Annotated in this window: 48 protein-coding genes and 5 tRNA genes (2 of these 53 cut by a window edge); 39 read left to right on the top strand and 14 right to left on the bottom strand. The window is 43.3% G+C overall.

All coding sequences use genetic code 11. The annotated features are described in order from the left end of the window. A protein-coding gene (locus ACESPU_RS06635; RefSeq protein ID WP_008779573.1) for a cation:proton antiporter crosses the window boundary here: on the bottom strand, nucleotides 1-1,793 show its 5' portion. The gene continues 496 nt to the left of window position 1, outside the view; the window shows 1,793 of its 2,289 coding nt (coding positions 1-1,793); the start codon lies at nucleotides 1,791-1,793; the stop codon falls past the left edge of the window. Between the two features lie 98 nt (nucleotides 1,794-1,891). Between ACESPU_RS06635 and ACESPU_RS06630 the strand changes: the two genes are divergently transcribed. Both ACESPU_RS06630 and ACESPU_RS06625 read left to right on the top strand, forming a co-directional pair. Then, nucleotides 1,892-3,910, top strand: coding sequence for an alpha amylase C-terminal domain-containing protein (locus ACESPU_RS06630; RefSeq protein WP_158532877.1), 2,019 nt, complete (start codon nucleotides 1,892-1,894; stop codon nucleotides 3,908-3,910). Between the two features lie 22 nt (nucleotides 3,911-3,932). Next, the gene (locus tag ACESPU_RS06625; protein WP_005866237.1) at nucleotides 3,933-4,910 is read left to right on the top strand and encodes a type I phosphomannose isomerase catalytic subunit; all 978 of its coding nucleotides are present in this window, start codon (nucleotides 3,933-3,935) and stop codon (nucleotides 4,908-4,910) included. A gap of 55 nt (nucleotides 4,911-4,965) precedes the next feature. On the opposite strand, the gene ACESPU_RS06620 is transcribed toward ACESPU_RS06625, so the two are convergent. From ACESPU_RS06620 to hcp, 4 genes are read right to left on the bottom strand one after another with little or no spacing between them, the layout of a single operon-like run. After that, nucleotides 4,966-5,538 (bottom strand): DNA-3-methyladenine glycosylase I, encoded by a 573-nt coding sequence (locus ACESPU_RS06620; RefSeq protein WP_036610691.1) that lies wholly within the window; start codon nucleotides 5,536-5,538, stop codon nucleotides 4,966-4,968. A gap of 2 nt (nucleotides 5,539-5,540) precedes the next feature. Beyond that, a complete protein-coding gene (locus ACESPU_RS06615) occupies nucleotides 5,541-6,488 on the bottom strand; it encodes a ketopantoate reductase family protein (protein WP_158532876.1) in 948 nt (315 codons plus the stop codon). A gap of 49 nt (nucleotides 6,489-6,537) precedes the next feature. Further along, nucleotides 6,538-7,395 (bottom strand): pyridoxamine kinase, encoded by an 858-nt coding sequence (locus tag ACESPU_RS06610; protein WP_005866243.1) that lies wholly within the window; start codon nucleotides 7,393-7,395, stop codon nucleotides 6,538-6,540. A gap of 55 nt (nucleotides 7,396-7,450) precedes the next feature. Then, nucleotides 7,451-9,097, bottom strand: a complete 1,647-nt coding sequence (gene hcp, locus ACESPU_RS06605) for a hydroxylamine reductase (RefSeq protein WP_122144143.1) — start codon at nucleotides 9,095-9,097, stop codon at nucleotides 7,451-7,453. Nucleotides 9,098-9,211: 114 nt separating this feature from the next. On the opposite strand from hcp, the gene ACESPU_RS06600 reads away from it, so the two are divergent. From ACESPU_RS06600 to ACESPU_RS06570, 7 genes are all read left to right on the top strand, one after another. Continuing rightward, on the top strand, nucleotides 9,212-9,856 hold the full coding sequence (locus ACESPU_RS06600; protein ID WP_122297378.1) for a Crp/Fnr family transcriptional regulator: 645 nt from the start codon (nucleotides 9,212-9,214) through the stop codon (nucleotides 9,854-9,856). Nucleotides 9,857-9,943: 87 nt separating this feature from the next. Then, nucleotides 9,944-10,903 carry a hypothetical protein gene (locus ACESPU_RS06595; protein WP_034532310.1) on the top strand — a complete coding sequence of 320 codons (960 nt, stop codon included), beginning with the start codon at nucleotides 9,944-9,946 and terminating at the stop codon, nucleotides 10,901-10,903. Between the two features lie 237 nt (nucleotides 10,904-11,140). Then, nucleotides 11,141-12,100, top strand: coding sequence for a hypothetical protein (locus tag ACESPU_RS06590; protein WP_008774203.1), 960 nt, complete (start codon nucleotides 11,141-11,143; stop codon nucleotides 12,098-12,100). Between the two features lie 338 nt (nucleotides 12,101-12,438). Continuing rightward, the gene (locus ACESPU_RS06585; protein WP_122297380.1) at nucleotides 12,439-15,225 is read left to right on the top strand and encodes a hypothetical protein; all 2,787 of its coding nucleotides are present in this window, start codon (nucleotides 12,439-12,441) and stop codon (nucleotides 15,223-15,225) included. Continuing rightward, nucleotides 15,222-17,030, top strand: coding sequence for a DUF4906 domain-containing protein (locus tag ACESPU_RS06580; RefSeq protein ID WP_192922596.1), 1,809 nt, complete (start codon nucleotides 15,222-15,224; stop codon nucleotides 17,028-17,030). The genes ACESPU_RS06585 and ACESPU_RS06580 overlap by 4 nt, the downstream gene beginning before the upstream one ends. Before the next feature lie 61 nt (nucleotides 17,031-17,091). Then, nucleotides 17,092-18,768, top strand: coding sequence for an Mfa1 family fimbria major subunit (locus tag ACESPU_RS06575; RefSeq protein WP_192922595.1), 1,677 nt, complete (start codon nucleotides 17,092-17,094; stop codon nucleotides 18,766-18,768). Between the two features lie 116 nt (nucleotides 18,769-18,884). Next, the gene (locus tag ACESPU_RS06570; protein ID WP_048927773.1) at nucleotides 18,885-19,865 is read left to right on the top strand and encodes a FimB/Mfa2 family fimbrial subunit; all 981 of its coding nucleotides are present in this window, start codon (nucleotides 18,885-18,887) and stop codon (nucleotides 19,863-19,865) included. Between the two features lie 7 nt (nucleotides 19,866-19,872). On the opposite strand, the gene ACESPU_RS06565 is transcribed toward ACESPU_RS06570, so the two are convergent. Next, entirely contained in the window at nucleotides 19,873-20,463 is a 591-nt protein-coding gene (locus ACESPU_RS06565) for a Crp/Fnr family transcriptional regulator (protein WP_048927774.1), read from the bottom strand. Further along, the gene (locus ACESPU_RS06560) at nucleotides 20,460-21,809 is read right to left on the bottom strand and encodes an MATE family efflux transporter (protein ID WP_048927775.1); all 1,350 of its coding nucleotides are present in this window, start codon (nucleotides 21,807-21,809) and stop codon (nucleotides 20,460-20,462) included. Before ACESPU_RS06560 ends, ACESPU_RS06565 begins: the two co-directional genes overlap by 4 nt. 158 nt (nucleotides 21,810-21,967) lie before the next feature. On the opposite strand from ACESPU_RS06560, the gene ACESPU_RS06555 reads away from it, so the two are divergent. The 9 genes from ACESPU_RS06555 (at nucleotide 21,968) to ACESPU_RS06515 (ending at nucleotide 31,616) form a co-directional block, all read left to right on the top strand. Continuing rightward, complete coding sequence (locus ACESPU_RS06555) at nucleotides 21,968-22,843, top strand: DMT family transporter (protein ID WP_005858170.1); 876 nt, start codon at nucleotides 21,968-21,970, stop codon at nucleotides 22,841-22,843. Between the two features lie 251 nt (nucleotides 22,844-23,094). Next, entirely contained in the window at nucleotides 23,095-24,378 is a 1,284-nt protein-coding gene (locus ACESPU_RS06550) for a site-specific integrase (protein WP_138265817.1), read from the top strand. A gap of 66 nt (nucleotides 24,379-24,444) precedes the next feature. Then, the gene (locus tag ACESPU_RS06545; protein ID WP_138265818.1) at nucleotides 24,445-25,737 is read left to right on the top strand and encodes a YhcG family protein; all 1,293 of its coding nucleotides are present in this window, start codon (nucleotides 24,445-24,447) and stop codon (nucleotides 25,735-25,737) included. 10 nt (nucleotides 25,738-25,747) lie between these two features. After that, complete coding sequence (locus ACESPU_RS06540; RefSeq protein ID WP_118220988.1) at nucleotides 25,748-26,767, top strand: hypothetical protein; 1,020 nt, start codon at nucleotides 25,748-25,750, stop codon at nucleotides 26,765-26,767. A 223-nt stretch (nucleotides 26,768-26,990) separates the two neighbouring features. After that, nucleotides 26,991-27,299, top strand: coding sequence for a DUF3853 family protein (locus ACESPU_RS06535; RefSeq protein ID WP_373133215.1), 309 nt, complete (start codon nucleotides 26,991-26,993; stop codon nucleotides 27,297-27,299). A gap of 14 nt (nucleotides 27,300-27,313) precedes the next feature. Then, nucleotides 27,314-28,390 carry an AAA family ATPase gene (locus ACESPU_RS06530; protein WP_138265819.1) on the top strand — a complete coding sequence of 359 codons (1,077 nt, stop codon included), beginning with the start codon at nucleotides 27,314-27,316 and terminating at the stop codon, nucleotides 28,388-28,390. A gap of 212 nt (nucleotides 28,391-28,602) precedes the next feature. After that, nucleotides 28,603-29,559 carry a toprim domain-containing protein gene (locus tag ACESPU_RS06525; protein WP_138265820.1) on the top strand — a complete coding sequence of 319 codons (957 nt, stop codon included), beginning with the start codon at nucleotides 28,603-28,605 and terminating at the stop codon, nucleotides 29,557-29,559. Nucleotides 29,560-29,770: 211 nt separating this feature from the next. After that, entirely contained in the window at nucleotides 29,771-31,174 is a 1,404-nt protein-coding gene (locus tag ACESPU_RS06520) for a hypothetical protein (protein ID WP_004308779.1), read from the top strand. An 88-nt stretch (nucleotides 31,175-31,262) separates the two neighbouring features. Beyond that, nucleotides 31,263-31,616 (top strand): nuclear transport factor 2 family protein, encoded by a 354-nt coding sequence (locus ACESPU_RS06515; protein ID WP_004308780.1) that lies wholly within the window; start codon nucleotides 31,263-31,265, stop codon nucleotides 31,614-31,616. Between the two features lie 446 nt (nucleotides 31,617-32,062). Here the strand turns inward: ACESPU_RS06515 and lnu(AN2) are convergent, their stop codons facing one another. The 4 genes from lnu(AN2) to ACESPU_RS06495 form a co-directional block, all read right to left on the bottom strand. Further along, on the bottom strand, nucleotides 32,063-32,575 hold the full coding sequence (gene lnu(AN2), locus ACESPU_RS06510; RefSeq protein WP_004308783.1) for a lincosamide nucleotidyltransferase Lnu(AN2): 513 nt from the start codon (nucleotides 32,573-32,575) through the stop codon (nucleotides 32,063-32,065). 24 nt (nucleotides 32,576-32,599) lie between these two features. Continuing rightward, nucleotides 32,600-33,805: a macrolide efflux MFS transporter Mef(En2) gene (gene mef(En2), locus ACESPU_RS06505; protein WP_005786079.1), complete on the bottom strand. Its 1,206-nt coding sequence runs from the start codon at nucleotides 33,803-33,805 to the stop codon at nucleotides 32,600-32,602. Nucleotides 33,806-34,132: 327 nt separating this feature from the next. Beyond that, a tRNA-Ser gene (locus ACESPU_RS06500) sits at nucleotides 34,133-34,220 on the bottom strand. A gap of 1,147 nt (nucleotides 34,221-35,367) precedes the next feature. After that, nucleotides 35,368-35,452 (bottom strand) — tRNA-Ser (locus ACESPU_RS06495). Between the two features lie 192 nt (nucleotides 35,453-35,644). Between ACESPU_RS06495 and trxA the strand changes: the two genes are divergently transcribed. Both trxA and ACESPU_RS06485 read left to right on the top strand, forming a co-directional pair. After that, nucleotides 35,645-36,118, top strand: a complete 474-nt coding sequence (gene trxA, locus ACESPU_RS06490; RefSeq protein WP_005858169.1) for a thioredoxin — start codon at nucleotides 35,645-35,647, stop codon at nucleotides 36,116-36,118. 84 nt (nucleotides 36,119-36,202) lie between these two features. Continuing rightward, a complete protein-coding gene (locus tag ACESPU_RS06485) occupies nucleotides 36,203-36,535 on the top strand; it encodes a CGGC domain-containing protein (protein WP_005866270.1) in 333 nt (110 codons plus the stop codon). An 82-nt stretch (nucleotides 36,536-36,617) separates the two neighbouring features. Here the strand turns inward: ACESPU_RS06485 and ACESPU_RS06480 are convergent, their stop codons facing one another. After that, the gene (locus ACESPU_RS06480) at nucleotides 36,618-37,166 is read right to left on the bottom strand and encodes a 30S ribosomal protein S16 (RefSeq protein WP_005858168.1); all 549 of its coding nucleotides are present in this window, start codon (nucleotides 37,164-37,166) and stop codon (nucleotides 36,618-36,620) included. Nucleotides 37,167-37,302: 136 nt separating this feature from the next. Between ACESPU_RS06480 and ACESPU_RS06475 the strand changes: the two genes are divergently transcribed. Further along, on the top strand, nucleotides 37,303-37,515 hold the full coding sequence (locus ACESPU_RS06475; protein ID WP_048927777.1) for a hypothetical protein: 213 nt from the start codon (nucleotides 37,303-37,305) through the stop codon (nucleotides 37,513-37,515). 17 nt (nucleotides 37,516-37,532) lie between these two features. Next, entirely contained in the window at nucleotides 37,533-39,170 is a 1,638-nt protein-coding gene (locus ACESPU_RS06470; RefSeq protein ID WP_005858166.1) for an ABC-F family ATP-binding cassette domain-containing protein, read from the top strand. Here the strand turns inward: ACESPU_RS06470 and ACESPU_RS06465 are convergent. Beyond that, the gene (locus tag ACESPU_RS06465; RefSeq protein WP_373133214.1) at nucleotides 39,167-40,648 is read right to left on the bottom strand and encodes a DUF3943 domain-containing protein; all 1,482 of its coding nucleotides are present in this window, start codon (nucleotides 40,646-40,648) and stop codon (nucleotides 39,167-39,169) included. The genes ACESPU_RS06470 and ACESPU_RS06465 overlap by 4 nt on opposite strands. Before the next feature lie 172 nt (nucleotides 40,649-40,820). Between ACESPU_RS06465 and ACESPU_RS06460 the strand changes: the two genes are divergently transcribed. The 7 genes from ACESPU_RS06460 to ACESPU_RS06430 all read left to right on the top strand — a co-directional run bounded on the left by ACESPU_RS06460 (nucleotide 40,821) and on the right by ACESPU_RS06430 (nucleotide 44,863). After that, complete coding sequence (locus ACESPU_RS06460; protein WP_005858164.1) at nucleotides 40,821-41,432, top strand: trimeric intracellular cation channel family protein; 612 nt, start codon at nucleotides 40,821-40,823, stop codon at nucleotides 41,430-41,432. Between the two features lie 22 nt (nucleotides 41,433-41,454). Continuing rightward, the gene (locus ACESPU_RS06455) at nucleotides 41,455-42,519 is read left to right on the top strand and encodes an asparaginase (RefSeq protein ID WP_005858163.1); all 1,065 of its coding nucleotides are present in this window, start codon (nucleotides 41,455-41,457) and stop codon (nucleotides 42,517-42,519) included. Nucleotides 42,520-42,568: 49 nt separating this feature from the next. Next, the gene (locus ACESPU_RS06450) at nucleotides 42,569-43,372 is read left to right on the top strand and encodes an MBL fold metallo-hydrolase (protein ID WP_005858162.1); all 804 of its coding nucleotides are present in this window, start codon (nucleotides 42,569-42,571) and stop codon (nucleotides 43,370-43,372) included. 116 nt (nucleotides 43,373-43,488) lie between these two features. Next, nucleotides 43,489-43,561, top strand: a tRNA-Lys gene (locus ACESPU_RS06445). Nucleotides 43,562-43,580: 19 nt separating this feature from the next. Continuing rightward, a tRNA-Lys gene (locus ACESPU_RS06440) sits at nucleotides 43,581-43,653 on the top strand. 15 nt (nucleotides 43,654-43,668) lie between these two features. Further along, nucleotides 43,669-43,753, top strand: a tRNA-Ser gene (locus ACESPU_RS06435). Between the two features lie 114 nt (nucleotides 43,754-43,867). Next, nucleotides 43,868-44,863, top strand: a complete 996-nt coding sequence (locus ACESPU_RS06430) for a nitroreductase (protein ID WP_048927789.1) — start codon at nucleotides 43,868-43,870, stop codon at nucleotides 44,861-44,863. Between the two features lie 3 nt (nucleotides 44,864-44,866). Here the strand turns inward: ACESPU_RS06430 and ACESPU_RS06425 are convergent, their stop codons facing one another. After that, a complete protein-coding gene (locus ACESPU_RS06425; RefSeq protein ID WP_158532849.1) occupies nucleotides 44,867-46,933 on the bottom strand; it encodes a cation:proton antiporter in 2,067 nt (688 codons plus the stop codon). A gap of 287 nt (nucleotides 46,934-47,220) precedes the next feature. Between ACESPU_RS06425 and ACESPU_RS06420 the strand changes: the two genes are divergently transcribed. From ACESPU_RS06420 to ACESPU_RS06375, 10 genes are all read left to right on the top strand, one after another. Further along, on the top strand, nucleotides 47,221-48,507 hold the full coding sequence (locus tag ACESPU_RS06420; protein ID WP_057329128.1) for a hypothetical protein: 1,287 nt from the start codon (nucleotides 47,221-47,223) through the stop codon (nucleotides 48,505-48,507). Between the two features lie 30 nt (nucleotides 48,508-48,537). Continuing rightward, nucleotides 48,538-50,148: an OmpP1/FadL family transporter gene (locus tag ACESPU_RS06415; protein ID WP_036650849.1), complete on the top strand. Its 1,611-nt coding sequence runs from the start codon at nucleotides 48,538-48,540 to the stop codon at nucleotides 50,146-50,148. Between the two features lie 205 nt (nucleotides 50,149-50,353). Then, the gene (locus tag ACESPU_RS06410; protein ID WP_008774229.1) at nucleotides 50,354-50,947 is read left to right on the top strand and encodes an RNA polymerase sigma factor; all 594 of its coding nucleotides are present in this window, start codon (nucleotides 50,354-50,356) and stop codon (nucleotides 50,945-50,947) included. Nucleotides 50,948-51,022: 75 nt separating this feature from the next. Next, entirely contained in the window at nucleotides 51,023-51,196 is a 174-nt protein-coding gene (locus tag ACESPU_RS06405) for a hypothetical protein (protein WP_005858156.1), read from the top strand. A gap of 78 nt (nucleotides 51,197-51,274) precedes the next feature. After that, nucleotides 51,275-51,925, top strand: coding sequence for a ribulose-phosphate 3-epimerase (gene rpe / locus ACESPU_RS06400; RefSeq protein WP_008774230.1), 651 nt, complete (start codon nucleotides 51,275-51,277; stop codon nucleotides 51,923-51,925). 32 nt (nucleotides 51,926-51,957) lie between these two features. After that, nucleotides 51,958-53,244, top strand: coding sequence for a ComEC/Rec2 family competence protein (locus tag ACESPU_RS06395; RefSeq protein ID WP_373133213.1), 1,287 nt, complete (start codon nucleotides 51,958-51,960; stop codon nucleotides 53,242-53,244). Between the two features lie 37 nt (nucleotides 53,245-53,281). Beyond that, on the top strand, nucleotides 53,282-54,331 hold the full coding sequence (locus ACESPU_RS06390) for a bifunctional oligoribonuclease/PAP phosphatase NrnA (RefSeq protein ID WP_005866290.1): 1,050 nt from the start codon (nucleotides 53,282-53,284) through the stop codon (nucleotides 54,329-54,331). Nucleotides 54,332-54,383: 52 nt separating this feature from the next. Further along, the gene (locus tag ACESPU_RS06385; protein WP_005858151.1) at nucleotides 54,384-54,956 is read left to right on the top strand and encodes a DUF4827 family protein; all 573 of its coding nucleotides are present in this window, start codon (nucleotides 54,384-54,386) and stop codon (nucleotides 54,954-54,956) included. Beyond that, nucleotides 54,953-56,341 carry a phosphoglucosamine mutase gene (glmM, locus tag ACESPU_RS06380; RefSeq protein WP_008774233.1) on the top strand — a complete coding sequence of 463 codons (1,389 nt, stop codon included), beginning with the start codon at nucleotides 54,953-54,955 and terminating at the stop codon, nucleotides 56,339-56,341. The genes ACESPU_RS06385 and glmM overlap by 4 nt, the downstream gene beginning before the upstream one ends. 113 nt (nucleotides 56,342-56,454) lie before the next feature. After that, nucleotides 56,455-57,671, top strand: the 5' portion of a protein-coding gene (locus ACESPU_RS06375; protein WP_373133212.1) for a DUF6377 domain-containing protein. Its footprint extends 439 nt past the window's final position; 1,217 of the gene's 1,656 nt are visible here — the first part of the coding sequence; the start codon lies at nucleotides 56,455-56,457; its stop codon lies off the right edge, out of view.

Below are 57,671 nucleotides of genomic sequence, written 5' to 3'. Positions count from 1 at the left end.
ATATCGTCCGGTGTGTTGCTCATCGATATCCCGGAACCGACCAGAAGGAAATCGTACCCCTCATTGTTTACGATGCTACAAATATCCACTCCGGCGTTGTTCGATACCTCGTAGCGGGTCTGTATCTGAATGCCCAGCTTCTTGGCCCCGTAAAGGATCGGGCCGAAGCTGACTTCCTCGAAATTATCCGTGTGTAGCGGGTTTACATCCGAGCCAACCGTCAAATGCAGTGCCGTCAGCTCCAGTTTGTTTTTGCCTTGGGCGAACATCTGGTAGGCTACGTCCAGCATGATCTGTCCATTTCCGGCTCGTCCGAAGGACAACAGTACCTTGAATATCCCCTCCAATGGCATTCTCTCTTTTTGCTCCATCAGCTTGTCATGCGCTCGGTAACAGAATTTGATGAATGAGACCAACGGTGTTGTCATAAAGGTGGTGACCAGCGTCATTAGCACTAAGATCACGAATACGGAAGGCGTCAATATCCCCATCTCGTACCCGATCGTCAATACGACCAGCTCCATCAACCCGCGGGTATTCATGAGCGCCCCTATGTATAGGCTATCCTTCCAGCTCTCACCCACGAATCGGGCGGAGAACATCGCTCCCCCAAACTTTCCCGCGATGGCCACGACTATGAAGATAAGGCATAGCCACCATAACTCAGGCTTGTTTAGAAGACCTATTTCCGTACGTAATCCGGTAGATACGAAGAATAAGGGAAGAAATAGAGCAAGGGATACATCCTCTACTTTCTCGGTCATGATCTTGCGGAATTTGACATTTCCCGGCATCACCACCCCTGCGATAAAAGCGCCGAACAAGGCATGCAATCCCAATATCTCAGTCAGATAAGCCGAGGTGATCAATAGCAAGAAGATGAAAGCTACTAGCCCCTTGTCGATTACCTCCTTGTTGTGGTAAATATGTCCGATCATCCGCAGGAATGGCCGCACCGCCAAAAACATAAACACTATGTAAAGGACTGAGAATAAAATGTTGTAAACGGCACTTAGCATCGAACCCGCTTGTGCGATCGCTATGACAACCGCTAGCAAGCACCATGCGGTGATATCCCCATTCGCTGCGCTTGCCAACGAGATGGTACCCAAATGTGTCTTGGTAAGTCCTTTCTCTTGGATAATACGTGCCAATACGGGAAAGGCGGTAATACTCATGGCGATACCTATAAACAAGGCGAAAGAGAGGAAAGGCGTACTCTTATCCGCATATTTGTCGTACACGAAATAGGCGGTCAGCATACCGAAAAAGAAGGGGACGATCGTACTGGTATGACTGATTAAGATCGTCTCTTTCAGCTTTTTCCTTACCTCGGAGATATTAAGTTCCATCCCGATAGCGAACATAAAGAGTATAAGTCCGAATTGACTCAGCATATTTATATTCACCAACGATTCCACAGGGAAAAGGAAGGCGGAAGCCTCCGGGAATAAATTGCCTAATACGGACGGCCCTAGCACGATTCCGGCAACGATCTCGCCGATGACGGTGGGTTGCCCGATCTTCTGGAATAACCAACCGAACAAACGGCACGTAAGCAATATCGTGATGATTTGTAAAAGCAGAATTCCTATGGAAGACTCGATATTATGTACTAATAATTGAGTAAATATGGTAAATCCCTCTTCTAAATTACTAGGTGCGTTTTGGATGGACGCAATCGAATTTTCCAGTTGCTGACTTTCTCCTTCTTTGGCGATAAAGTACATCAGCGAACCGAAAATGAGGATCATCATTAGGTAAAAGGCTATACTTTTTGTTCCTTTGCTCATCTTTGTACGGTTTACCGCGAATATAAGAAATATCCTAATATTATCAATGGGTATGTTTTTTTCTTTTATCTTTGCCGAGAACCAAATTATAATAAATCATGGAGTCTCTAAATCTGATAAAAAATGACCCGTGGCTGGCCCCTTATGAGGCGGCTATAGAAGGCCGGTATCAATACGTGATTGATAAAGAAAAGAGCCTGACGAATAATGGTAAACTAACCTTATCCGAGATGGCTTCCGGATATCTTTATTTTGGGTTACACAAAACCACGAAAGGCTGGGTGTTCCGTGAATGGGCGCCGAATGCTACCGCTATTTATTTGATTGGAACATTCAACGGATGGCAGAAAGATAATAAATACAAGCTTAAACGTAAGGCGAATGGCGTATGGGAGATCGCTTTGACCGATGCGCAGATGTGTCATGAGGACTTGTTTAAGTTGCTGGTCGAGTGGGACGGCGGTAGCGGAGAACGTATTCCCGCATGGACTCGCCGGGTGGTGCAAGATGAGCAATCTAAGATATTCAGCGCTCAAGTATGGAACCCGGAGAAACCTTATAAATTCAAGAATAAACGATTCAAACCTAAGAAGTCTCCCCTTTTGATCTACGAGTGCCATATCGGTATGAGCACCAACGAGGAGAAGGTGGGGACGTATAATGAATTTCGTCAAAATATATTACCTCGTGTAGCGAAGGATGGTTATAACGCCATTCAGATCATGGCTATACAAGAACATCCCTATTATGGATCGTTCGGCTATCACGTAAGTAGCTTCTTCGCCGCCTCTTCCCGTTTCGGTACGCCGGACGAGTTGAAACAACTGATCGATGAGGCGCACGGGATGGGTCTCGCCGTGATCATGGACATCGTACATAGCCACGCCGTAAAGAACGAGGTGGAGGGATTAGGCCGCTTTGACGGTTCGTATGACCAATATTTCCTGAGTGGCGAACGCCGTGAGCATCCGGCATGGGATTCCCTGTGCTTCAATTATGGAAAGAACGAGGTGCTTCATTTCTTATTGTCGAATTGTAAGTTCTGGCTGGAGGAGTATAAGTTCGATGGTTTCCGTTTCGACGGCGTGACCTCCATGCTTTACTACAGCCATGGCTTGGGCGAGGCTTTCTGTAATTACGGCGATTATTTTAATGGCCACCAAGATGGCGACGCTATCGCTTATCTAACCTTGGCCAATAAATTGATCCATGAGGTGAATCCGGGCGCTATAACGATCGCCGAGGAGGTGAGTGGCATGCCGGGTTTGGCGGCTAAGATAGAGGATGGTGGTTATGGCTTTGATTATCGCATGGCCATGAACATCCCGGACTATTGGATCAAGACGATCAAGGAAAAGAAGGATGAGGATTGGCATCCGTCTTCGATCTGGTGGGAGACGACGAACCGTCGTGCCGATGAGAAGACGATCAGTTATGCCGAGAGCCACGATCAAGCCTTGGTGGGTGATAAGACGATCATCTTCCGCTTGATCGACGCCGATATGTATTGGCATATGCAAAAAGATGACCATAATTTCATGGTAGATAGAGGTATCGCCTTGCATAAGATGATCCGTTTGGTTACGGCTTCTACTATTAATGGCGGTTATCTGAACTTCATGGGAAATGAGTTCGGGCATCCGGAATGGATCGACTTCCCGAGGGAGGGCAATGGATGGTCTTATAAATACGCTCGCCGCCAATGGGATTTGGTGGACAACTTGGATTTGAAGTACCATTTCTTGGGCGATTTCGACCGTGAGATGTTGGAATTGATCGGGGATGTGAAGAATTTCCAAGATACCCCTATCCAGAAGGTTTGGGATAATGATGGCGATCAGATATTGGCTTATATGCGTAAAGACTTGGTTTTTGTGTTCAACTTTAGCCCGACGAAATCGTTCACGGATTACGGTTTCTTAGTTCCGAAGGGAGAATATGAGGTCGTATTGAACACCGACGCTACCCGTTTCGGGGGGTTTGGCTTGGCTGATGATACCATAAGGCATTTCACGCAATTTGATCCGTTATATAAGAAAGAAAAGAAAGAATGGCTGAAACTTTATATCCCGGCACGTAGCGCCGTCGTATTAAGGAAAGTGAAGGTCAAAAAGTAAAACTCTATACACAAAACACGTTATGTTATATCCATTTACATTTAAGCCGATCCTCAAGAAGGTGATTTGGGGCGGTTCAGATATCTGCCCGTTTAAGGGTATTACTCCGGTTGAGAATGGTGTAGGCGAGAGCTGGGAGCTTTCTCATGTTGAGGGAAATTATTCAATCGTCGATAATGGCGAGTTGGAAGGTAAGTCTTTGGATGAGTTGATCCGCTCTTATGGCAAGGAATTGCTGGGAGAGAAGGTGATGGAGAGATTCGGGACGACTTTCCCCTTGCTTATCAAGTTTATCGATGCCCGTGATAATTTATCCATTCAAGTTCACCCGGACGATGAGCTGGCGAAAAAACGCCACAACTCTTTCGGTAAGACGGAGATGTGGTATGTGATCAAGGCAGAGAAAGGCGCTGGCCTGTATTCCGGTTTCTCTGAGCAAATCGACGCTGAGGAATATGTGAAACGTGTGGAGAACAATACGATCATGGATGTGCTTCAACGTTACGACGTAAATGAAGGCGATGTATTCTTCTTGCCGGCGGGACGTGTGCATGCGATCGGAGCGGGTTGTTTTATTGCTGAGATCCAGCAGACCAGCAACATCACGTATCGTATTTACGATTACAACCGTAAAGATGTGAACGGTAATGGCCGTGAGCTGCATACGGAATTGGCGAAAGACGCTATCGATTATACGTTGTATCCGGATTACCGTACTCACTACAAAGGTCATACGAATGCCACGGTAGAGTTGGCGGATTGCAAATATTTCACCACGAATCTTTTGGATCTGGATACGATTATGGTTCGTAATTTCTCGGAACTGGATTCTTTTGTCGTTTACATCTGTATGGCAGGCAAGGCTTCCATCCGTGATAATAAAGGAAACGAGATCTTTGTTCACCAAGGTCAAACTGTCTTGATCCCTGCGGATACGGAGGTAATAACCATCTCTCCGGCTCCGGGCGCTAAGTTCATGGAGACTTATATCGGTCAATAAGATCACTCACTAAAATAATAATGAAGGCGGGAACATGCTGTTTCCGCCTTTTTTATTATCTTTTTCGGCAAACGCAGTCCACCAGATGATCGTTGATAAATCCCGAAGCCTGTAGGTGGGCGTAACAAATTGTGGCTCCGAAGAATTTGAATCCTCGTTTCTTCATATCTTTGCTCATGGCTTCGGATTCGGGAGATGATACCGGAATCTCACTCAATGACTGAAAGGTGTTGATAATCGGTTTTTGGTTAGGAAAGAATGATAGGGTGTAATTATAAAAGCTACCGAACTCTTTCTGTATGGAGAGAAACTGCCTTGCGTTTGTGATTGTCGATTTAATTTTCTGACGGTTTTTCACAATTCCCTCAAACTGCATCAACCGTTCAACATCTTCATCGGTCATTTGCGCCACTCTTTCGATATCAAAATCACAAAATGCCTTGCGATATCCCTCACGCTTCCTAAGGATAGTTATCCAACTTAACCCGGCTTGAGAACTTTCCAGCACAAGAAACTCGAACAGTGTTTTATCGTCGGTCACCAACTTCCCCCACTCTTGATCATGGTATCTCATATACAACTCGTCAGTTCCGCACCAACCACAACGCCCGTTTATTATATCTTGCATAATTATGATATTTCTGTTTTCTTCGGATAGGGATAAAAAGACAATCCGTTATACATAAATCGATAAGTAGGGACATCAACGCCGAGCTTCTCCGCTTGACGAATTACATATCCTGTCAATGTTTCCAACTCTGTTTTTTTCCCGGCGAGAAAATCACTATGCATGGAAGTCGTGGAGCCGGCCGGCATCATCTTTTGCATCTCGATGGAAGTATAGACGATGTCATCGGGTAAACGGACTCCCATAGCCTCCGCTACGCTTTTTAATTCCGTACCCAAAGCGATAAACAGGTCGATATGTTGGGCTAGTACTTCATCAATGGGCTGGTTGAAGAAACTCGTAGCCGTAGCTGCCGTAGAGATCATGAAGAATTTCTTCCAGATGCGTAGGTCTATATCCGCTGGATTAAAAGCGTTTAACCGGGCATACATAAGTAATTTAAGCAACTCGGTTTGCTTATCTTTGTTTGCATCTTTGTTGCCGAAGAAAATGCGTTCTTTCAAGGAGAATTTCTCGACAACACCGGGCTCTGTCAAGCGGGAACCGATGTAAACACATCCTTTCCAGACCTCTTGTTCGGGTAGTATATTATGGATTCGTTCTTCGATATCCAATCCGTTTAGCAAGGGGATGATAACGGTCTCAGGTCCGATAACAGGCTTTAGCTGCTGGATGTTTTCTTCTAGATCGTAACTTTTTGTACAACAGAAAAGGTAGTCTACCGGCCCTATCTCGGCGGGATTATCGGTGGCTAGTGCCGGAGCCGTATGGATTGTCCGGATGCCTAGTTGCATTTGTAAACCGTTTTCACGGATAGCCTTTAGATTTTCTCCACGGGCGATAAAAAAGATATCTGCTTTTATTGTTCCTTGATAGCGGGCGGCGACCATACCTCCGTAATAACCACCCACCGCACCGATACCAGAAAACGCTATTCTTAATTTAGCCATACTATTATATTCCTTTTATTTGCAAATATGAGAAAAAAAAGGCTCTCATTTATATCAGTTTCAGTTCTTTTAGTAAATCCGGAATGGATTGTTCGAAGTTCACGCCAAAGCGATAATCCGTTTGCGCCTTGAATGTTCGAAGAATACTTTCTGTCGTGAAGCGAACGGCTATTTCCGCAGATCTCTCCAAGTTGAAATTATTTAACAAACCGGACAGTAAAGCACTTGCGAAAACATCTCCCGTACCATGATAATAACCGGGTATTTTCTCTGTTAAAACATACTCTGTCGCATTTCGTTCCATATCGAAAGTGGCGGCTCCCAGTTCTTTCTCGTCGAAATAGACACCGGTCAAGACAACTTGCTTAGGGCCTAGCTGACTTAGTTTATGTAAAATACCATCGATATAAGCTTTGGTATAGGGACCTGCTTGGTAGGGTTCGCCCAACAATAATGCGGCCTCCGTCAGGTTCGGTACGATAATGTCCGCTTTTTCACAAAGGGATCTCATTCCTTTGGCGAATTTAGGGGTGAATATCTTGTATAGTTCTCCGTTATCGCCCATGACAGGATCGACTAGAATCAGGTTATCTTCCCGCTTGAAAAGGGAGAAGAACTCTTTTACGATATCTAATTGCTCGAAAGATCCAAGAAAGCCGCTGTAGACGGCGTCGAAACGGATATCCAATTCTTTCCAATGCTTCATGAACGGACGCATATCTTCCGTCAAGTCTCTATAAGTATAGCCGAGAATACCTCCTGTGTGTGTAGAAAGTATGGCCGTAGGTAAGGCGCTTGTCTCTATTCCTGCCGCCGAGAGGATCGGGAGGGCAACTGTCAATGAACATTTGCCAAATCCCGATAGGTCATGAATGGCGGCTACTCTTTTTTGTTGTTCCTTATTCATCTTGAATCGATTAAAATGTGATAGGAAAACAAGAGCGGATCGGGAAAGGTTTATTTTACTTTCCTAGAAATAGTTCCATGTCTTCGTCCACGCTACCTATTCCGGCGATCCCGAAATTATCGACCAATACTTTGGCTACATTCGGCGACAAGAACGCTGGCAATGTCGGTCCTAAGTGAATGTTTTTTACGCCTAGGTAGAGTAGGGCGAGTAATACGATTACCGCTTTTTGCTCGTACCATGCGATATTGTATGCGATAGGTAATTCATTGACATCATCCAGCCCGAAGATCTCTTTTAACTTGAGGGCGATCATCACCAATGAGTAACTGTCATTACATTGTCCGGCATCTAATACCCGTGGAATACCTCTGATCTCCCCCAAAGGCAGTTTGTTGTAACGATATTTGGCACAACCGGCGGTTAATATGACGGTATCTTTCGGTAATTTCTCGGCGAATTCGGTATAGTAGCTACGGCTCTTCATTCTTCCGTCGCAACCTGCCATGACAAAGAATTTACGTATCGCTCCTGATTTTACGGCATCGATAACCTTGTCGGCTAATTGGAATACCTGCTCATGAGCGAATCCACCGATGATTTCCCCATGTTCGATTTCCGTTGGAGGGGCGCATTTCTTTGCGTGTTCGATTAACGCAGAGAAATCCTTAGAGCCTCCGGGCTTACGATCGGCGATATGTGGGAATCCTTCGAACCCGGTAGAGCCGGTCGTATAGACCCGATCGGCATAAGTGGCGGAAGAACGGGGAGGGACAAGGCAGTTGGTCGTAAACAGGATAACTCCGTTGAATGTCTCGAAATCAGATGTTTGTTTCCACCAGGCGCTACCGTAGTTTCCTACAAAATGCTTATACTTCTTGAAAGCCGGGTAATAATGTGCAGGAAGCATCTCGCTATGTGTATAGACATCTATGCCTGTACCTTCGGTTTGTTCCAGCAAGTCTTGAATGTCTCTCAAGTCGTGCCCACTGATAAGTATACCCGGGTTCTTTCCTACGCCGATATTCACTCTCGTAATTTCCGGGTTGCCATAGGTGGAAGTATTCGCTTTATCTAATAAGGCCATGGCTTTTACTCCGTATTCGCCGCAGGTGAGTACCCATCGGGTTAAATCGGCGACGGTCAGGTCCGATTGAGTCGTTGCGACCAAGGCGTCTTGGATAAAGGCATAGAGGCTGGTATCCTCGAAGCCTAGATTGTAAGCGTGTTCCACGTAGGCAGCCATACCTTTTATCCCATAAGTGAGTAATTCTCGTAGAGAGCGGATATCCTTGTTTTCTGTGGCGAGAATACCTACTTCTTTCGATTTGACCTCCATTTCCTCTACTTTGTCCGATTTCCAAGTCAGACAATCGCAGGTTAAGGATGGATGGATTCCCTGTCGATGTAGCTCGTCGAGAAGGTTCTCCCGTAGCTGATAGGCTTCTTTGATCTTTGAGACGAATCTGGATGAATCGAAATTGGCGTTTGTGATGGTCATGAAAAGTCCGTCGACGATGAACTTATTGGCCGTGGCTGATTCCACGCCTCGCTTGCGTAAAGTCGTTGTTAGTTTGGAGATTCCCTTCATTAAGTACATCAGTAAATCTTGTAATCCGGCCACTTCGGCGGTCTTACCACATACACCTTTTAATATACAGCCCTTTCCTTGGGCGGTTTCTTGACATTGATAACAGAACATAGCTTTTATTTTATAAGTTTATCGCGAATGTAGGGGATAGAAGATCGTTTAACCTGTAACAGTTGTTACACTCTTTGATTATTTTCTTTATCTTTATCCGCAAAAGGAAGTTTTATGAATCTGAGTTTGTGTCCTATTTGCGGAAAATTGTCTGAGGAAGAGCAAACCGCTCTTTTCAGTTCGTTGGATTATTCGACAAGGTCGTTTGAGAAAGGTGACTGGGTAGCTCGTCAGGGAGATGCCTTATCTTCGCTTTATCTATTGAGTAAAGGACGGGTAAAGACTGAGATGATCACCGAAAGCGGGACAATTTTGGAAGTGGAGACTTTATCGGCGCCTACTCCTTTGGCCTCCGCATTTTTGTTTGCGGAAAATAATCGCTTCCCGGTAGATGTTATCGCCTTGGAGGAATGCGAGATCATTTTAATACCTAAGAATGCGGTGATGCGTTTGCTGGCGACAAACGAGCATTTTCTTCAAAGCTATATGGCTTTTAACGCCAACCGGACACAATTTCTTTCTGAACGTCTTCAATTATTATCGATTAAGACCATTAAAGGTAAACTGGCTTACTATATACTTAAACGTATTCAAGGAGATCATTATAAGCAGGATCGTAATCAAACAGAGCTTTCGGAATATTTTGGAGTGGCCCGTCCTTCATTGGCCCGTAGTTTCTCGGAAATGATAGAGGAAGGGGCTATTTCCCGGGAAGGGAAAATAGTTGATATGAATAAGCTGAAAAGCTACGTGCTTTGAAAATCCATCTACGAATGTACTTGTTCTCGAAACAACTTCCTCTCTATATATGTTACTAGAGTAGATGATTTTTCATTCGACATGGTTATGATGATAAATGAATTAAATACAGGCTTGATTGAAGCTTTAAAAGAAAAACTTCCCCCTAAGACAAATTTGGCGAATCTGTTGATGGATACCCTTTATATTGGCAGAGAAGCCATTTATAGGCGCTTACGTGGCGAGGTTCCTTTCACCTTGGAAGAGGCAGCTCTTATCTCAAGGAAATTGGGTGTGTCATTGGATAAAATAGTAGGGGTTAGTTTTAGTGCCAATGCCGTGTTCGACTTGAATGTGGTAGATCACGATGATCCTTTTAATGCTTATTTTACGATCTTGTCTAGATATGTGAAGATCTTTAGGGCCTTTCAGGATGATCCTACTACGGCTTTGGGTACCTCTTCCAATACTATTCCTCAGACCCTTTATTTGAAGCATGACCTTTTGTCAAAGTTTCGTTTATTTAAGTGGATGTATCAGAATAAGCATATCCAATGCAATCATTTTGAGAATCTGAAGATACCGGAAAAACTGGTTGATACCCAAAGAGAATTTGTATCGTTGACACAGTATATCCATTCTACGGATTATATTTGGGATAATATGATCTTCCATCATTTGGTCAATGACATTAAATATTTCTCCGATATCCATCTTATTTCCTGTGAGGATATACAACGTATCAAAGAGGAGTTATTAGTGTTGGTGGATGAATTGGAAGAACTTGCCATGAGAGGAAAGACCGAGGCTGGCAATAGTGTACGAATTTATGTATCGCATATTAACTTTGAGGCTACGTATAGTTATCTGGAAACAAGTTCTTTGCAGTTAAGTATGATACGGGTTTACTCGATAAATTCTATTACGACACAGGATTCTGAGATGTTTAATAGCTTGAAAGACTGGATTCAATCTTTAAAAAAGTTCTCTACCATGATCTCCGAGAGTGGAGAGATGCAACGTATCCAGTTTTTCAATAGACAAAGGGAGATTATAAATACGCTTTAGGGTTTGAACCTGTTTCGATAAATGAAACAACCTAGATCTTCCGATTGCGCGATTCGAAATTTATAGGTGCTTTTTTAGTTTAATTTCGTTTTCTATCTTTTTCTGTCTGTGTTTGCTTTAATTAGAAAAGGAACAATTCTCATAGGCTTGCTTTATCGTACAAAACTATCGTTTACATGTTTTACATTTGCCAAATGTATCAAGGAATATTAATAGTTGGAAATAAGGTATAAGGCAATGAAAGATAGTATTGTAAATGAATTGATAACCGCAATGAAAGATAGGCTTCCTCCCGGACAAAATCTTGCTAATTTCTTGACGGATACTTTATGTATCGGGAGAGAGGCGGTGTACCGCAGGCTTCGGGGAGAGGTCGCTTTTACGATTGATGAGGTTGCGCAAATTTCCTATAAGTTGGGGATCTCCATAGATCAGATCATAGGAAATCACTTGCATAATAGAGTGACTTTCGATATGAACTTGCTCCGGTCTGCCAATGCGATAGAAAGTTATTATGAGATTATTGATCGTTACTTACGGATATTTGACTATGTGAAAGGAGATAAGAGTACGGAGGTTTGTACGGCATCGAATGTTTTGCCTTTTACGCTTTATTCCTCTTTTGAATATCTGTCTAAGTTCCGTCTTTGCCGCTGGTTATATCATCATGGACAGATAAAGACTCCAAATTCTCTATATGGGATGGTGGTGGAAGAACGAATTATAAATGTACATAAAAAATTAAGTTATAGCGTAAAGAATTGTCCGAAAACCAGTTTTATCTGGGATATGAATATTTTTGTTTCTTTCGTGAAAGAGGTCCAATACTTTGCTTGCCTGAATTTGATATCGAAAGAGGATGTTCTGTGCTTGAAAGAGGAACTTTATCAATTACTTACTCATATGGAGGCTTTATCTATCACAGGAGAGTTCAGTGAGGGCCATAAGGTGTTTTTCTACTTATCAAGCATTGATTTTGAGGCAACCTATACTTATATAGAGAAGCTGGATTTCCAAATTAGTATGCTACGAGTTTATTCAATCAATTCTATGGACTCCCAAAGTCCGCAGATTTGTAAAATGCAACGAGATTGGATTCAGGCATTGAAACGCCATTCTATCCTAATATCCGAAAGTGGAGAGGCACAACGTATCGATTTTATAAAAAGACAGAGATCGGTTATTGATATATTATAATTATAGATAAGACGAAATATAACGGACCTAATTTCTACATAAATGAATATTATAAGGGATGTTTATTGAGCCTTTAAGCGATCTTTCGTTTAAGGGCTTTTTCGTGGATTCTTATTAATGTGATTTGTTTCGATAATCGGAACTGTTTGATAATAGTCTTGCGTATAATAGAAAAATAGAGCCTTTTGATCTTGTTTTTCTGGAAACTGTAACGGCCTGAAAAATAATTGCATAATTAGATGTAAACTGTGATTCATATTGTCATTATTGGGTGCATATTTAGTTTATTGTGACTTTTTATATCGTGATATTTGCATTATAACATTAGAGCAATTTTTATGATAGTGGAAGAGTGTAAAATATATAAAGGTTTCGTGGCAGTCTTGTTATTGATGATCCTTTTCTCATGTACGGATGAGACAATAATTAGCGGTAATGTGGAAGGAGCCTATATTTCTATTAGGAATATAGATTCTCAAAATACGACTCATTCGGGTTGCGAAGAGGACTACGACGTGAATACGCTTCGTGTTTTGGCTTTCAATAAGACAACGGGAGCGTGCATATCTAATATTCACTATAGTAAGAATCAATGGATAGAAAATATCATCCGGCATCCAATCGTAGCTGGGAATTATGATTTCGTATTTTTGGCGAATGAACCGACGGATAACGTTATAGCCAATAAACTGAACACTCTTTCACGTTATGACGATTTGAATCTTATCGCTTATCCCGCAAGCTCTTTTTCTTCGGAGAAATCGATCCCAATGATGCAGGAAATAAATAACGTAGAGGTTTTACCAAAAGGTAAAGGGGCTAAATTGAGTGATGGGACAACGGTTTCTTTATTACAACTGGCCCTTAATCGTCTGGGAGTTCGAGTAGATGTTGTTTTGGAGGCGGCAGATAATCTCGATGATATTTTTAATGGAGTTATATTTAGTGGTATCCCTAATTTGATCCCATTGACCGCTCAATATAGTGGCTCTACTATTGAGAGGAATGTAACACGTAATTTTACATTGAGAGAAGATGGTGATTATTTCTCCTCTGTTACTCCAAATATTCCCGGAATGAATTGGGCTCGGAAGATCACTCGTATTATTTTGCCCTCTAATGAGTTGGAGAGAAAGAGCGATCCGGTAAATGCGGTGGTTTTTACGGTAGATATGGAGGATAGCTATAATCCCTCCTGTGAGTTGAAAATAAACTCAGAGCCGGTTGATTATAACTTACCTAAAAATACGAAGCTAGATCTTACCGGGATCATTAAACAACCCTTGGAGATGAATATACAGGCATCGGATTGGGATTCAATAGCAAATGATTGGAATATATCTGGTAATAGAGTGCTAAATGTGTCACATACGGAGGTCGATATTACCGATTTTAACGGGGCACGAATCTCTTTCTCGTCCAATATGCCGGTTGTGAGGATTTTTGATAAAGTAAAAGTGCTAAGTACAAACACTTATAAGGAAACGAATGAGGTGTTTAACGCTTTGTCGAGTCAAGAGTGGCAGCCGAACGCTGATGAGAGGATTTCGTATGATCCGAGTACTGGAGCGGGCTATATGGATATCTTACTTGATTTGCCAAACTATATTATAGGTAAGGAAACCTATGAGATTACATTGATGGCTGCGGAAGACTTCTCGGGGAAGAACGCTATTCGGAGAACGATAACCGTAAAGGTCAGTCAATATGGAAATCGTTATCCGTTTGATATTAATTCAACGAATCATCTATGGTCTAACCCTTATGTAGGGGCTTTCTATAAGGATGATGAAAGTGGAGAAAGGATAATTAGTGGGAACAAGTGGAGTTATTGGTATCAGTGGCGTGTGGAAGTTCCAACCGAATATCAGGATTTTATAGTGATAAGCTCGACACCTAGCTTTGATCCTAACGTTGGAACAGGTTCTCCGGGAGATCCGGAAGACTATCCGGTTATTCCTAATTCACAGAAAGGTGAGACAGGCAGTTTTGTACAAGGAAGAGGACGTGTTTACTTCCGGATAGGATTGAAGAGCAAGAATCCTAGAAAAGGAGTGCCTAGATATGGTGTCGTAAAGCTTTCTTATACGGAAAATGGGACGACTTACGAAACTGATTTATATGTCCGCCAAGGAGAGGCGCCTGATTATATAATGCGGAGGGGTACAAACGAGGGGCCGGATTTAGGTGTAAAATTTAGTGCGTACAATTTGACAGCTCGGTCATTCTTAAATGATGTTGATACAAAGGATGAATGGAGGCAGATAGATAAAAGCACTGATCAAGTTGATTTTGTTAAGTATCCGACTCAAGCCGGCGCTCATTTTCAATGGGGATTACCGGTAGCATATGCTTCTTTAGCACTTCGTGCGTATCACCCTACCAACGTGAATAATAAGAGTGCTACGTGGGAGTTATCGGAATGGCCGATAAGACGTATTGAGACTCCCACTTTTTGGGATGCTACGAGCGGGGATAAACTGAAAGATTATTACGAGATCTGTCCCCCGGGTTATCATCGTCCAAGCGACGGTCCCTTGGATAGGATTGTGTTGAATAGTTATACCTATAATGATGTATATAAATCCGAGATAAGAATGTCGTTATTCCGTAATCCAATGAAAGGGGATGGAAATTGGGTGACGGCTGAAAAACCGATTGATCCACAGAATAAACCGGAGAAATATATCCCTAAGATTCTGGAAGAGATCAAGTACGGATTCTATGCGGATGGTTTTTTCGACAGGCGTCCTATCGTGGAAAGAGATATGATCGATGGCATAGAAAGAGGTTCGGGGAAGGTCAGTAAGTATAAAGGAGTGTCTTTAGATACGACGGAAGCGGCTTATGGGGGTGTCTTGATATTTAATCCGGACAATAACGCCTCTATTTTCTTTCCGGCCGCAGGCCGAAGATGGCATACGGATGGTAGTTTGGAATATGCGAGTGAGACAGGGTATTATTGGTCTTCTTCAGCGGCTCCGGGGTGGACTGATACGTCAAGTGGAGAAGAGAAAGGTTCTGCTCACGGTAATATTTGGGGGATAGAGTATAATTATTTAGCGACAACTCCCAAGTCTTCGAGTCATCAATTTGGTTTTACAATTCGTTGCGTGAAAGAATGAGAATAATTAGTATGCATATGATCGGTTTTTGGGCTCTGTTATCCCTATTAATGCTATCTGGCTGTGAGCATGAATTTGCTTTATCTGAACAGGTAGGAAAGGAAGAAGTCTTTTCTGAAAAAGTACAGCTGGAGATTTTCGCCCGTGCTAATTCGTACCATCTCCCGTCAACAAAAGGACTTATGGATGAGGGTACGGTGGGTAAGAACCCATGGATGTTTGTTTTCAAAGGGGAAGGGCCTAACGCTACTTTTGTGGAAGCCGTGCAAGCCTTTGAATTAGCGGGAAAAAGATATGTGATATTGACTAAACAATCGAATGATAGTGAATATCAGTTATTGATATTGGCTAATTCACCCGATAGATTTTATTATGGGGATGCGGTTACGGAATATGGATTCGATGAAACTGGATTTTCTGCCCAATTGATGCAAGGTTTGACGACATTGGCTGATTTCTGTACGAATATGCTGACGGCTCCATTGGCGGTACCTTCGGTTTCTGTCATTCCTTATAGTGGTAACGGGCAAGTGATCCCGATGAGTTATTTACTGGAAGTAGATAAGATAGATCATACAACAAAGATCGAGAATACGGACGGAACGCCCTTGATGCTTACCCGGGCGATCGCTAAAATGGTAATTGTCAATAAGGCGACGAACTTTGAGCTAAAGGGAGTTGTGGCGGTTATGAATGTACCTAGGCAAGGACCGTTACATACGCTGGATGGTCTCATTAGGGATAATACCTCTAATTTGACTGAATACAGGAATGATGCTGCTTATTCATCCTTATTGGTTCAGGCAGATTTCATAGATGGGGGGGAGAGTACTGAGAATGATCCAGTCTATTTATATGAGTCTGATATGCGGAATAATACACACTTGATTATTCAAGGTGCGTATGGGGGACGGGATTATTTCTATAAAATGGCGATCGTCAATAAGGATGTCCAGTTAATGGATTTACAACGTAATCATTCTTATCAATTCACTATTGTTACGGCAAAAGGTCCCGGCTATGATACGGTAGAAGATGCAAAAGCCTCTAAACCTTCCAACACAGCTCTGGATTATGAGATCTCAGTTGATAATAGAGACTCATACGAAGTTGTAGCGAACAACGATTTCTTTCTGGGAGTCAGTAATTCGGTATTTATCGCCTATACGAGTGAGGGTGCCAATTTTGAGGTTTTTAAATTGATTACGGATTGCCGGACTCGTTTTCCGAATGCCTGCCGGATTAGTGATAATGGAAACGAGGTCGGCATTGGGGTACCCTTGCTGGTAAACCCATCTAATGGAGCGAGAATACCGATCGTGGATGATACGACATCAGATCCGAATATCACGGCTGTGGAAGCTCAAATATCGAATGGCTTGTTAGATCATGCGTATATCACGCTGAAATTGGGGACTCTCGAAAAGACGGTGCGTATTAGGCAAAGATATGCTATACCGGCGGCTGGAGTGACAATTAAATATATGCCGGCTGCGGATAGCAGCGATAGTTTCGATATGAACTACTATTGTCTTTCCGCATATGTGGAAGATGGGGCGGATGATCCTAAGAGCTGGATAAAGCTGCGTCCTTCCGTCGGCGCTGTACGGGAGGACACGGATAAGATCACGGTTGATGATGGGACAATTTATATTGAAGTCTTGGGGAATACAATGTCCAAACAGAGAAGTGGCATTATATACCTGACTACTATAAAAGATCCCGGTGTATCCTCGAATACTAATTCTGTACAACGTATAAAGTTAAATATTAGTCAATTATCCCAAACGGTCGTGACGGATTAAAAGATGACTAAGAGATAAAAAGTGATAAGTGTTTAGTTAGAAACAGTTTAATTGTTGTAAAATGAAAAAGAAAAGACTTTTTATGTTTGCGCTTGCGACGCTAGTGTTTGCTGCGTGTAGTGATGACCATGCTATTTCGGATGGGAATAGCGATGTAGTAACCGATCCTTCGGGCGATGCGTGGGTGGCTTTGAATATTAAGACTCCCGCCGCCGTTACCCGTGGATTGAATACCCCTAATCAAGAGAATGCGATAACAGGCGAATATGAGATTGAGGATGTTAAAGCGATTTTCTTCGATGGCGATCAAGATGCGAGTCTAGTTACAAAAGTGATAGACCTAAGTACCGGCTCCGGTGATTTGACATCTTCCGGCGCAAGCAGTAGCAGTAAGGCTTTTCAGATTCCGGCTACTTCTAAGACAATACTGATTATCGCGAATCCGGGTGCCGGTTTCTCCAGCGTCGGGGAAGGCTCTAGTTTCGTGGATGTGAACAAGGCGGTGAAGGATGAGTTGATAACAACGAGTGTTGCGAAAACAGGAACATTTTTGATGACAAACTCAAAAGGTCATCTGGAACCTTCGGATAACTCGGGAAATACGATAAACTTAACTCTTTATAAGAGCCAAGATGTCGCGGTAAAGAATCCGCTAGCGATTTATATAGATCGTGTTGTCGCTAAAGTACGTGTATATACCAGCGATGGCGCTATGGATAATAGCACGGCATCGATCTATAGCCCGAAATGGATTCTGAACGTTACTAATAAATGGTATTATCCTGTATCGAGGAGGATTAAGACTTGGAATGAAGATCCTGCCAATACTCCGGATGCTCGCGGTACTTGTGTCACTCCATTCGATAGGTATGAGATCGGTTCATACCGGGTAGACCCGAATTACAACAATACGAATATCGGTGAGTGGAACGAGGCGAATCAAGTGGCGTATACGAATAATTACAATTTTGTGTCTGCTTCGACGAACGCATCTGCCATATCTTGGAATGAGATAAGTTCAGCATCTAATCCCGTTACTGAATATTGTCTGGAGAATACACAAGAAAAAGAGTATAACAACCATGCTTATACGACCCAAGTCCTTTTACAAGCGAACTTTGCGCCGAAGAAACTGAAAAAATTAGATGGCGGTACGGTTGATGTGGGAGAGGGTGAGTCTTGGATGATCGTAAATGGCGTAAGCTATACATATGATACCTTGATGGACTGGATAGAAAATGAGTTGACAAAGAAATATAAGGATGGGAACCCTGACGGTTATCCAACCTCTATATCAACAGCCTTCAACCGGTATGTAAAATACGTGGATTCCTCCAAGGAGGTTACTATTCCAACCGGAGATGAATTTAAGCAATCCGGTCAAAGCGCAGAAACGCAGGCTGCGGCACTTAAACAGAAATTTGTAGACGCAAGGCTTGCCGTAGAGAATAAAGGGGCGGGTAGTTATGGTACGGTCTTTTATTATGATGGTGGTGTAAGTTATTACAAGATCATGATTAAACATGATGACTCGGATAAGGCGATGAATGAGTTTGGAGAGTTTGGGGTTGTGCGTAATTCCGTTTATGATATTAATATCAAGGGATTTAATAATCCGGGTTATCCTACTATTCCGGATCCGGACCCAGATACGCCAGATGAGAATGATGAGACATGGTTGTCTATCCAGATTAACGTGAACCCGTGGACTTGGTATAGCCAAGAGGAGATCTTATGATTTTAGGTTATTAGTTAGGTATCGCAGGTTAGAAAAGGGGAGTTTCCAAACAGTGTTTTTTCCTTCTGGGAACTCCCTTTAATTAGAGTAAGGATTAATTAGAAAAATAGAAAAATATGAAACAGAACCGTCTTATACGTTATACAATTTGGGGAATCCTTATTATCTGTCCGTGGATATTGACCTCTTGCGATATGTTTCATGAGGATCTTCCCGAATGTCGTTTATTTGTCAAGTTTAAGTACGACTATAATATGCTTTTCACGGATGCGTTCCATACGCAGGTGGATAAAGTGGAGCTTTATGTATTTGACAAAGACGGAAAGTTTCTGTTCAGTCAAGTAGAGGAAGGTGAAGCGTTGGCGACAGGCAATTACCAAATGGAGGTAAAGCTTCCGATAGGAGAATACCAATTTCTGGCTTGGGCCGGCGCACGTGACTCCTACGATATTTATACGCCTAGGGGAGAGAATACGATTACTGATATGAGGTTAAGGCTGAAACGTGAGGAGTCTCTTATCATCAGTAAAGAACTGGAGCCTCTTTGGTATGGTTATATCAGTGACGTTGATTTTACAGGGACCAGCCATCAGACTGAGACGATTGATTTGATAAAAGATACGAATAAGATACGGTTTGTTTTTCAAGGTTATTCCGATAGTTATATCCGGGCTACCTCCGGAGATAATTGGAATGTGAACATGAATGATTATGAATATGAGATCATCGAGTCGAATGGCCATCTGGCCTATGACAACTCGTTATTGGAGGATGATGTGTTAAGTTTCCGACCTTATTATATGGAACAAAAGTCATCATCGGCGGCAGCTGTCGAGTTGAACACGATGCGGTTGATGGAAGATCGGCCGACACGTTTTGTCGTAACGGAGAAGTCTACTGGCAAAAAGGTATTCAATATTAATTTGACAGATTTTTTAGCCTTGACTAGTATGGAGGGAAATAATATGGATGTACAAGAATATCTGGATCGCCAAGATAGATATAAGATTATCTTTTTCTTTGCTGATAATACATGGAATGCCGTACAGGTAAATATAAATGGCTGGACATGGTATCTCCAGTCCGAGGGGATATGAAGGGGCTTTACACGATAAAGGTTAAGGAACTAGCTAACTTCGCCCGGATTCTACTTAAGGATTGAGCCGTGACACCTAGATAAGAAGCTATATATTTTAGGGGGACGGATTGGATGATTTCGGGCTGCTTGTCCAATAGAATGGCGTAACGTTCAATGGCGGTTCGTTTGTAAGAACTTAACCATGAAGTCTCGATCTCAAGCATAAAATTCTCTAGAATCCTTCTTCCGATATTTGCTAATTGCACGGAGGATTGAAATAGGATTTCTAGTTTCTGTTTGGATAGGCAATACGCCTCGCTTTCCGTAACGGCTTCTATGGTATAAAGAGAAGGAGAGCCGGAAGTATATCCCCATACCGGGAGTGCGATCTCGCTCTCCACGGCGAACCAAAAGGTATCTTCCGTCCCATCATTAAATGTATAAGCCCGCCAGATTCCCTTGGATAAGATATACATATTCGTGTTTATCTCACCTTCATGTACGATTATATCTTTGGGGACAAACGACATCATCTCTGCGCTTTCCAGCAATAACTGCATGGCCTGCTCAGAGATTGAAAACCGTTCCATCACTTTCTGGCGAACTTCCTCTTTCATGCTCTTCTACGTTTCAATAGATAGTATACCACTATGATTACAAAAGTAATTAATTCCGACAAAGGTATGGCCAGCCAAATACCTTTAATTCCGCAGACAACAGGTAGGTACATGAAACTTAGGGTGATAATCACGATTCCTCGTAGAATAGTGAATAGCGTAGCGGGTTTGAAACGTTCTATGCTCTGGTAGTACCCGATACAAACGATATTGAGAGCGAAAAAGACATATCCCAAAGAAAAATAGGGAATGCCGGAGACCGCTATCTCGTAAGCGTTGCCATGATTACCGAGAAATAAGGAGGAGACTTCCGGGCAGAATAAAATAGTACCCACGCAGGCGAGTCCTCCGCACACGACAGCGCATAGCAGGGCTAACTTAAACGCCTGCCGTACTCTTTTCCACTGCTGTATGCCATAGTTGTAGCTTATGATCGGCTGGGTAGACTGGGCGATCGCATTGTTCACCATGAATACGATAGGAAAGCAATAACAGGCTACACTATAGGCGGCAACCCCGTCTTCCCCAAGGTATCTCATGAATATATAATTACCCACCAGCATCATACAAGCGATAGCTGCCTCAGTTAAGAACGCGGAAGAACCAAGCTTTACCATGTATCCGATATTGCGGATTGTCAATAAGATACTTTTAAGCGAGAATTTAGGGCGGTAAAGATGTAATACTTTAGAAAAACCTACGATATAAACCACGATCATAATACTTCCTACGATTACGGAAATAGCGGAAGCTAAAGCGGCTCCCATTAATCCCCAATGCAATGGGAAAACGAAAATATAGTCTAATGTTAGGTTTATCAGGGCCGGGATAGCGCTGCATAACATGGCGTATGTAGGTGATCCGTCTAACCGGATAATGAATAACCCGATATTCAATAACATGTAAAAGGCAAGGAACGGGGCGATCCAGTTCATATATTCCAATACGGAGGGCAATAATTGTTCGGAACTACCCAATAAAAGAGCGACCTCAGCACGGAATGTCATCACTAACAAGGAAAGCGATAACATAATACATAATGAGACCGAAAGCGCTTGCGTGATATTAATATTCGCTACCTTGACTTTCTGGTGTGAAAGGTGGATCGAGGCGACGATAGATGCGCCTACTCCGAACATAAGCCCGATTCCGGTTGCTAACATGAAAAAAGGAGCCACGATATTTACCGCAGCCAAGGCGTCACTTCCTACGCCTCTTCCTACGAATATTCCATCGGCGATATTAATAGTGGCGGAAAGGATCATACCTAATAAGGTAGGGATAAACATCATACGGAACAACTTCGGAATGTTCATTGTTCCAAAATCAATACTGTCTTGCATCATCAGTTTCTTTTCTTTTTATTTTTGCGGCACAAAAGTAGGCTTCTCCATTTAGAAAAAAGTTACCATTAGGGTAAAAAACGGAGTATTTATCAAGTTTGAATTCGATAGCTTATATTTCCTTTGTACATTTGTCCATAATTAAATATTATAGTGACATAATGAAAGACGCATTTATAAAACTGCATATATCTATTATTTTGGCAGGTGCGACGGGCATATTTGGAAAATTGATTAGCTTGAATGAAGCCCTATTGGTCTGGTATCGTATGATGCTTGCGTCTTTGTTGTTTTTACTCGTTTTATCCGTCGGCAAAAGATTGAATCGAATTTCTTTCGGGGATGCCTTGAGAATAGGGGGAGTAGGGTTATTGCTGGGATTGCATTGGGTTTTCTTTTATGGAAGTATAAAGGCTTCGAATGTGTCTATTGGAGTGGTTTGTTTTTCTCTGGTAGGTTTCTTTACGGCTTTTCTAGAACCATTGATTAATTGTCATAGAGTGTCTTTCAAGGAGGTTGTTTTTAGTTTGTTGACTTTATTCGGGGTGGTGCTGATTTTCCATTTTGATACTCGCTATCGTTTAGGAATAGGTTTGGGTATTATATCATCCGCTTTAGCGGCTTTGTTCACGATCACGAATAAGAAGATCGGAAATAATTATTCAACAAGTACCATGCTCTTGTATGAAATGGTAGGTGGCTTTATCGGGCTTTCCTGTATTTTACCGTTCTATTTGCGATATTTTCCTGTATCGACGATTGTTCCCGGGCTATTAGATTTTACTTATTTATTGCTTTTAGCTTCTGTTTGTACGATTGGTTTGTATTTACTTCAGATACAAGTCCTGAAAAAGATCTCTGCGTTCACGGTAAACTTGAGTTATAATCTGGAACCTATTTATAGCATTATCTTGGCTATGCTTCTTTTTAGTGAGGCTAAAGAGTTGAACGCCGCTTTTTATATAGGGCTAGGGGTAATAATATTGTCTGTCATCTTACAAACACTAAGTGTTATTCGATCAAACAAGAAGATTTAGTGTAGGTAACAAAAAATTTAAAAAGTCCCACAAATCGTTGGATTTATGGGACTTAACTGTTTATTGTCTGGTTAGTTCTGCGGAGAGAGAGGCTCTCGAACTTATACTTTCACAGAATATCATAAAACTGCAAATGACTGATAATCAAGTGTAAATTACAATATAGAGTAAAAGTAAATGTTTCTAAATGTCTTTTGCTATCTCAATAATTGGGTGTATATTTGGGTGTAGAATTTCAAACGCACCCAATTATGAATATCAAGCGCAACATCATTTTTGCATTGGAGAGCCGGAAAAAGAACGGTGTGCCAATCGTAGAGAACGTACCCATCCGTATGCGTGTCATCTTTGCCAGCCAACGCATCGAGTTTACAACGGGTTACCGCATCGATGTAGCCAAATGGGATTCCGACAAGCAGCGAGTAAAGAACGGGTGTACCAACAAATTAAAGCAAAGTGCATCTGAAATCAATGCCGATCTGCTGAAATACTATGCCGAAATTCAAAATGTGTTCAAGGAGTTTGAGGTACAGGAAACCATGCCAACTACCCAACAACTAAAGGATGCATTCAACCTGCGGATGAAGAATGCCAACGAAGAACAGCAGGAAGAAGCACAGATAAGTTTTTGGGAGGTGTTCGATGAATTTGTAAAAGAATGCGGCAATCAGAATAACTGGACTGAATCCACATACGAAAAGTTTGCAGCCGTTAAAAATCACCTCAAGGAGTTCAAGGAAGATGTGACCTTTGAATATTTCGATGAGTTCGGATTGAACGAGTATATCAATTTCCTGCGTGACAAGAAAGACATGAGAAACAGTACCATCGGTAAACAAATGGGATTCCTCAAATGGTTCCTGCGATGGAGCTTCAAGAAAGACTATCACCAGAATATAGCATACGATACGTTCAAACCGAAATTGAAAACCACCCCCAAGAAGGTAATCTTCCTGACATGGGAAGAGTTGAACAGACTAAAAGACTATCAGATACCCAAAGACAAACAGTATCTGGAACGTGTCCGGGATGTTTTCCTGTTCTGTTGCTTTACCAGTCTGCGTTATTCAGATGTTCGTAACCTAAAGAGAAGTGATGTCAAGTCCGACCATATAGAAGTCACCACCGTTAAAACGGCAGATAGTCTGAGTATTGAACTGAACAAGTACAGTAAAGCCATACTTGAAAAATACAAGGACATCCATTTTGAAAACCACATGGCATTGCCTGTTATCAGCAATCAGAAAATGAATGATTATCTGAAAGAACTGGGAGAACTGGCAGAAATTAACGAACCTATACGTGAAACCTACTACAAAGGAAATGAACGTATAGATGAAGTTACACCGAAATACGCATTACTCAGCACACATGCAGGAAGAAGGACATTCATCTGTAATGCACTGGCTCTCGGTATTCCTGCACAGGTTGTAATGAAATGGACAGGGCACAGTGATTATAAAGCCATGAAGCCTTACATTGACATAGCAGACGATATTAAGGCCAATGCAATGAACAAGTTTAACCAACTCTAAAAGTATCAGTCAGTTTCACAGATTATCCATTATTAGAGTTATCTTTGTTAAGTAATAGTTAGTGATATGGAAAATAACAACGAACATAATATAAAGAAAGGTCATTTTGATGCCTTTGTCCATGCTGTCGGTTCGGAAATAGAACAGGCACAAGTCCGACTCATTACCGCAGCCAATGCCCAGATGTTGTTCCATTACTGGAAAATGGGGAATTATATACTGTACCACCAACACCTACATGGGTGGGGTGGTAAAATTATCAAAAAATTGGCACAGGCAATCAGATTCAATTATCCTGAAAAGAAGGGATATTCGGAGCGTAATCTTACTTATATGTGCCAGTTTGCCCGTTTATATCCGTTAAATGTACTTCGTAGTTTTATTGAAGCAGATTCAATACTGTCGGTCCCAAATATTCAAAACATTACTAATGAAGTCCTTAAGCTCAATAGCGGACAATTTACGCAGGAGCTTACTGCGCAAATACAATCTACAGATAATCAATCTTTAGAAATTACGCAGGAAGTTCCTGCGCAATTTCTAAATGTGGCAAAAACAGTATCTGCCATTTATCAAATAAAGATTGAGGAAATAGAAAATTTATTCTTGGCATCACCGATTGCAAGGATAAATTGGGCAAGCCATATGGTCATACTCAATAATCCGCTTCCATTGGGTGTAAGATACTGGTACATGAAACAATCTGTAGAAATCGGTTGGAGCAGTAATGTGTTGAAAATGCAGATTGAAAGCAATCTGTATGACAGACAAATCAAGAGTAACAAGATAAACAATTTCACAGCCACACTTCCGGTACCTCAAAGCGATCTTGCCAATTATCTGTTAAAAGACCCGTATATCTTTGATTTGGCAGGAGCAAAGGAAAAGGCTGACGAAAGGAACATAGAAGAACAGCTAGTAAAGCATGTAACCCGTTACTTACTGGAAATGGGCAACGGCTTTGCTTTTGTTGCCAGACAGAAACATTTCCAGATTGGGGACAGTGACTTTTTCGCCGACCTGATTCTATATAATATCAAGCTCCATGCCTATGTTGTCGTAGAATTAAAAGCAACGCCATTCAAACCGGAATATGCCGGACAGTTAAATTTCTACATCAATGTCGTGGATGACAAGTTGAGGGGAGAGAATGACAACAAGACAATCGGTCTTTTGCTGTGTAGAGGTAAAGATGAAGTCGTGGCACAATATGCCTTGGCTGGATATGACCAGCCGATAGGTATCAGCGACTATCAGTTGAGCAAGGCAGTACCCGAAAATCTGAAATCTGCCCTACCGAGTATAGAAGAAATGGAAGAAGAACTGACCTTATTCCTTGACAAGGACAAGAACCCTTAATATTAAATATATGGCAGGAAAGATACAGACGATGATTCCCCAATACGGAGAACTCAACAGAATATACAGAGACTATATAGATAATTACGCTTTTTCTTTTGACAGGCAGAAATTCATATCGGATTTCTATCAGGAGTATAATGACATGAAATCCTTTGAAGCCGCTATCCTTGAACTGGTGCTTGACAAGCAAAAAGAGCAATACACCTTGATACTCAACAGTCTGAAAACTGAAATAGAAAAGAGCATACAGGCTTATGAGATACGCCCGTTAAGTGACAGAGCCATAGAACGTGCTTGCTATCAGCACATGGAAAGGTATTCTCAGGAAATTGAAGCCCAGCTGGATGTTACAAGAAGTCTGAGCAAGCCGCTGAATGAAGCCAACAACAGGTATGATTCCATTGGTTACAGGGAGCATACAGCCGAAGAGGAAAAACAGGCAGAGAAAGAATATGAACGCTGCAAGGCTGAATATGACAGGGAAAAAGCCAAACTGAACAAACTCTATGACCAGCAAAAGGCTACAAGAACAGAGGCATTCCAATATATGAAGAACTGTTGTGCGGACATATACCGTCAAAGCTGCCTTTTTCTGGATATATTGAAGAAATACATTCCTGACGGAAAGCAAGAGAATAAATCAAGCGAGCCAATCAGTCAGCAGGAAACGACAGAAGAACAACAGGAATATTTCAGCATGAAATTACTTTCGCTCATTCATGAGGTGTGCGAAGGAGAACAGTTCGAAGAAATTTCCGCACCAGATTTCTATGCCAATATGAATCTTCACCCCTGCAACTGTAAGCTGAAAATAAAACCGAGAGAGAAAATACGTGTATGCTATCTGATATTCCTGATGAGCGAGAAACTCTCCAAACAGGACAGGGACAAATGGAAAGACAGAATACTGAAACTGCTGGATATTGACGACAGCTACTACAAATCCAAGTACAAGGAGCCTGTTTCAGATTTCCCCAGTGACAGCAACCAAAATTTCGCCAAGGAAATGGAACATATATTCAGATAATCCGTGATATATCCTGATACTTTACGAAAGTTCCACTTTTACCACTCAAAATAATTTTTGAGTGGTATTTTTGTTTTCTGATATTCAATAAGATACAATGATATTCAGTTTGTACCGTCCCCATCCTTACCACTCATAACCCTACCTAATTTTGCATCGTTCGAGAACAGAAATAACAGCCAGTGCGCAGGGCTGATTGTTTAACGACTAAATAGATTGGACGATGACAAATATCCAAGAATTATTATCAAAACCCGTCTGGCAAATGACAGGCGAAGAATTCATATTCCTGAATAAGCACGCTTCAGGTCAGGCCGAAGCATTGCCGCAACCCGTTACAGACACGGAAAAGAAGTATGTGTACGGAATACTCGGTATAGCCAAACTGTTCGGGTGCAGTCTGCCCACTGCCAACCGCATAAAGAAAAGCGGTAAGATAGACAAGGCGATTACCCAGATAGGGCGCAAGATTATCGTGGATGCGGAACTTGCCCTTGAACTGGCAGGGAAGAAAACAGGCGGACGCAAGTAACGGGAGGAATCGCTATGGACTATATGAAAGACATCCGGGAAATATCGGACGAACAGGCGATAATTCTCTGGCAAGCCTCACGGCTGAGCCTGTCGAAAAGTTATGAGAAAGCACCTGAAATCCTTAAAGTACATGATTCTGTCATTGGGACATTGGGTAATTTCAGCGCATCCATCGGCAAAGCCAAAAGTAAAAAAACGTTCAATGTATCGGCTATCGTAGCCGCTGCATTGAAGAACGGCACAGTGCTGCGGTATGTGGCTGAACTGCCTGAAGATAAGCGGAAAGTGCTTTATGTTGATACAGAGCAAAGCCCTTACCATTGTCTGAAAGTCATGACGCGCATTTTGCGAATGGCTGGTTTGCCAGATGATAGGGACAATGAGAATCTTGAATTTCTTGCCTTAAGAAAATACACGCCTGAGCAGCGTATCAGGATTGTGGAACAGGCTATTTACAATACACCCGAAATCGGTCTTGTAATTATAGACGGCATACGGGATATGGTGTATGACATCAACAGCCCCAGTGAATCAACACGCATCATATCCAAGCTGATGCAGTGGACGGACGACAGGCAGATACATATCCATACGATACTGCATCAGAACAAAGGGGATGAGAACGCAAGAGGGCACATTGGTACGGAGTTGAACAACAAGGCGGAAACCGTATTGCAGGTAGAAAAGGACAAGGGCAACGGTGACATCAGCCATGTTTCAGCCATTCACATCCGGGCAATGGACTTTGAGCCTTTCGCATTCCGTATCAACGACAAAGCCCTTCCCGAACTCATTGAGGGATACAAACCTGAAACAAAGAAGCCGGGAAGACCCGAAGAAGAGAAGTTCGACCCTTACAGGCATATCACCGAGCAGCAGCACCGTATCGCATTGGAAGCCGTTTTCGGGCTGAAAGAGGAATACGGCTACAAGGAACTGGAAGATGCCTTAATCAAGACCTATATGTCAGTGGGTGTAAAGCTGAACCATAAAAAGGCGGTATCGCTCATCACCATGCTCCGCAACAAACGGATGATAGTGCAGGAGACAGGCAGAAAATACACATTCATGCCTGACTTCCACTATTAGCCCATTTCCCTGCAATCACTTCACTTTATTCTCGGGGTGTATATATTAGGAATATAGTGAAGTGCTTGGGGAATGGGACTAAATCACTTCACTTTATTACCGTATCCTATATATACGAGAATTTAGTGAAGTGATTATAGACCGTACTTCCTAAAAAGGTACGGGCAAAAAGAAAAATAAACCAATTCACCAACTACTAAAACAATCATTTTATGGATATACAGACAGCCAAGCAAATCAGAATAGCGGATTATCTGCATAGTTTAGGATATTCTCCCGTCAAGCAACAAGGTGTCAATCTGTGGTATAAATCACCGTTAAGGGAAGAAGCCGAAGCCTCGTTCAAGGTAAATACCGAACGTGAACAATGGTATGACTTCGGTTTGGGTAAAGGTGGTGGTATCATAGAACTGGCTGCACACCTGTACGCTACCGACCATGTACCTTACATCTTGAAACGGATAGCAGAGCAGACACCGCACGTGCGCCCGGTATCTTTCTCTTTTGGAAAGCAAAACTCTTCCGAGCCGAGCTTCCAACAGTTGGAGATTGTTCCGCTGTCATCTACTGCCCTGCTTGCCTACTTACAAGGTAGAGGAATTAACATAAAACTGGCGAAAAGAGAATGTAGTGAAGCACGTTTCACTCACAACGGCAAGCGGTACTTTGCCATCGCCTTTCCCAATGGTTCGTGTGGATATGAAATCCGCAACCGCTATTTCAAGGGCTGCATCGCCCCAAAGGAAATCTCCCACATCAGGCAGTCGGGAAAAGCGAGGAATACCTGTTATGTGTTCGAGGGATTTATGGACTACCTCTCCTTTTTGACATTGAGACAAGAGAGCTGCCCAAATTATCCGGAATTGGACGGGCAGGACTACATTGTATTGAACTCCGTATCGAATGTAAACAAGGCTCTCTATCCGTTGGGCAATTACGAACGCATCCACTGCTTTTTCGACAACGACCATGCAGGACTGGAAGCACTCCGGCAAATCCGCATGGAATACGGCAGAGATCGGTACATCCGGGACGCTTCGCAGATTTACAGAGGATGCAAGGACTTGAACGAATACTTACAGAAACAGATTGAAAGAAAAAGGCAGCTCCAGTCCGCCAAAGGGGTGCGCAGCCAATCACCGGAAAAGAAGAACGGCTTCCAGTTATAGCCCACTATAACTACACGCTTCGCTTTCGTAGTTGTGGGCTCTCCCGAGGGGATTAGGGCTTTGCCCTAATGACCCACTCAGGGCGTTTCACCCCTGAGAACCCCGAGCAAAGAGTGACCCTCTCTTTGCAATCTCCGCTTATGGGTTACCCCTAAGAACCCCTCTGCGAAAGCGAGCAAAGTAAATCAATTGTAAACAAAGGAAAGAAGCTATGGCAACAAAATCAAGCATACATATCAAGCCTTGCAACATCGCATCGAGCGAGGCACACAACCGAAGGACTGCCGAGTATATGCGTAATATCGGGGAGTCCAGAATCTATGTCGTTCCCGAACTTTCCACCGATAACGAACAGTGGATAAATCCCGACTTCGGCACTCCCGAACTGCGAACTCATTATGACAATATCAAGCAAATGGTCAAGGAAAAGACCGGACGTGCCATGCAGGAAAAGGAAAGGGAACGCAAGGGAAAGAATGGAAAGATTATCAAGGTGGCGGGATGCTCACCCATCCGTGAAGGAGTATTGCTTATCAGACCGGACACCACACTGGCTGATGTACGCAAATTCGGTGAAGAGTGCCAAAGACGCTGGGGCATCACTCCGCTACAGATTTTCCTGCATAAAGACGAAGGGCATTGGCTGAACGGTCAGCCGGAAGCAGAAGACAAGGAGAGCTTCCAAGTCGGTAACAGATGGTTCAAACCAAATTATCATGCTCATGTCGTATTCGACTGGATGAACCATGAAACTGGAAAGAGCCGAAAGCTCAATGACGAGGATATGGCAACCATGCAGACCCTTGCTTCCGATATTCTCCTGATGGAACGTGGACAGGCAAAAGCTGTCACAGGTAAAGAGCATCTGGAACGAAATGATTTCATCATTGAGAAGCAGAAAGCCGAACTGCAACGTATAGAGGAAACCAAGCGACACAAGGAACAACAAGTAAGCCTTGCCGAACAGGAACTCAAACAGGTAAAAGCAGAGATACGCACGGACAAACTAAAGAAAACAGCCACCAATGCTGCTACCGCCATAGCAAGCGGTGTAGGTTCTCTTTTCGGAAGCGGTAAGCTGAAAGAACTGGAACATCACATCGAGCAGCTACATCAGGAAATTACCAAACGGGACAAAGCTACTGATGAATTAAAAATTCAGATACAACAAATACAGGAACAGCATAGCAGACAAATTCGTAATCTTCAAAGAATACATAATCAAGAACTTGAAGCCAAAGACAAGGAAATATCACGATTGAGCACCTTGCTTGAAAAAGCCCACAAATGGTTTCCCATGTTCAAAGAGATGTTGAGAATGGAAAAATTATGCGCTGTTATCGGGTTTACCAAAGACATGATAGAAAACCTCTTGACAAAGAAAGAATCCATACAATGTAGTGGCAAAATTTATTCCGAAGAACACAGGTGGAAATTTGACATCAAGAATGATATTTTTAGGGTTGAGAAACATCCAATGGATAGTGGTAAGCTTATGCTGACCATAAACCGACAACCCATAGTACAATGGTTTAAGGAACAATGGGAAAAGTTACAGCAGAATCTACGTAACTCGGTGCAGAGAGAGCAAAAATCCAGAGGATTTAGAATATAGAATAGCCTATTATTAATAAAATCAAGTATCTATGCATCCAAACAGATTGTTTTTATTACAGAATCAAAATCCTAAGAATTTATAAAAAATGAAGCCTAAAGAAGTTTTGGAAAAATGGATAGATTGCTTTAACAAAGCAGATGCTTATCATATAGCAGAGCTGTATGCTACTAATGCAGTAAATCATCAAGTCGCAAACGAACCAATAATAGGTAAAGAATCAATCTACAAAATGTTTGTGAATGAATTTGCCACTGCTAAAATGGTTTGTATGGTGGAAAATATTTTTGAAGATGGCGAATGGGCTATCATGGAATGGAAAGACTCTCTTGGACTTCGTGGATGCGGATTTTTTCATGTAAAAGATAACAAAATCGTCTTTCAAAGAGGGTATTGGGATAAACTTTCATTCTTGAAGCAACACAATCTTCCAATTGAATAAGTACTATCAGAATACGGACTGGGAAATTGAAATACCCAGTCCGAGTTATATAATGAATTTTACTTGTTAAACTATTTAAAGTCAGTTGGATAACAAACCATACCTTTCACATTCTCAGTAGCTCCAGGTATTAATTCAGCCACCATGCAATATTCATGAGAGACTTCGAAAGGAAATTCAATTCCTAAATCGATAGCCTTGCGATAGCCAAATCGAGGATAATACTCTTTATGCCCCAATACGACTGCTGTGCCGTAACCCAAAAGTGCTGCCCTCTGATGGGCTTACTGAATCAACATCCCCCCCCAATTCCCTTACGCTGGAATTCCGGCAAGACTGCCAATGGAGCTACACTCAGGGATGTGACAGACTGGGTGTCACTGTCTATCTTTACTTCTGTAAGTAAGATATACCAGACAATTTGTTTTTCTGTCATTTTCTTGTTCTTATCTAATTGTTAGGCTCATTGTTGTTATACATTGTTTAATTATAGATAAATCGTGAATATCCTTCTCTCTTAAATCGTAGCCCGAATGGAATACTTGTTGCCCTTTTGCAGAAATGCAAGGGATGCTTCTGCCTTCAAAGACTGCTGTTCCAAAATAGTCCGGTTGAAATTCATACCAGCCTCCATCCAAGTCGGCTTGTTTGGAAGTGCCGTCCGCATTCAAGACAAAAGGATGGATATCAATATAGCCTAATTCTTTGCTATACAGTTCCACACGGGTGGGCAACCAATTTGTTTCAATTTGATATCCTCTCTCCTGCAAAAGATCAAGGAGTTGGTCTGTATAATTGGCATCAAAATCAATGTCAATATCTCTATGCAAGCGGGTTTGCTGTCCGTACAAGACATCCACTCCCCAGCCTCCATCCAACCAAAACTGCATGTCCAGGCTTTCCAACAAGTCCAAAACTTGAAATAACTCTGTAATCGTAGTGTGTTCTTTCTTTGTCATATAATAATTCTTTAATAAATAATACTATGCGTAATTATCCAACTGCTTGATTGAAGAAATAAAATTTGCACCCACTCCAATCAGAAAGATAACCCATCCGCTGATCATAAAGACGGATGTGATACCCCATGCTTCCACCCAATATCCTGAAGCTACGATACCCAGCATTGATGGAAAGGTACTCAAACTAAAGATGAGAGAAAAAGTCCGTCCAAGCATGTCCGAAGCCAAGTTCTGCTGAATAATAGCGATGAAAAGCGCATGGTAAATGGAATAGGCTATGCCTCCTGTAAATGTTAGGCAAACAAAACCTATAAATGCGCTTGATGGTAAATAACTGGCGCTAATCAGATACAATCCCAATATCACATAAGCCGTATGCATCACTAATGTTTGCTTGCTTTTCAAAGCCTTACAGGCAAGTACTAAACCGCCCAACAATGCCCCTGAGCCCCAACCCATTTCCACAACTCCCATTTGCAAAATGTTTCCGTTGAAATGCAGAAGCGTCATAAAAGGAAATAACGTAAAAACAGGCATAAGGACAAAAGTCACCAGCGTAAAGCATACGAATAAAGGCAAAATGCCCATTGTACGCCGCAAGGTATGCCAACATTCCGTCAGTTCTTTTTTGAAATCTGGAAGAACTTTCGTTTTTTGAAGAGAAGGAATCTGGACACAAAGTAAGGTCAGACAAGCAGCAACAGCTCCGATCACATCTATGAGCAGAATATACTGTATGGGAAGCCAAACAACGAGGCTTGCCCCTACAACGGGAGCTATCACCTCACTGAAGGATTGAATGGAATGGTACAAACCTGATACCCTGACAAGATGGTGCTTGGGAACCAGTAAAGGGATGCTTGCCTGTAAAGCAGGTGCATGAAACGTACTGCCTATTGAACGACAAGCAGTCAATAGATAAAAAAAAGAAAGGTCTTTATAACCCTTGGTTATCACAATAAAAAGACATAGGGTACAGAACGCGATGAACAAGTCCGAATAAAACATCGTTTTCTTTCGATTCCATCTGTCAACATAGACCCCGGCAAACAAGCCTAATACAAATTGTGGTAAAAATCCAGCTAAAATAGCCAGAGATAAAGCTGTCGGGGATTTAAATTCGTTGCTAATCCAAAAAATAATGGAGAAGCCAACAATCGTACTTGTTAAAATAGATATGAGTTGGCCTATTCCTATCACGGCCAAAGTTGATTTCCAATGATTCATTGTGCTAATATTTCATGCGTTTATAGATAAGTACTTTCGTACATTAAGCAAAACGAAATTCTATCCACACAAAAAACTTGTATTATAATCCACTCCTGACGTTGGAATACAATAACAAATACTTTCAGGACGATGTAAAATCCTGAAAAATCAAACTGAATGGATAGATAAATATTAGTCTTTTCTCATCGGATTCTTTTAATATCGCTACTCTTTTATTATGTAGTGGTTGTATTATCTTAAATAAAACAAAAACACCCGACTTTACATTCTTGGGTGTAAAACTGGGTGTTTGTTTTACAATCTGCTGATTTTCAGCGTTTGTTGCGGAGAGAGCGGGATTCGAACCCGCGAAACCCTTTAGGGGTTTACACGCTTTCCAGGCGTGCCTCTTCAACCACTCGAGCATCTCTCCAAGGTCTTGTTGAAACCGGGTGCAAAGGTATTGATTTTTTTTGATTATGCAAGAGTTTCGCTTGCGAATTTACATAGAGATGCAATGTCTGGATGCGATTACTTGGCTCACCCGATATTTATTGGGGACAGAGTTAATTCAAAGGGATAAAACAAGAATCGCGGATGTCAGCTTAATGCGATGAATGGTATCTTTTTGATTGAAATGCCTTCTTTTTCACGACACGGCTCTCTGGCTATAAAAGCCAACGAGCGTAAGCGGGGAGCGCGAACAAGCTGCCACCACCGCTTTTTAACACGATAAGCGTCGCTTTTTAACGAATATATACGTATCAACCTACACATATGGCTGTATCAACTCACACATATAGCAGTGTCAACCCACACATATAGTCGCGTCAAGCTACACATATAGTGGCGTAAGCCTACACATATATAGGCATCGGCCCTCAGATGCGGTAGCGTTGGGCATTATTACCGCCTAACGACCGTAAAACATGAACTAGGGTGAATTATTTCGACTGGAACGAAAGGCCGTTTTTCAGCAAACAGCTATCAAACAGAGAATTGCTGTTTTTTTCTCTCGAATTTGGAAGCGAGACTCACTTAGGTACGGAATAATCGATTCTCCGGGACTTCAGATTACAAGTTGTCAAAAAGACAAATGGGCCACTTGTATCTATAGTTCCTCTGCCATTTCCCGATAACCATCGGGGGAGAGACGGTTAATGTATAATTTATGCCTTGTCAGGTGAATAACTTACGGCTTGTCAAGTGAATAACTTACGGCTGGGGGTAGCCGTAAGCTTACGAGTCTGGAAGTGGTTAGTTATTCACTTGGGAAGCCTTTCTCAAGTGAGTTGGTCTGTTGATTAACAGGATATAAGACAGCGATTTATATGGCAATGGTTATCCCATGATCTCATCTGTTGGCCGACTTCTATATTTCTGTAGGTCGACTTGTCTTAGGTTGCCGGCTGAAATGAAATATAGATGAGCCTGAAGATACCCCCACTGATTATCGGGTGAGCCGAATTTTCTTCTGATAAGGCATTGGAGACAAGACTTATAGGCAATAAAAAAACCTACAAATCAGCGATTTGTAGGTTTTTGTCCACTTACTCTCTTGTTTTGTTCAGTAGGTTCTGCGGAAAGACAGGGATTCGAACCCCGGGAACCTCTCGGTTCAACGGTTTTCAAGACCGCCGCAATCGACCACTCTGCCATCTTTCCAATATGTTTTGCGATCAAACGTTTCGTTTAATTGCTTTGCAAAGGTAGTCATTCTTTTGGAATATACAAGAGTCTTATGCGCTTTTTTTCTTTTTGTTTATTCTTTTCTTTTAAGAATAGAATGTGTGGGAATCCCCTTTTTATTGCTATTTTTGTAGCAAATAATTTATCAATCAAGTAAAAGGTTTCTATATGAGAAAGTTGAAAAGTTTATGGCTGGTTTCGGTTGTGCTGCTATTAGTAAGCTGCTCGATGTCCGCTAAATCAGATAAATCAAGTGAGGCTGGTACCGCCTCCAAGGGAGAGGTCGTTACTTTGAACAAGGCAGAGTTCCTGCAAAAGGTATTCAATTACGAGAAGAACGCTACGAAATGGGTATATGAAGGTGATAAGCCTTGTATCATCGATTTTTATGCGGACTGGTGTGGTCCCTGCAAGCAAGTGGCTCCTATTTTAAGGGATTTGGCTATCCTGTATAAGAATGATATCGTAGTTTATAAGGTAAATGTGGATAAGGAAAAGGAGTTGGCTGCCGCTTTCGGTATACAAAGTATTCCTACGTTCTTGTTTATCCCTAAGGAAGGACAGCCTCAGATATCGATGGGAGCTCTTCCCCGTGAGGAGTTTGTGAAACAGATCGATACTTTCTTGTTGAAGAAGAAGTAACACGACTTAGTTAATCATCATTTATAGATCGGAAAGCCGTAGAATTTTAGATTTTACGGCTTTTTTAATTGGGAGGGATGCTTTATGAAAGTAGGAATTATCAGATGTATGCAAACAGAGGATTTTTGCCCCGGTACTACTGATTTTAGGATGATCCGTGAGAAAAAGGGAGCCTTTGAGGGCGTAGAGGAAGATATTGAGATCATTGGGTTTATCAATTGCGGAGGTTGTCCCGGAAAAAAGGCCGTATTAAGGGCGAGGGAGTTGGTGAATAGAGGGGCGGATAGTATCGCTTTTGCTTCCTGTATCCAAAAAGGGACGCCGATAGGTTATGCCTGTCCTTTCGCCAAAAGGATGAAGGATGTTATCCAGAACGATTTAGGCGATGGCATCCGGCTGATCGATTATACGCATTAGGAAGATCCGGTAGCTGGTGGAAAAGGCATAAAAAAAGAGGGCATTGAAAAATGTCCTCTTTTTTATTTTGGCATCGCACGAATTATTCAGCGCTTTCAGTTGCCGGAGCTTCTTCAGCGGGAGCCGCTGCGGCTGCTTCCTCAGCTTGCTTAGCAGCTTCAGCTGCTGCCAATTCTGCTTTCTTTTTAGCTACGATTTCTGCTTTTGCCTTATTAGCTTCCTTCTCAGCCTCAAGACGTGCTTTAGCTTCTGCTCTAGCTGCTTCGCTGTCTTTTTCTTTGATAGCTTGTACGGAAGCTTGTTTGTTCTTCAACCAAGCTTGGAATTTCTCCTCAGCTGCGGCTTCGTCGAACGCACCCTTCTTAACACCTTCCAATAAATGCTTTTTCAAGCAAACGCCTTCGCGAGAAAGGATGTTACGAGTTGTGTCTGTAGGTTGAGCACCTACTTGTAACCAATACAAAGCTCTTTCGAAGTTCAAATCTACTGTAGCAGGATTAGTGTTCGGATTATAAGAACCTATCCTTTCAATAAATCTTCCATCACGTGGAGCCCTGCTGTCTGCGATCACGATTTGGTAGAAGGCGTAACCTTTACGACCGTGTCTTTGCAATCTAATTTTTGTTGCCATGTTTGAATAATTAATTTAAGCTGTTTGTATTAGCGGGTGCAAAGATAGGAGTTTCTGTTTATAAAACAAGCGTTTTGTTGGAAAATATGTGGATGTTTCTGCTTTTTTTAAAGGTAGTTTAAGGGATTAGTCCCTTATGCAATTGGTTGCCGACACCGTCGGCAATAATGCTGACGCTGTCGGAAATATTGCTGACGCTGTCGGAAATATTGCTGACGGCGTCGAAAATATTGTCGACGGCATCGGCAACCAATTTCTTCCTAGTCTTGCCCCGGAAAGATCGTATGAAATCTCCTGTACATCCCTAATGAAAGGGATTTTTCTTATCTTTGCGGCTTCATTATATTAATGTATTAAAATAAACATATGATTTCAGTTGACGGACTAACAGTAGAGTTTGGTGGAAGCGCCCTTTTCTCGGATGTTTCTTTTGTGATTAACGAGAAAGATCGTATCGCCTTGATGGGTAAGAACGGTGCCGGTAAATCTACCTTGTTGAAGATATTGGCCGGCGTGCGGGAGCCAAGCCGTGGAAAAGTGTCCGCCCCTAAAGATACCGTGATCGCTTATTTGCCGCAGCATTTGATGACGGAGGATGGCCGTACCGTTTTCGAGGAGACGGCGCAGGCTTTCGCCCATCTGCACGAGATGGAGGCGGAGATCGCCGAATTGAATAAGCAACTGGAGACTCGTACGGACTATGAGTCGGATGGTTATATGGAGTTGATCGAGCGGGTCTCTACCTTGAGCGAGAAATTCTATTCCATAGAGGAGATCAATTACGACGCCGATATAGAGAAAACCTTGTTGGGACTGGGTTTCAAACGGGAGGATTTCGACCGGCAAACCAGTGAATTCAGCGGTGGCTGGCGTATGCGTATCGAGCTGGCGAAACTACTGTTGAAGAAACCGGATGTCCTTTTGCTGGACGAGCCGACGAATCACTTGGATATCGAGTCTATCCAGTGGTTGGAGGATTTCTTGATCGATAATGGTCAGGCCGTAGTGGTGATCAGCCACGACCGTGCGTTCGTGGATCATATCACGACTCGTACGATCGAGGTGACGATGGGCCGGATTTATGATTATAAGGTAAACTATAGCCAATACTTGCAATTACGGAAGGAACGTCGTGAGCAACAACAGAAGGCTTATGACGAGCAACAGAAGATGATCGCCGAGACGAGAGAGTTCATCGAGCGTTTCAAGGGCACGTACTCCAAGACCTTGCAGGTGCAGAGCCGTGTGAAGATGCTGGAGAAACTGGAGATCTTGGAGGTGGATGAGGAAGATACCTCGGCTTTGCGCTTGAAGTTTCCGCCTTCGCCCCGTTCGGGCTCTTATCCGGTGACGATTGAGAATGTCTCGAAAGCGTATGGCGATCATACGGTTTTCCGAAACGCTAATCTGATGATCGAGCGAGGGGATAAGATCGCTTTCGTCGGGAAGAATGGCGAGGGTAAGTCTACCTTGGTGAAGTGTATCATGAAAGAGATCGAGCATGAGGGGACGTTGACGCTGGGGCATAACGTGATGATCGGTTATTTCGCCCAGAACCAAGCCTCCCTGCTGGATGAGAATCTTACGGTTTTCCAGACGATAGACGATGTGGCACAAGGCGATATCCGTAATAAGATCAAGGATCTGCTGGGTGCGTTCATGTTTGGCGGCGAGAACTCGGCGAAGAAGGTGAAGGTGCTTTCCGGTGGCGAGCGTACACGTCTGGCCATGATTAAGCTATTGTTGGAGCCTGTGAACTTGCTGATTCTGGATGAGCCGACAAACCATCTGGATATGAAGACGAAGGATATCTTGAAGCAGGCGTTGCTTGACTTTGACGGGACGTTGATCGTCGTATCCCACGACCGTGATTTCTTGGATGGGCTGGTCTCTAAGGTCTATGAGTTCGGAAACCAAAAAGTGACGGAGCATTTGGAAGGCATCTATGAGTTTATGCAGCGCAAGAAGATGGAGAATCTGCGTGAGCTTGAGCGGAAGAATTAAATCCTCCACCCAAGCGTCAGCATAATATCATACGTGGAGCTATCTATATCTTTATGATACTTATAATGGGTACGGCGGGAGAAATAACGATTTCGCAACGCAATATTCCATTTATGCTTGGACATATAGGCTAAGGTGGTGGAAAATACCGTTAAACGTGCGTTGCCGGCATCGCCTTGTACGTTTAACTTTGTAGGGTCCACCGCATTCCAGTCTATATCCGGCTCGTATCCTTTCCATGTGAAGATATGGTAGTTCTCCAAATCGATCAAGAACGCCCAGCGTTTATCGTAGGCCAATCCGGTAACCGCTTTCACGCTATAACCGCTTCCCAGATTATAATCTCTCTCTTCCAGCCGGAGGTAATCGGAGATGCTTGCGCCCAAGGCGACTCCTGTTCCGTATAATTCGGCGTAAACATCTACTTTATTGTCCGGCGTGCCTCTTTTGTAATAGATCAATCCACCACCGACCGCCGCCGCTTCCGATATGCGGTAGGGAGCTACCGTTTGGGAACTATTGGATTTTAACTCGGAATCATAGTAGTCGAAATGCTGAAAGATTCCAGCGGCCAGACTACGAGGGCCTTTACTCCAGACCTGTTTCCCCCAGATAGCCCCAACGGCATTGACTTGGCTGATGAGCGGCTGGCTCGAAAAGAAATCGAACCCGGCCTTCAACTGAAACCATTCATAGGGCGAATAGAAGTCATCATTGAAAGGATCTCCATAATCCAACCTGAAGGATACGTGCATGCTCGTAGTGCCATGCTTGGAGCCTTCCTGCTCGGCAAGGAAGCGAGGGCCGACACCCACGATGAAGTTTACGGGAACCGAGGTGTAGACACGCCCCTTGGAGCTGCTGTGTCTCCAAGCTTCTCCCGTGATGATACGATTGATCGCCCGCATCGGAGATATCAAACCGGATAAGATCTCCCGTCCCACACGTTCCGCCCCGTGGGAGCGGTTGTCGATGAATAAGTCGGAGAGCCGGTAGGTAATCTCACCTAATTCTATACCGCCGAAAGAGGTGGCAAGCATGTCATTGATGGAGGGCGGTTCCGTTTCCATAAAGAATTCCCACATTAGGCTGCCTCCCGCCGCGAATGGAATGGATTGCCAGAAATTCAGTCCGTTGCTACGGGCCGCGTTGAAATATAATGATCCGTGATAGGGATGGGCCACCAGATTGGTAGAGAACTTATCCGTGTCCCAAACAGGCCCCGTCTTGAAGTTTTGCTTAATCGTATGTCCGTTTATCTTCGCGAAATCCTCGTTCATTAAGAAACGGTCGAAAGTCCAGACGGCCATGTTCATTCCGAATACCTCGCTTGCTGCCAACCAAGGGCGGCGTGGAATGAAAAGGGCCGTGTCGCTCACGTAATTGCGGGCATCCATCTGAGGGAAGTGTTGCCCCCACATCCATTGGCTGGATAGCAGACAGATCAACCCGATCAACATGCATTTTTTCATCCTCATCTAACTCAATTCTCTTTTGTGAATAAAAATCAATAGGTTACGGTTATAACCACTCCGCAAACTTATATATAATAAACATTAAGGGATTCGTTTGGTTTAAATTATTGTTAGGTATTCTTTCTATAAATGCTGTTATTTGCGAACTATTCCGTATTTTTGCGAAAAAAACAAAATGATAGATTTTATCACCTTTTGTGACTATACAGGGACCTTTGCGTTTGCCATAAGTGGCATAAGATTGGCTTCTGCGAAACAATTTGATTGGTTTGGCGCCTATGTGGTGGGTGTCGTGACCGCTGTAGGAGGAGGTACGATTCGTGATATTTTATTGAATGCGGTGCCTTTTTGGATGGAACAAGCCTCTTATTTGATTGTCTCGGCCTTGGCTTTGTTGTTCGTTATCGCTTTCCGAAAATACGTGATCCGTTTGAACAATACATTTTTTATATTCGATGCTATCGGATTGGGGTTGTTTGTGGTGGTAGGTATCGCCAAGACCTTGGATTTCGGGTTTCCCATGTGGGTGGCGATCGTGATGGGAACTATAACCGGCTCGTTTGGCGGTATGATGAGGGATATATTGATTAATGAGGAGCCTTTGATATTCCGGAAAGATATTTATGCGTTGGCTTGTGTCTTTGGCGGTTTGATATATTATATATGTATGCAAACTTCTATGTCGGCGGCGATGATACAGTTCGTATCGGCGTTGAGCGTGTTCCTCGCACGTATAATCGCCGTAAAATATCATATAAGTGTTCCGGTGTTGAAAGGAGAAGAATAATTTATTAACTTTGCATAATTATATGGACATGCATACTCAACAAGAAAAGGCTTCCATCCTGTTGATATATACGGGTGGGACGATAGGTATGATCGAGAATCCGGAGACTGGAGTGTTAGAGTCGTTTAATTTCCAGCATTTGAAGGACAATATGCCGGAGTTGAAGAAACTGGGGTATTCGGTGGCCACGATACAGTTCGATCCTCCGATGGACTCCTCGGAGATGGGGCCGGACTCGTGGATGAAGATCGTGAAAATCATCGCCGATAATTATCAGAAATACGACGGCTTCGTGGTACTGCATGGCACGGATACAATGTCGTATACGGCATCGGCATTGAGTTTTATGCTCGAGAACCTGAGTAAGCCGGTGATCCTTACGGGATCGCAATTACCGATCGGGATGTTGCGTACCGATGGGAAGGAGAACTTGATTACGGCGATCGAGATAGCGGCCGCCAAGGAGAACGGCTTACCGTTGGTCCCGGAGGTCTGTATCTTTTTTGAGAATGATTTATTGAGGGGGAATCGTACGAGTAAGATAAACGCAGATAATTTTAATGCGTTCCGTTCGTACAATTACCCGGCTTTGGCTCATGCGGGTATCTATATTAAGTATGATCTGCCGCAGGTATATCATCCGGTATCGCGTAAGCCGCTGAAGCCGCATTATTTGTTGGACCGAAATATCGCTATACTAAAACTATTCCCCGGAATTTCTCCGCAAGTAGTGGAAAGTATCCTGAATATCCCGGGTCTGAAAGGCGTGGTGATGGAAACATTCGGAAGCGGAAACGCTCCGTGCGAGGAATGGTTCTTGAATATGTTGAAGGAGGCTGTAGACCGTGGTATCGTCATCGTGAATGTTACTCAGTGTAGGGCCGGAAGTGTGGAGATGCACCGTTATGAGACGGGGCACAAATTGTTGGAGGCAGGCGTGACGAGCGGCTTCGATAGTACGACGGAGAGCGCCGTGACGAAGCTAATGTTCCTCTTCGGCCATGGGCTGACACCCGACGAGGTGAAGGAGCATATGAACTGCTCGTTGATCGGGGAGGTATCGATCCCTGAGACGTTCCGCCCCTAGTGTATACTATGTAAAACAGAAAAAAAGCAGTGTTGCGGAATAGGAGAGTATGAAACTATCATTTCTGAGTTTAGCGAGTGGGAGCAGTGGGAACTGCTATTATTTGGGGACTTCGGAATTCGGTATGCTGATTGACGCAGGTATCGGAATCCGGACCATAAAGAAAGTATTGAAGGACCGGTCGATCGATTTTACCAAGATCGTGGCCGTGTTGATTACCCACGATCATGCGGATCATATCAAGACGGTCGGGTATTTGGGCGAGAAGCTTTGCATTCCTGTCTATGCGACAGCCGACGTGCACCGGGGGATTGATAAGAGCCGGTATGTGGAGGAGACCTTATGTGTCTCCCGCAAGGTTATAGAAAAAGAAGTTCCATTCCTTATCCGTGATTTCCGTATCACGGCTTTCGAGGTGCCTCACGATAGTACTGATAATGTGGGGTACCATATCGAGTATGGTAATCATAAATTCACTTTCGCTACCGACGTAGGCCATATCACGGACACGGTGGGGAAATATATCTGCATGGCGAACCATTTAATATTGGAAGCGAACTATGACGAGGAGATGCTTCGTTTCGGTACATATCCCGCTTTCTTGAAAGAGCGGGTGGCGAGCCCCACCGGGCATTTGAGTAACAGGGAGGCCGCAGAGTTCTTGGCGACCCATTATAATACCGGTTTGAAGAATATCTGGCTTTGCCATCTCAGCCGGGACAATAACCATCCCGAACTGGCCTATAAGACAGTGGATATACGTCTTTTCCAAGAGGGCATAAGGGTAGGGAAAGATGTCTCATTGGTTGCGTTGAAGCGGACTACACCCTCGGATATTTACGAGTTTGATTAAAATTTTATGAAAAAAAGTAGTCGAAAAGTTTGCGGGGAAAAATAAAACCTCTATCTTTGCACCCGCAATCGAGAAACAAACGGTGGTTTGAAAAAGTAACGATAGCAAAATGGAATGACTTGGTAGCTCAGTTGGTAGAGCAAATGACTCTTAATCATTGGGTCGAGGGTTCGAGCCCCTCCCAGGTCACTCAAACAAATAACATGTTGACTTGGTAGCTCAGCTGGTAGAGCAAATGACTCTTAATCATTGGGTCGAGGGTTCGAGCCCCTCCCAGGTCACACGATTTACTTATTGGAAAGATGGCAGAGTGGTCGATTGCGGCGGTCTTGAAAACCGTTGAACTGAGAGGTTCCCGGGGTTCGAATCCCTGTCTTTCCGCAGAGAGTCCTGTAAGGCGAAAGCTTTACGGGATTTTTTGTTTTTGAGGCGTTTGTCCGGGCACGAACGGAAAGAGGTAGTGGGCATCGCTAGAATGAGAAAGTGTATAATAATATGGAAACAGGATCATTGCGGATAAGTGATATACGGCCGGATTTTATCTATATGATGGAACAAGCCGTGAAAGCCCCATCGGGGCATAATACCCAACCTTGGTTGTTTCGTGTGCAAAAGGATAGGATACAGATTCTTCCGGATATGAGTAAGTCCCTTCCGGTCGTAGATCCGGATAACCGTGAGTTATTTATTAGCTTAGGATGTGCCACCGAGAATCTTTGCATTGCGGCTGAGGCAAAAGGATATGCTCCGCTACCGGTTTTTTCAGGATCGGGGGAGATCACCGTACTCTTGTCGGAGGCATCGATGATTAAGGAGACGAGTGGGCTTATCGAGGAAATTTCGGTCAGACAGACGAATCGAGGCATATATTCCGGGGAAATGATTCCATCGGATCAATTGAGCTATTTGAGGAATACGCCTTTGGAGGAAAATATCAGTCTGCATTTGTGGTCGAAAGGAGAGTGGGAGTTCGATACGCTTTCTTCTTATATATTTGCGGGGAATAACCGGCAAATGAACGATCATCTGTTTAAACGAGAGCTGAAATCATGGATGCGTTTTAATAAGAATCATGTACGAGCTACATCGGACGGCCTGAGTTATGCGGTGTTCGGGGCGCCGAATCTTCCCCGTCTTATCTCAGAGACAATCATGGGAAGTGTCTTGAAAGCCGGCATACAAAATAGGGGAGACAAGAAGAAGCTGGACTCTTCTTCTCATTTAGCCTTGTTTGCCTTACGGACAAATACGCTACCGGAATGGTTTGCGCTAGGCCGGAGTTTGCAACGTTTTCTTTTGAGAGCTACGGAAAAGAATATCGCTTTCGCCTTTTTGAACCAGCCTTGTGAGGTGCGTGATCTTTCCGGTTTGCTGGCGAAAGACTTGTCTTTCACCAACGAGATTCCTGCTTTGATCCTCCGTCTGGGATACGCTAAGCGGAAAATGCCGTACTCACCTCGAAAGTCTTGGCGTGAGAGGCTGGTTCCGTAATGGTTAAGTCAGATAGCGAGTGCCCTCGTTCATGCCAGCTTGCACGGGATATGCCAAGACGAAACTGTTTGCCTGAAAGTATTTGTTGAGGTACTTGGGGATACGGGCCATGGCGGGAGCGTAGGAAAGTCCTTCCTTGCGGCTAAGGATAATCCACATCGTGTCGTCCGGTTTTATATCCCGGAAAACGATCAGGAAGTCATCCCAGTCGTTGAATTCGATATAACTGGCTTCTCCGCTTTTCTTGGCTAATAATTTCTTTAAGGCATTCAAGGTCGCTTCCGAACCGTAAAAGACTGTCGCTGCACCTGTGTTCTGGGTCACGTTTCGTAGCCGGAAGATGATTTGGTTGAAACCGATTTCTTTTTCGGCCAATTCCGGGATGATGATCAGATGCCGTCTAACAGTAGAGATGGGTTGTGCGGGCTTGTATATGAATGTGCTTACACTACTTTCCGCCAATACGCTTTCCACGATATGGCCAAGGAAGGCCGCCGGTATATCTTTTTCCTTGTGCAATCCCACTACCAGATCTGTGATCTCCCGCTCTTTTACCACGCTGGCGATAGCATTCGATATGCTTAAGTCATATCTTAATAAATCCTTCATCCGGGTATCCGTGGCGGCAGCCGTATTGACTGCGGTCTGTAGAACCCTGCGGGATTGTTTTAACGCTTTCTCGTCTGAATGATGGTTATCTATCACTTTTAGGGCAAACAAGCCGTTCTTGTTTTGGGGAGATTTGATCGCCAAGCTGAGGTTGACCAGCTCTTCCACGGTCTCTTCATTGCTGACCGGTATCAAGATATGCTCTGATTCTTTTTTGTTTTCCTCCTTATCGGATATATCTTGGGCCGCTATGTTATGAGCGCCTTTTTGGGCGGCGAAAGAGGCGATGGTGCAAGTGACAAGTATCATCAGGATCGTACCGTTCAACACGCTCTCATTTAATAACCGGATTGGTTCCCCATTAGCGTCTGTTCCGGTGATTACGTTATATCCGACCATCACGGCGGCCAATGTAGCGGCGGCTTGTGCGTTACTTAGGCCGAAAATAACGCTTCGCTGATCCGTGGACAGATGGAAAGTCTTTTGGGTCATCCAAGCGGCTATGTATTTGGCGGCCGTAGCTACGATAATCATGATAAGTCCTACTTTAATGGTCTCGAAACTGGTAAAGAACGTACGATAATCTATTAACATACCTACGCCCAACAAGAAGAATGGGATGAATATGGCATTTCCTACGAACTCGACACGATTCATCAAAGGTGAGCTTTGCGGGATAAGGCGATTTAGGGCTAGTCCGGATAAGAACGCCCCGATGATCGCCTCCATACCCGCTACCTGAGCTAGGAAAGATCCCAGAAATACCATCACCAGCACGAATATATACTGTGATATATTATCGTGTACATGCTTAAAGAACCAACGCCCAATGAAAGGGAAACCGAATAATACGATTAACGCGAATATCAAGATGGAAACGCCCAGACGAATCCAAAACATATCGTTGACCTGTCCGGTGGCCATGCCGACAATGATCGTTAGGACGAGCAATGCCAAGGTATCAGTGATCATCGTTCCTCCTACGGTGATACTGACGGCTTTGTTTTTGCTGATACCCAGTTTACTGATAATCGGATAGGCTATCAATGTATGGGAGGCGAACATACTGGCGAGTAAAACGGAGGTCAATACGTTGAATCGCAGGATCCATATCCCGACAACCGTTCCTAGGATCATCGGAATGAGGAATGTGTACATGCCGAAAGCTAGGCTTTTCGTACTATTTCTCTTAAAATCCGCCATATCGATTTCCAATCCGGCGAGAAACATGATATAAAGCAATCCCGCCGTCCCGGACAAGATAATGCTGCTATCCCGTAATACGAGATTAAAGCCATGCGGTCCGATAATTGCGCCGGCAATGATCAGTCCAAGCAGGTGAGGGATTCTCAGCTTGTTTAATAAAAGGGGAGCGGCCAGGATAATTAAAAGAATCAAGAGAAATTTTAATACCGGGTCCGCTAAGGGCAATGTGAAATCTATTGTCGAGGCTAATACCATATGCGTAATTTTTTCGTTATAATTTGAAACAAAAATAATAAGAATTTGCGGAGATTGCAGCGTTTACGCCAACTTTGCATCTTCTTTTATAGATAACAATAAATGTGTGAGTTTTATAAGTTAAAGTATATGTAAATCTTGGGACATTAACGTGAACCGATTATATTTGTACATACATTACATTGAGTTTATTGTTATAAAACTAAAAAGCGTTTAAACCCTTTGCATAAAAGGGCGTCAAACATGAAAAGAGAAAAATATTTATTTAATGTAGAGGAGAAACAAATATGAAACCCATGAAATTAACATCTTTAGTGATGATGCTTCTGATCGCATTTAGTGCCGCGGCTCAGGAGGAGTTCTTTGATGATGTGTATTTCTCTTCCAAAAACAAGAAAAAGAAAGAACAGGTTGAAGAGAAAAAGGTTGTTCAGCCGAAACAGGAGTCTAGGGCCCTGGTCGCTACAGCCAAGAGCCAAGCTTCTTCAGACAGCCGGGATGTGGATGAATATAACCGTCGTTATACATCAGTCGAGGTGGAGGAGCCTTATCGTGAGGATGATTCCGTTATCTATGAGGATAGCGATGAGAATGAGTCTTCTTCCGAGCGTCGTTCGGATACTGAATATACGGAACGTATCATTCGTTATCATTCGCCGAGTAAGATTACGATCGCCGGAGCGGATCAAGTCGATTTGTATCTGAGTGACGGATATTATGGTTACGGCTATGATACGGATTATTCGAACGGTAGCGCGAACGTGAATTTTAATATCAATGTCGGCAACGGTTGGGGCTCGCCTTGGTATACAGGTTGGTACGATCCTTGGTTCTATAGTTATAGCCCTTGGTGGACTTATTCATCTCGCTTCTACGGCCCGTCTTGGGGATTCGGCTGGGGCTGGGGAGGCTTTTATGCCGGCTATTATAGTCCGTGGTACGATCCATGGTATGGCCCGTCTTGGGGCTGGGGTGGAGGCTATTGGGGTGGCCATTGGGGACATCACCATCATTACTATCCCGGTTACTACTCGACTCCAAGTAGACATTATTCAAACGGACGTTCCTCTTATCGAGATAATCGCTCTTATGCGAGTGGCAGAGGTTCCGGTTATACAGGTGGGCGGAGCAGTGGCTCTTCTTCCTTGAGAAATTCCGGATCGACTACAAGACCTTCGTCTTCAAGTTCCTTGAGCAATGGACGTGCGGGATCTACCCGTAGGGAATCTGCTATTTCCTCTGGTGCGGGACGTCGTTCCTCTTCTGTTAGAAATTCGGCAACGACAAGAAGTAGCTCGGGCATAAGTAATAGCTCGGCGAGAACAAGGATTTCCAGAAGTAGTTCTGGAGCCGCATCTTCTTCCGGACGTCAATATTCAGCTCCGGTAACACGTTCTTCTTCCAGAAGCAGTAGCGATTTCTCAAATAGTCGCTCTTCTTCCAGTCAATTTAGAAGTTCCTCTCCTTCTCGTAGTAGTTCGGTAGGTTCTTCTTCCGGTAGCTTCGGTGGAGGTCGTTCTAGTGGAGGCTCTGTTGGTGGCGGAGGTGGCCGTGCCGGTGGTGGTCGCAGGTAAAAGTGTTAGGTTGATAAAATTAGAGATACGATGAAAAGGATAGGAATTATAATGTCGGTGCTTGCCCTGTGTGGCGGCACCGCTTTTTCGCAGTCACAGTTGGATGCCTTTAAGTATTCCCAGACGGAGTTGAATGGTACGGCTCGTTATTTAGGAATGGGTGGTGCTTTTGGTGCGTTAGGTGGTGATATTTCCGCTATGAATACGAACCCGGCAGGCTTGGCGATTTATAAAAGCTCGGAGGTGGTTACGACATTGAGTTTGTCTTCGGCCTCCGCGAAGACCGATTGGCTTGGTTCGAAGGTGGACAACAGCCGTACGAAGGTGAGTTTCGATAATATCGCTTACGTAGGATATTTCCCGACAGCGAATGATGAGGGTATCGTGAGCTGGAACGTTGGTTTCTCTTATAATCGCTTGAAGAATTATAACCGGAACTATACGATGGCTACAGGAGGTGATTTGAATACTTCTCTTTCTGATTATGTGGCCATGCGTGCGGCAGGAATGCCTAGCGGACTGTTGGGGGAGGGTAAAGACTATAACCCTTATAATAACCAAGACTTAGGTGATTGGCTATCTATTCTAGGATACAATGCCGGTTATATGGATTCATATAACGATAATGATAAAGAGTATTATAGTGCGTTCGGGGATAAAGATGCGGATGGGCAATGGAGTCCGTATTTATTGCAAGGAGGTCAATTAAAAGTTTCAGAGCGAGGTTCCGTGGATCAATATGACTTGGCTTTCGGTATAAATATATCGGAACTTGTGATGCTTGGCGCTACGGTTGCGATTACGGATCTGAACTATAGATATCAGTCATCGTATGATGAGGAATTTACGAACGGCAATAATTTATACTTAGATAATTACTTGGATACGGATGGTACCGGGTATTCATTTAATGTGGGTGCCATTGTTCGTCCCGCCGATTTTCTTCGCTTGGGTGTGGCTTATAATTCTCCTACATGGTATAAGATGACAGATCGCTATTATGGTGAGGCCGGTTCTTATCTGACCTTTATGGATAAAGGGGAGATGAAGGAGCGTAAACTGGATGCGGCTACTCCTAATAATGCTTATTATGACTATGAATTCCGTTCTCCGGATAAATGGATCTTTAGTGCCGCCGCAATCTTGGGTACGACCGCTTTGATAAGCGTTGATTACGAGTTGATGAATTATAAGAATATGCGTATGTATCAAACGGATGGTAGCAGTAACGTGTATACTAACCAAGATATAACGGATAATTTCAAGTCAATGAATACGATCCGTGTAGGTGCGGAGGTAAAGGTTACTCCTCAATTTGCCGTAAGAGCAGGTGTCGCCTACAGCGATAGTCCGATCAAGGATAAACTGAAGAATGGAGAGAAAGAGGTCTTTACGGTTGGTACGATTCCTAATTATACGATCGATAAAGGGGTCATGAATTATACGGTAGGTATCGGTTATCGCTTCACCCCGAACTTCTATACGGACTTGGCTTGTGTATTCCGTACGCATAAGGAAGATGTTTATGCGTTCTCTAATATGTTTGCGGGAGATGATCCGAAACCATTCCTCGAAGCCCAACCCGCCACGATGAAAACAAACACGACTCGTGTAGCTTTGACATTGGGATACAAGTTCTAATATACATATATTTTAGATCAGTAAAGTCCCCTGTTCGTACGTTAAAGGTGCGGGCAGGGGACATTCTTTTTATAATTTGAAATAAAATGTTTGTTGGTTTAAAATATTTTTCGTTCTTTTGCTTCCATAAATAACATTGTATAACAGTTAAACCCCATCGCCTATAGCATAAACATTACTCGAATAAACTAAAAATGTGAAAGTAATGAAGACTTTAAAAATGATGACCGACGAGGAATTGGTTGTCCTTTATGCAGAAGGTAATAATGCCGCTTTCGATATTTTATTAAATCGATACAAAAGTAGCATTCATTCTTACATTTATTTCATAGTACGTAACAAAGAGCTTACGGAGGATATCTTTCAAGAGACCTTCGTGAAGGTTATCATGACTATAAAACAAGGTCGCTATACCGAGAACGGCAAGTTTAAGGCATGGATTACTCGTATTGCCCATAACTTGATTATAGATAATTTCCGTCAGGAACGTAGCGAGAACACGATCTCGAATGATGAGGTAGAAATCGACTTATTTAATAACATCAAGCTTTGCGATGGTACGATAGAGGATAATATCGTGCGCCATCAAGTATTGTCTGACGTGAAGAAATTGGTAAAGCATTTGCCGGATAACCAGCGTGAGGTGTTGGAGATGCGTTACTATCAAGATCTTAGTTTTAAGGAAATCGCCGATATCACGGGGGTTAGCATCAATACGGCCTTAGGGCGTATGCGTTACGCTATCTTGAATATGCGCCGTATGGCCGATGAGAACCGTATCGAGCTATCTATGGTGTAAAATAATTTTCTTTCCATGCAATAAGTCTTAGGTCCCTACGTTTTATTAGCAAACAAGATAAAAATAAAGGTGCCTATGAGGAAGCTTTCTACGCAATGCATGGATGATTTGGAGAAAAAAGTGAAAAGTGCCCCGGAGGCGAAAAGTTCGCCTCGGAAGCAAACGATGGATTTCTTGAAACAGTTTGCGAGGGCTTATCAAGCGGAACCGGCTGTACGTCCGGAGCTCTGCGGGTATGTGTTGAACTAAGAATTACGGAAAGAGAATCTATATTATTAGGTTCTCTTTCTTTTTTTGTGTACTTTTGTAAAAACAAAAGACAAGATTATGAAGCATTTGATAGCACCTTCCCTGCTTTCCGCTAATTTTCTGGATTTGCGGAAGGAGGTGGAGATGATAAATAAAAGTGACGCCGATTGGTTGCATCTGGATATTATGGATGGGGTATTCGTGCCGAATATCTCGTTTGGTTTCCCGGTACTTAACGCATTAAAGCCTATATGCCAGAAGCCGATGGATGTGCACTTGATGATCGTGGAGCCCCAGAAGTTTATCCCTGAGGTCGCGGCTACGGGAGCCTATATGATGAACGTGCATTATGAGGCATGTACCCATTTGCATCGGACGGTAGCGGCTATTAAGGAAACGGGCATGAAAGCGGGTGTTACCTTGAATCCGCATACGCCCATCTGCTTATTAGAAGATATTATCCAAGATGTGGACATGGTTTTATTGATGTCCGTGAATCCGGGATTTGGTGGTCAACGTTTCATTGAGCATTCCGTAGATAAGGTGGCCCGTTTACGAGAAATGATAGACCGGAAGGGATTGAGTACTATGATCGAGGTAGATGGCGGGGTGAATTTAGAGACGGGAAAGCGTTTGGTTGACGCAGGTGCCGATGTATTAGTCGCCGGTAACTTCGTATTCAAATCTCCAGATCCGATACAAACAATTAAAGACTTGAAAGCTTTGTAGAACACATTAATATATCACAAAACCTAACTATCATGATTGAGGAAATACAAAAGCGGCCTTTTGTACGGCCGCTTTTTTTATGGATAACCGGAATTTTATGCTATGCGTTTTTACCTACCTCTTTGCTCTTATATGTTTTAGGGGTTTTATCTGCTCTGGTTTTTCTTTTTCTGGGGTTCTCGTGGGGGCGAGGGCATGCTGAGTTGCGATACGATTCCCGTTGGATATGGGGAGCTATAGTCTCTGTTTTGATTGTATGTTTGGCGGTTGAGGTCTGTTGGTATAGTGACTGGCGTATAGCGCTTGTAAATGAGCCTGCTTCTTCTTTAGATTTATTGGCTAGCGAGGCCCAATATTCTTTGGTAAATACATTTGATCGCTTACGCTTGTCTGATGAGGAGAAATCTATTTTGGCTACATTGACATTGGGATATAAGAAAGCGATGAGTCGGGAAACAAAAAGGCGCTTCTCTTTGGCGGGCGTGTCTCATATATTAGCGGTGAGCGGTTTTCATGTTGCCGTGATTTGTGGATTCTTATCTTTCTTTTGCTCGTTTATGCCAAGATGGGGGATAGGACGTTGGGTTCGTTATATCATTCTGGTGGGAAGTCTTTGGGGGTTTGTCTTTATCACAGGATTAGCGCCCTCGGCGGTACGGGCAGCCTTGATGCTATCTTTATATTTAACAGGAAGGGCGCTTAGGCGTGTTACGGATGGATATAATACATTGGCCGCTGCCGCTTTCTGTATGCTGGCCTATAATCCGTATTATCTGTTTGATGTCGGTTTTCAGTTAAGCTATTTGGCCGTGTTTTTTATTTTATTCCTAGTGCCTCGTTTCAAGGAATGGATAGTGGTGAGAAATCCTTTGTTGGCCATGCCTTGGGAATGGATTACGGTGTCTATAGCTGCGCAGATAGGGACTGCTTTGCTCTGTTTTTATTATTTTGGACAATTTTCGACAGTTTTCTTGTTTACGAATCTACCGGTCACTCTCTTGGCTATGTTTTTGATTCCTTTTGCCTTTTTGTGGTTAGGCTATCCGGTAGATTTCTGTGGATATGACTGGATACAGAAGATCGTAGAAGGGCTGGTTCATGGCATGGTAAGGGTGGTGGACGTGTTCAGCGTCCTGCCTTATGCGACGATTACGGGTCGTTTTAGCTTCTTTGAGATGCTAGGAGGTTATGGTTTTCTTGTTTTATGCTTGATATATACGAAGATACGGGAACCAAAAGTTTTGTTGGCCGCCTTAACCCTTTTGTTAATAATATCAGTAAAGATCCTTATTGAACTTTTTTTGATAGCCGGAAACTAAAAAAGTCGTACCTTTGGGGTGAAAACAAAAAGATTATATGATCACTAAAATCATTCAAGAAGAGAAGATTCAGAAAGCCAAAAAATACGTAGAGAAAGGCGAGAGTTTTGTTATCGTGACGCATGTCTCACCAGACGGCGACGCATTAGGTTCATCCCTTGGTTTATATCATTTCCTATCCGCTTACGGTAAGGATAATGTAGCGGTAGTGGTACCGAACGCATTTCCCTCTTTTTATAGATGGATGCCGGGCGCTAAGGATGTCGTGATACATGAGAAATATCCGGATTTCGCCGAGAAATTGATCAAGGAAGCGGATGTTATTTTCTGCCTCGATTTCAATGAACCCAAACGTATCGAGAAATTGGCTCCGGCGGTGATCGCCTCAGAAGGCCGCAAGGTGATGATTGATCATCATTTGAACCCCGCGGATTTTTGCCGTGTGACGATGTCGTATCCGGAGATGTCTTCTACCAGTGAGATGATCTTCCGTTTTATTTGTCGTATGGGGATGTTCGATTTATTGAATCGGGATGCCGCCGCTTGTATCTATACGGGTATGATGACGGATACGGGATCGTTCACCTATAATTCGAATAAACCGGAGATTTATACGATCGTCAGCGAATTGATCAAGAAGGGGATTGATAAGGATTTGATCTATCGTAAGGTGAATCAGGTCTATTCCGAGTGCCGTTTACGTATGATGGGATATGTGTTGTATGAGAAGATGAGGGTCTATCCGGAACAACAGGCGGCTCTTATCACATTATCGAAAGAGGAACTGGATCGTTTTCAGTACCAGACTGGAGATACGGAAGGTTTCGTGAACTTGCCGTTAAGCATAGAGAACGTAAGCTTTAGTGTCTTTATTCGTGAGGACAGCGATTACATAAAGGTATCGCTTCGCTCCGTGGGCGATTTTCCTTGCAATCAGTTTGCTTCTACTTATTTCAACGGAGGTGGACATAAAAATGCGTCCGGAGGTGAGTTCTATGGCTCTTTATCTGAGGCCGTAGCCGTGTTTGAGAAAGGTTTACAGGAATTTAATCCTAATAAATCAGAAGATTTAGGCAAACATGCGTAAGGTTTGACGAAGATTATTTACATTTGCGATTCATTCAATTAAAGACTAACAAATGAAGAAAGGTTTTAATATCCTGTTGATTCTGTGTGCCGCATTAGTTGCTATCTCTTGTAGCAAGACAAAGTCGTACACGGATATGTTGAAAGATGAGAAAAAGGCAATCGAGCGTTTTATCGATGATAAGGGCCTTGAGATCTTAGATGATTTTCCTGCTGATAGCGTATTTAAGGAAAATCAGTTTGTGCTCTTGGATAATGGTGTCTATTTGAATATTATTGATAAGGGAAGCGATCAGAGAGCGGTGCAATATAAGACGAAAATGTTGTACCGTTGTAAGATGAGTTACTTCATGGATTCTACTATTGTCGCTATTGAGAACTATGGCCCGCATAGTAATGGAACTTCTCCTATCGCTTTTACATATGGGGATTATTCGAAGAATTCACCTTATGATCCCTCTTATTATTATGTAAGTGAGGGAATGCAAGAGCCTTTGAAGTATGTTGGAGATCGGGCTAAAGTGAAAATGATAGTGCCTTTCAAAAGAGGAGCCTATAATGATCAATCAAACGGTCAACCTGTATATTACGAAATTCTAGAATATATATTTGAAGAAAACTTATGACACTAATTAAATCTATTTCCGGTATTCGCGGTACAATAGGCGGTAGCCCGGAAGACGGATTGAATCCGTTAGCTATTGTTAAGTTTGTAGCCGCTTATGCTACATTCATCCGAAAAAACACAAAAGTGGAGACCAATAAGATCGTTGTAGGGCGTGACGCACGTATCTCCGGTCCGATGGTTAAACAAGTCGTCCTAGGAACGCTTACCGGTATGGGATTTGATGTGGTGGATATCGATCTGGCCACGACTCCTACTACCGAATTGGCCGTAGCTATGGAAGGGGCTTGCGGAGGTATTATCCTTACCGCCAGTCATAATCCGAAGCAATGGAATGCCTTGAAGCTTTTGAATGAGAAAGGTGAGTTCTTGAATGCCGCTGAAGGGGCTGAGGTATTACGCATAGCTGCCGCCGAGGACTTCGAGTTCGCCGACGTGGATCATTTGGGCAAGGTAATCCCGAATGCGACTTATAAGCAAAAACATATCGAGAGCGTCTTGAATCTGGATCTCGTGGACGTGGAGGCTATTAAGGCCGCTAACTTCCGTGTAGCTATCGATTGCGTGAACTCCGTAGGCGGTATCGTGATCCCGGATTTGTTATATGCGTTGGGTGTGAAGGAAATCTTTAAGCTGCATTGCGCCCCTCATGGAAACTTCTCTCATAATCCGGAACCCATTCCGGAAAACTTGACAGAGATCTCCGATTTGATGGGACATGCGAAAGCGGATGTCGGTTTCGTAGTAGATCCGGACGTAGACCGTTTGGCGATTATCTGCGAGAATGGCGAGATGTTCAACGAGGAATACACCTTGGTCGCTGTCAGTGACTACGTATTAAGTCATACACCGGGTAATACGGTAAGTAACCTGAGCTCAAGCCGTGCGCTTCGCGACGTTACCCGTGCTCATGGCTGCGAATATAATGCCGCCGCTGTAGGCGAGGTGAACGTGGTTGCCAAGATGAAGGCTACGAATGCCGTGATCGGTGGTGAGGGCAACGGTGGAGTGATCTATCCGGCCAGCCATTACGGACGCGACGCTTTGGTAGGTATCGCCTTGTTCCTGACTCATCTGGCAAAGAAGAAGATGAAGACGAGCGAGTTGAAGGCTTCTTATCCTCCGTATTTTATCTCCAAGCAAAAAGTCCAGTTAACGCCGGAGATCGACGTGGACGCTATCTTAGCGAAAGTAAAAGAGAAGTTCTCTCAATATGATATTACGGATATCGACGGCGTGAAGATCGATTTCCCGGATAAATGGGTTCATTTGCGTAAAAGCAATACGGAACCGATCATCCGTATCTACTCTGAGGCCCATACGATGGAGGAAGCCGAGGAATTAGGCGGTCAATTAATACAGATCATCAACGAGATGTGTAAATAACACCCTTTCGGGGCGTTTTAAAATATTGGGTTCAGTCTTCAGCCGAGGTAAGCTATTTATACTCTGTTGATTTGACTGAACCCTTTTCTTTTGGATAATTCTCGGTTCGTGTAATGAATAAACTAATAAAGGTAATCTTATTTCTAATTGTCGGGATGGTTCAAGCCTTCGCATGGGGAGGGCTGAGAGGGGACACGTTGGCCAAGGAGCTGGATGAAGCTGTCTTGAATAGATCTTTTTATCTGCAGCAACGGGAGCAACGGATCACGCAGCTAAAGGACATGTTTCTCTTGAGCAAGATATCGTTGTGGCAGGAATATGAGATCAACCACCAATTATATGAGGAATTCAAGAAAATACAACAAGACTCGGCCATCTATTACATAAAGCGGAATATGGAGATAGCGTCATTTATGAAGGATACGGCACGCATCTATACTTCCCGCTTACGGCTGGCTACGCTTTATGCTTTCTCCGGGATGTACCGTGAGTCGGAAAGTCTGTTGCGAAGCATAGACCGTGAGTTGCTGTCTAAAGAGCAGAAACAGGATTTCTATGAGGCTTATTATTCGTTTTTCTCTTATTACAGTACGAATCTGGATTCTTTTGAATATAGGAAACAACTTGATTTATACAAGGATTCGTTATTGTCTGTCTTAGATACGGCCTCTTATCGGTATAAGATAAATCTGGCGCAGAAATATCTGGCTCACGGACAGGCGAGGTCTGCGGAGAAGGTGCTCATCCCTTTATTGGAGAAAGAGGAGCGGTATAACCCGAATTTCGCGATGATCACTTATCTGCTGGGAGATGTTTATGATATGGATGGGCGTACCGATCTCGCCCGAGACTATTATACCTTGTCGGTTATCGCCGATATCAAGAGGGCCTTCTTGGATAGTGGTTCTATCCAAAAGCTGGCGTTGAATTATTATGAAAGTGGTGATCTATCCAATGCCCTTAAATATGCGCAGCTAGCTATAGAAGGTGCCGTTACTTGCAATATACAGTTCCGCATGAATGAGATCTCTAAATTCTATCCTATCATTAATGCTTCCTATCAGACACGGGAAGCTCAGGGCAAAAGGCAATTGATGACTTATTTCTTGTTGATCAGCCTATTGACGCTCTTTCTGATCCTTTCTCTTGCCTATGTGTATAGGCAGATGCGGAAGATCTCAGCGATACGAGAAGAGTTGGTTAATACCAATGCCTGTTTGGTAAAGTTGAATGGAGAGATAAGCGAGACGAATAATTTATTGCAAGAGCGAAATATACAGCTATCGGAGTCAAACCATATCAAGGAGGAATACATCGCTCATTTCCTCGA

Origin of the sequence: Parabacteroides sp. 20_3, assembly GCF_964238835.1 — a bacterium.
Lineage (GTDB): Bacteria > Bacteroidota > Bacteroidia > Bacteroidales > Tannerellaceae > Parabacteroides > Parabacteroides distasonis.
Note: the sequence above shows the minus strand (reverse complement) of the source record. Positions and strands in the feature narration are given on the sequence as shown.

What these genes read in the sequence shown, in the direction of transcription:
- ACESPU_RS06630 (WP_158532877.1), top strand. Translation starts at nt 1,892, where the DNA reads ATGGAGTCTCTAAATCTGATAAAAAATGACCCGTGGCTGGCCCCTTAT.
- ACESPU_RS06625 (WP_005866237.1), top strand. Translation starts at nt 3,933, where the DNA reads ATGTTATATCCATTTACATTTAAGCCGATCCTCAAGAAGGTGATTTGG.
- ACESPU_RS06620 (WP_036610691.1), bottom strand. Translation starts at nt 5,538, where the DNA reads ATGCAAGATATAATAAACGGGCGTTGTGGTTGGTGCGGAACTGACGAG.
- ACESPU_RS06615 (WP_158532876.1), bottom strand. Translation starts at nt 6,488, where the DNA reads ATGGCTAAATTAAGAATAGCGTTTTCTGGTATCGGTGCGGTGGGTGGT.
- ACESPU_RS06610 (WP_005866243.1), bottom strand. Translation starts at nt 7,395, where the DNA reads ATGAATAAGGAACAACAAAAAAGAGTAGCCGCCATTCATGACCTATCG.
- hcp (WP_122144143.1), bottom strand. Translation starts at nt 9,097, where the DNA reads ATGTTCTGTTATCAATGTCAAGAAACCGCCCAAGGAAAGGGCTGTATA.
- ACESPU_RS06600 (WP_122297378.1), top strand. Translation starts at nt 9,212, where the DNA reads ATGAATCTGAGTTTGTGTCCTATTTGCGGAAAATTGTCTGAGGAAGAG.
- ACESPU_RS06595 (WP_034532310.1), top strand. Translation starts at nt 9,944, where the DNA reads ATGATGATAAATGAATTAAATACAGGCTTGATTGAAGCTTTAAAAGAA.
- ACESPU_RS06590 (WP_008774203.1), top strand. Translation starts at nt 11,141, where the DNA reads ATGAAAGATAGTATTGTAAATGAATTGATAACCGCAATGAAAGATAGG.
- ACESPU_RS06585 (WP_122297380.1), top strand. Translation starts at nt 12,439, where the DNA reads ATGATAGTGGAAGAGTGTAAAATATATAAAGGTTTCGTGGCAGTCTTG.
- ACESPU_RS06580 (WP_192922596.1), top strand. Translation starts at nt 15,222, where the DNA reads ATGAGAATAATTAGTATGCATATGATCGGTTTTTGGGCTCTGTTATCC.
- ACESPU_RS06575 (WP_192922595.1), top strand. Translation starts at nt 17,092, where the DNA reads ATGAAAAAGAAAAGACTTTTTATGTTTGCGCTTGCGACGCTAGTGTTT.
- ACESPU_RS06570 (WP_048927773.1), top strand. Translation starts at nt 18,885, where the DNA reads ATGAAACAGAACCGTCTTATACGTTATACAATTTGGGGAATCCTTATT.
- ACESPU_RS06565 (WP_048927774.1), bottom strand. Translation starts at nt 20,463, where the DNA reads ATGAAAGAGGAAGTTCGCCAGAAAGTGATGGAACGGTTTTCAATCTCT.
- ACESPU_RS06560 (WP_048927775.1), bottom strand. Translation starts at nt 21,809, where the DNA reads ATGATGCAAGACAGTATTGATTTTGGAACAATGAACATTCCGAAGTTG.
- ACESPU_RS06555 (WP_005858170.1), top strand. Translation starts at nt 21,968, where the DNA reads ATGAAAGACGCATTTATAAAACTGCATATATCTATTATTTTGGCAGGT.
- ACESPU_RS06550 (WP_138265817.1), top strand. Translation starts at nt 23,095, where the DNA reads ATGAATATCAAGCGCAACATCATTTTTGCATTGGAGAGCCGGAAAAAG.
- ACESPU_RS06545 (WP_138265818.1), top strand. Translation starts at nt 24,445, where the DNA reads ATGGAAAATAACAACGAACATAATATAAAGAAAGGTCATTTTGATGCC.
- ACESPU_RS06540 (WP_118220988.1), top strand. Translation starts at nt 25,748, where the DNA reads ATGGCAGGAAAGATACAGACGATGATTCCCCAATACGGAGAACTCAAC.
- ACESPU_RS06535 (WP_373133215.1), top strand. Translation starts at nt 26,991, where the DNA reads ATGACAAATATCCAAGAATTATTATCAAAACCCGTCTGGCAAATGACA.
- ACESPU_RS06530 (WP_138265819.1), top strand. Translation starts at nt 27,314, where the DNA reads ATGGACTATATGAAAGACATCCGGGAAATATCGGACGAACAGGCGATA.
- ACESPU_RS06525 (WP_138265820.1), top strand. Translation starts at nt 28,603, where the DNA reads ATGGATATACAGACAGCCAAGCAAATCAGAATAGCGGATTATCTGCAT.
- ACESPU_RS06520 (WP_004308779.1), top strand. Translation starts at nt 29,771, where the DNA reads ATGGCAACAAAATCAAGCATACATATCAAGCCTTGCAACATCGCATCG.
- ACESPU_RS06515 (WP_004308780.1), top strand. Translation starts at nt 31,263, where the DNA reads ATGAAGCCTAAAGAAGTTTTGGAAAAATGGATAGATTGCTTTAACAAA.
- trxA (WP_005858169.1), top strand. Translation starts at nt 35,645, where the DNA reads ATGAGAAAGTTGAAAAGTTTATGGCTGGTTTCGGTTGTGCTGCTATTA.
- ACESPU_RS06485 (WP_005866270.1), top strand. Translation starts at nt 36,203, where the DNA reads ATGAAAGTAGGAATTATCAGATGTATGCAAACAGAGGATTTTTGCCCC.
- ACESPU_RS06480 (WP_005858168.1), bottom strand. Translation starts at nt 37,166, where the DNA reads ATGGCAACAAAAATTAGATTGCAAAGACACGGTCGTAAAGGTTACGCC.
- ACESPU_RS06475 (WP_048927777.1), top strand. Translation starts at nt 37,303, where the DNA reads ATGCAATTGGTTGCCGACACCGTCGGCAATAATGCTGACGCTGTCGGA.
- ACESPU_RS06470 (WP_005858166.1), top strand. Translation starts at nt 37,533, where the DNA reads ATGATTTCAGTTGACGGACTAACAGTAGAGTTTGGTGGAAGCGCCCTT.
- ACESPU_RS06465 (WP_373133214.1), bottom strand. Translation starts at nt 40,648, where the DNA reads ATGAGGATGAAAAAATGCATGTTGATCGGGTTGATCTGTCTGCTATCC.
- ACESPU_RS06460 (WP_005858164.1), top strand. Translation starts at nt 40,821, where the DNA reads ATGATAGATTTTATCACCTTTTGTGACTATACAGGGACCTTTGCGTTT.
- ACESPU_RS06455 (WP_005858163.1), top strand. Translation starts at nt 41,455, where the DNA reads ATGGACATGCATACTCAACAAGAAAAGGCTTCCATCCTGTTGATATAT.
- ACESPU_RS06450 (WP_005858162.1), top strand. Translation starts at nt 42,569, where the DNA reads ATGAAACTATCATTTCTGAGTTTAGCGAGTGGGAGCAGTGGGAACTGC.
- ACESPU_RS06430 (WP_048927789.1), top strand. Translation starts at nt 43,868, where the DNA reads ATGGAAACAGGATCATTGCGGATAAGTGATATACGGCCGGATTTTATC.
- ACESPU_RS06425 (WP_158532849.1), bottom strand. Translation starts at nt 46,933, where the DNA reads ATGGTATTAGCCTCGACAATAGATTTCACATTGCCCTTAGCGGACCCG.
- ACESPU_RS06420 (WP_057329128.1), top strand. Translation starts at nt 47,221, where the DNA reads ATGAAACCCATGAAATTAACATCTTTAGTGATGATGCTTCTGATCGCA.
- ACESPU_RS06415 (WP_036650849.1), top strand. Translation starts at nt 48,538, where the DNA reads ATGAAAAGGATAGGAATTATAATGTCGGTGCTTGCCCTGTGTGGCGGC.
- ACESPU_RS06410 (WP_008774229.1), top strand. Translation starts at nt 50,354, where the DNA reads ATGAAGACTTTAAAAATGATGACCGACGAGGAATTGGTTGTCCTTTAT.
- ACESPU_RS06405 (WP_005858156.1), top strand. Translation starts at nt 51,023, where the DNA reads ATGAGGAAGCTTTCTACGCAATGCATGGATGATTTGGAGAAAAAAGTG.
- rpe (WP_008774230.1), top strand. Translation starts at nt 51,275, where the DNA reads ATGAAGCATTTGATAGCACCTTCCCTGCTTTCCGCTAATTTTCTGGAT.
- ACESPU_RS06395 (WP_373133213.1), top strand. Translation starts at nt 51,958, where the DNA reads ATGATTGAGGAAATACAAAAGCGGCCTTTTGTACGGCCGCTTTTTTTA.
- ACESPU_RS06390 (WP_005866290.1), top strand. Translation starts at nt 53,282, where the DNA reads ATGATCACTAAAATCATTCAAGAAGAGAAGATTCAGAAAGCCAAAAAA.
- ACESPU_RS06385 (WP_005858151.1), top strand. Translation starts at nt 54,384, where the DNA reads ATGAAGAAAGGTTTTAATATCCTGTTGATTCTGTGTGCCGCATTAGTT.
- glmM (WP_008774233.1), top strand. Translation starts at nt 54,953, where the DNA reads ATGACACTAATTAAATCTATTTCCGGTATTCGCGGTACAATAGGCGGT.